The sequence below is a fragment of the Rhodoferax sediminis genome (genome assembly GCF_006970865.1).
Lineage (GTDB): Bacteria > Pseudomonadota > Gammaproteobacteria > Burkholderiales > Burkholderiaceae_C > Rhodoferax_A > Rhodoferax_A sediminis.
This window is the reverse complement of the sequence record NZ_CP035503.1, coordinates 441,019-498,077: the sequence shown is the minus strand read 5'-3', so window position 1 is coordinate 498,077 and position 57,059 is coordinate 441,019. Positions and strand designations below refer to the sequence as shown.

General features: G+C 65.3%; 49 protein-coding genes and 1 riboswitch (1 of these 50 running past the window's edge). Of the genes, 18 read left to right on the top strand and 31 right to left on the bottom strand.

Annotation, left to right across the window (positions count from 1 at the left end):
• The 4 genes from mdtD to rplM all read right to left on the bottom strand — a co-directional run.
• Positions 1 to 524, bottom strand: partial view of a multidrug transporter subunit MdtD gene (mdtD, locus tag EUB48_RS02360; protein WP_142817445.1) — the start only. It extends 892 nt beyond the left edge of the window; 524 of the gene's 1,416 nt are visible here — the first part of the coding sequence; it begins with the start codon at positions 522 to 524; the stop codon falls past the left edge of the window.
• 99 nt (positions 525 to 623) lie between these two features.
• The gene (gene erpA / locus EUB48_RS02355; RefSeq protein ID WP_077562999.1) at positions 624 to 989 is read right to left on the bottom strand and encodes an iron-sulfur cluster insertion protein ErpA; all 366 of its coding nucleotides are present in this window, start codon (positions 987 to 989) and stop codon (positions 624 to 626) included.
• Between the two features lie 300 nt (positions 990 to 1,289).
• Complete coding sequence (rpsI, locus tag EUB48_RS02350) at positions 1,290 to 1,682, bottom strand: 30S ribosomal protein S9 (protein WP_077562998.1); 393 nt, start codon at positions 1,680 to 1,682, stop codon at positions 1,290 to 1,292.
• 11 nt (positions 1,683 to 1,693) lie between these two features.
• Entirely contained in the window at positions 1,694 to 2,125 is a 432-nt protein-coding gene (rplM, locus tag EUB48_RS02345) for a 50S ribosomal protein L13 (RefSeq protein WP_142817444.1), read from the bottom strand.
• Positions 2,126 to 2,353: 228 nt separating this feature from the next.
• Between rplM and EUB48_RS02340 the strand changes: the two genes are divergently transcribed.
• A complete protein-coding gene (locus EUB48_RS02340; protein ID WP_142817443.1) occupies positions 2,354 to 3,349 on the top strand; it encodes a 23S rRNA (adenine(2030)-N(6))-methyltransferase RlmJ in 996 nt (331 codons plus the stop codon).
• A gap of 1 nt (position 3,350) precedes the next feature.
• On the opposite strand, the gene EUB48_RS02335 is transcribed toward EUB48_RS02340, so the two are convergent.
• Complete coding sequence (locus EUB48_RS02335) at positions 3,351 to 3,569, bottom strand: DUF2235 domain-containing protein (protein ID WP_142817442.1); 219 nt, start codon at positions 3,567 to 3,569, stop codon at positions 3,351 to 3,353.
• 201 nt (positions 3,570 to 3,770) lie between these two features.
• Here EUB48_RS02335 and paaA point away from each other — a divergent pair, with 201 nt between their 5' ends.
• The 6 genes from paaA to EUB48_RS02305 all read left to right on the top strand — a co-directional run bounded on the left by paaA (position 3,771) and on the right by EUB48_RS02305 (position 8,604).
• A complete protein-coding gene (gene paaA, locus EUB48_RS02330) occupies positions 3,771 to 4,811 on the top strand; it encodes a 1,2-phenylacetyl-CoA epoxidase subunit PaaA (protein WP_142817441.1) in 1,041 nt (346 codons plus the stop codon).
• On the top strand, positions 4,808 to 5,131 hold the full coding sequence (paaB, locus tag EUB48_RS02325) for a 1,2-phenylacetyl-CoA epoxidase subunit PaaB (RefSeq protein ID WP_142817440.1): 324 nt from the start codon (positions 4,808 to 4,810) through the stop codon (positions 5,129 to 5,131). Before paaA ends, paaB begins: the two co-directional genes overlap by 4 nt.
• A 79-nt stretch (positions 5,132 to 5,210) precedes the next feature.
• Positions 5,211 to 6,005: a 1,2-phenylacetyl-CoA epoxidase subunit PaaC gene (gene paaC / locus EUB48_RS02320; protein WP_142817439.1), complete on the top strand. Its 795-nt coding sequence runs from the start codon at positions 5,211 to 5,213 to the stop codon at positions 6,003 to 6,005.
• Positions 5,999 to 6,532, top strand: coding sequence for a 1,2-phenylacetyl-CoA epoxidase subunit PaaD (gene paaD, locus EUB48_RS02315; protein WP_420821424.1), 534 nt, complete (start codon positions 5,999 to 6,001; stop codon positions 6,530 to 6,532). The genes paaC and paaD overlap by 7 nt, the downstream gene beginning before the upstream one ends.
• Before the next feature lie 47 nt (positions 6,533 to 6,579).
• Positions 6,580 to 7,683 carry a 1,2-phenylacetyl-CoA epoxidase subunit PaaE gene (gene paaE / locus EUB48_RS02310; protein ID WP_142817438.1) on the top strand — a complete coding sequence of 368 codons (1,104 nt, stop codon included), beginning with the start codon at positions 6,580 to 6,582 and terminating at the stop codon, positions 7,681 to 7,683.
• A gap of 24 nt (positions 7,684 to 7,707) precedes the next feature.
• Positions 7,708 to 8,604: a DMT family transporter gene (locus tag EUB48_RS02305; RefSeq protein WP_142817437.1), complete on the top strand. Its 897-nt coding sequence runs from the start codon at positions 7,708 to 7,710 to the stop codon at positions 8,602 to 8,604.
• A 24-nt stretch (positions 8,605 to 8,628) separates the two neighbouring features.
• On the opposite strand, the gene EUB48_RS02300 is transcribed toward EUB48_RS02305, so the two are convergent.
• The 6 genes from EUB48_RS02300 to cadR all read right to left on the bottom strand — a co-directional run bounded on the left by EUB48_RS02300 (position 8,629) and on the right by cadR (position 14,306).
• Positions 8,629 to 9,906: an O-acetylhomoserine aminocarboxypropyltransferase/cysteine synthase family protein gene (locus EUB48_RS02300; protein WP_142817436.1), complete on the bottom strand. Its 1,278-nt coding sequence runs from the start codon at positions 9,904 to 9,906 to the stop codon at positions 8,629 to 8,631.
• Between the two features lie 73 nt (positions 9,907 to 9,979).
• Positions 9,980 to 10,819, bottom strand: a complete 840-nt coding sequence (gene metF, locus EUB48_RS02295) for a methylenetetrahydrofolate reductase [NAD(P)H] (protein ID WP_142817435.1) — start codon at positions 10,817 to 10,819, stop codon at positions 9,980 to 9,982.
• Entirely contained in the window at positions 10,816 to 11,607 is a 792-nt protein-coding gene (locus tag EUB48_RS02290) for a TlyA family RNA methyltransferase (protein ID WP_142817434.1), read from the bottom strand. Before EUB48_RS02290 ends, metF begins: the two co-directional genes overlap by 4 nt.
• Before the next feature lie 4 nt (positions 11,608 to 11,611).
• Positions 11,612 to 13,045 carry an adenosylhomocysteinase gene (ahcY, locus tag EUB48_RS02285; RefSeq protein WP_142817433.1) on the bottom strand — a complete coding sequence of 478 codons (1,434 nt, stop codon included), beginning with the start codon at positions 13,043 to 13,045 and terminating at the stop codon, positions 11,612 to 11,614.
• 63 nt (positions 13,046 to 13,108) lie between these two features.
• Positions 13,109 to 13,206: riboswitch (S-adenosyl-L-homocysteine riboswitch) on the bottom strand.
• Between the two features lie 61 nt (positions 13,207 to 13,267).
• Entirely contained in the window at positions 13,268 to 13,774 is a 507-nt protein-coding gene (locus EUB48_RS02280; RefSeq protein ID WP_210411685.1) for a TspO/MBR family protein, read from the bottom strand.
• An 85-nt stretch (positions 13,775 to 13,859) separates the two neighbouring features.
• Positions 13,860 to 14,306, bottom strand: coding sequence for a Cd(II)/Pb(II)-responsive transcriptional regulator (cadR, locus tag EUB48_RS02275; protein WP_142817432.1), 447 nt, complete (start codon positions 14,304 to 14,306; stop codon positions 13,860 to 13,862).
• An 88-nt stretch (positions 14,307 to 14,394) separates the two neighbouring features.
• On the opposite strand from cadR, the gene EUB48_RS02270 reads away from it, so the two are divergent.
• The 6 genes from EUB48_RS02270 (at position 14,395) to EUB48_RS02245 (ending at position 25,481) form a co-directional block, all read left to right on the top strand.
• On the top strand, positions 14,395 to 16,404 hold the full coding sequence (locus EUB48_RS02270; RefSeq protein ID WP_244618302.1) for a heavy metal translocating P-type ATPase: 2,010 nt from the start codon (positions 14,395 to 14,397) through the stop codon (positions 16,402 to 16,404).
• 121 nt (positions 16,405 to 16,525) lie between these two features.
• Complete coding sequence (locus EUB48_RS02265; RefSeq protein WP_142817430.1) at positions 16,526 to 18,163, top strand: peptide chain release factor 3; 1,638 nt, start codon at positions 16,526 to 16,528, stop codon at positions 18,161 to 18,163.
• Positions 18,163 to 18,981 carry an HAD-IIB family hydrolase gene (locus tag EUB48_RS02260; RefSeq protein WP_142817429.1) on the top strand — a complete coding sequence of 273 codons (819 nt, stop codon included), beginning with the start codon at positions 18,163 to 18,165 and terminating at the stop codon, positions 18,979 to 18,981. Before EUB48_RS02265 ends, EUB48_RS02260 begins: the two co-directional genes overlap by 1 nt.
• A gap of 113 nt (positions 18,982 to 19,094) precedes the next feature.
• Positions 19,095 to 20,150: an extracellular catalytic domain type 1 short-chain-length polyhydroxyalkanoate depolymerase gene (locus EUB48_RS02255; protein WP_142817428.1), complete on the top strand. Its 1,056-nt coding sequence runs from the start codon at positions 19,095 to 19,097 to the stop codon at positions 20,148 to 20,150.
• 59 nt (positions 20,151 to 20,209) lie between these two features.
• Positions 20,210 to 23,167: a helicase-related protein gene (locus EUB48_RS02250; RefSeq protein WP_142817427.1), complete on the top strand. Its 2,958-nt coding sequence runs from the start codon at positions 20,210 to 20,212 to the stop codon at positions 23,165 to 23,167.
• 1,225 nt (positions 23,168 to 24,392) lie between these two features.
• Complete coding sequence (locus EUB48_RS02245) at positions 24,393 to 25,481, top strand: PDDEXK nuclease domain-containing protein (RefSeq protein WP_142817426.1); 1,089 nt, start codon at positions 24,393 to 24,395, stop codon at positions 25,479 to 25,481.
• A 9-nt stretch (positions 25,482 to 25,490) separates the two neighbouring features.
• Here EUB48_RS02245 and EUB48_RS02240 read toward each other — a convergent pair whose 3' ends face one another.
• The 4 genes from EUB48_RS02240 to EUB48_RS02225 all read right to left on the bottom strand — a co-directional run bounded on the left by EUB48_RS02240 (position 25,491) and on the right by EUB48_RS02225 (position 34,798).
• Complete coding sequence (locus EUB48_RS02240) at positions 25,491 to 26,537, bottom strand: histone deacetylase family protein (protein WP_142817425.1); 1,047 nt, start codon at positions 26,535 to 26,537, stop codon at positions 25,491 to 25,493.
• Positions 26,538 to 26,571: 34 nt separating this feature from the next.
• Complete coding sequence (gene uvrA / locus EUB48_RS02235) at positions 26,572 to 32,382, bottom strand: excinuclease ABC subunit UvrA (protein WP_142817424.1); 5,811 nt, start codon at positions 32,380 to 32,382, stop codon at positions 26,572 to 26,574.
• A gap of 98 nt (positions 32,383 to 32,480) precedes the next feature.
• Positions 32,481 to 32,960 (bottom strand): hypothetical protein, encoded by a 480-nt coding sequence (locus EUB48_RS02230; RefSeq protein WP_142817423.1) that lies wholly within the window; start codon positions 32,958 to 32,960, stop codon positions 32,481 to 32,483.
• A 179-nt stretch (positions 32,961 to 33,139) separates the two neighbouring features.
• Positions 33,140 to 34,798, bottom strand: coding sequence for an MFS transporter (locus EUB48_RS02225; protein WP_142817422.1), 1,659 nt, complete (start codon positions 34,796 to 34,798; stop codon positions 33,140 to 33,142).
• A gap of 362 nt (positions 34,799 to 35,160) precedes the next feature.
• On the opposite strand from EUB48_RS02225, the gene EUB48_RS02220 reads away from it, so the two are divergent.
• Positions 35,161 to 35,469 (top strand): DUF485 domain-containing protein, encoded by a 309-nt coding sequence (locus EUB48_RS02220; RefSeq protein ID WP_142817421.1) that lies wholly within the window; start codon positions 35,161 to 35,163, stop codon positions 35,467 to 35,469.
• Positions 35,466 to 37,190: a cation acetate symporter gene (locus EUB48_RS02215; RefSeq protein ID WP_142817420.1), complete on the top strand. Its 1,725-nt coding sequence runs from the start codon at positions 35,466 to 35,468 to the stop codon at positions 37,188 to 37,190. Before EUB48_RS02220 ends, EUB48_RS02215 begins: the two co-directional genes overlap by 4 nt.
• Before the next feature lie 27 nt (positions 37,191 to 37,217).
• Here the strand turns inward: EUB48_RS02215 and EUB48_RS02210 are convergent, their stop codons facing one another.
• Genes EUB48_RS02210 through EUB48_RS02150 form a run of 13 tightly spaced genes read right to left on the bottom strand, consistent with a single transcriptional unit; the run spans position 37,218 to position 51,110 of the window.
• A complete protein-coding gene (locus EUB48_RS02210; RefSeq protein ID WP_244618301.1) occupies positions 37,218 to 37,877 on the bottom strand; it encodes a 3'-5' exonuclease in 660 nt (219 codons plus the stop codon).
• On the bottom strand, positions 37,874 to 39,688 hold the full coding sequence (locus tag EUB48_RS02205; protein ID WP_142817419.1) for a DUF294 nucleotidyltransferase-like domain-containing protein: 1,815 nt from the start codon (positions 39,686 to 39,688) through the stop codon (positions 37,874 to 37,876). The genes EUB48_RS02210 and EUB48_RS02205 overlap by 4 nt, the downstream gene beginning before the upstream one ends.
• 37 nt (positions 39,689 to 39,725) lie before the next feature.
• Entirely contained in the window at positions 39,726 to 40,358 is a 633-nt protein-coding gene (locus EUB48_RS02200) for a 2-hydroxychromene-2-carboxylate isomerase (protein ID WP_142817418.1), read from the bottom strand.
• Positions 40,355 to 40,600 carry a DUF1289 domain-containing protein gene (locus EUB48_RS02195; protein WP_142817417.1) on the bottom strand — a complete coding sequence of 82 codons (246 nt, stop codon included), beginning with the start codon at positions 40,598 to 40,600 and terminating at the stop codon, positions 40,355 to 40,357. Before EUB48_RS02195 ends, EUB48_RS02200 begins: the two co-directional genes overlap by 4 nt.
• The gene (locus EUB48_RS02190; protein ID WP_142817416.1) at positions 40,597 to 41,121 is read right to left on the bottom strand and encodes a YbaK/EbsC family protein; all 525 of its coding nucleotides are present in this window, start codon (positions 41,119 to 41,121) and stop codon (positions 40,597 to 40,599) included. The genes EUB48_RS02195 and EUB48_RS02190 overlap by 4 nt, the downstream gene beginning before the upstream one ends.
• A gap of 2 nt (positions 41,122 to 41,123) precedes the next feature.
• Positions 41,124 to 42,044 carry a hydroxymethylglutaryl-CoA lyase gene (locus EUB48_RS02185; RefSeq protein ID WP_142817415.1) on the bottom strand — a complete coding sequence of 307 codons (921 nt, stop codon included), beginning with the start codon at positions 42,042 to 42,044 and terminating at the stop codon, positions 41,124 to 41,126.
• Positions 42,045 to 42,070: 26 nt separating this feature from the next.
• Positions 42,071 to 43,012 (bottom strand): 2-hydroxyacid dehydrogenase, encoded by a 942-nt coding sequence (locus EUB48_RS02180; protein ID WP_142817414.1) that lies wholly within the window; start codon positions 43,010 to 43,012, stop codon positions 42,071 to 42,073.
• A gap of 14 nt (positions 43,013 to 43,026) precedes the next feature.
• Positions 43,027 to 45,060, bottom strand: coding sequence for an acetyl/propionyl/methylcrotonyl-CoA carboxylase subunit alpha (locus EUB48_RS02175; RefSeq protein WP_142817413.1), 2,034 nt, complete (start codon positions 45,058 to 45,060; stop codon positions 43,027 to 43,029).
• Positions 45,060 to 45,767: a DUF4126 domain-containing protein gene (locus EUB48_RS02170; RefSeq protein WP_142817412.1), complete on the bottom strand. Its 708-nt coding sequence runs from the start codon at positions 45,765 to 45,767 to the stop codon at positions 45,060 to 45,062. Before EUB48_RS02170 ends, EUB48_RS02175 begins: the two co-directional genes overlap by 1 nt.
• A gap of 28 nt (positions 45,768 to 45,795) precedes the next feature.
• On the bottom strand, positions 45,796 to 46,596 hold the full coding sequence (locus EUB48_RS02165) for an enoyl-CoA hydratase/isomerase family protein (RefSeq protein WP_142817411.1): 801 nt from the start codon (positions 46,594 to 46,596) through the stop codon (positions 45,796 to 45,798).
• 8 nt (positions 46,597 to 46,604) lie between these two features.
• Positions 46,605 to 47,738: an acyl-CoA dehydrogenase family protein gene (locus tag EUB48_RS02160; protein WP_142817410.1), complete on the bottom strand. Its 1,134-nt coding sequence runs from the start codon at positions 47,736 to 47,738 to the stop codon at positions 46,605 to 46,607.
• 10 nt (positions 47,739 to 47,748) lie between these two features.
• Positions 47,749 to 49,356: a carboxyl transferase domain-containing protein gene (locus EUB48_RS02155; protein WP_142817409.1), complete on the bottom strand. Its 1,608-nt coding sequence runs from the start codon at positions 49,354 to 49,356 to the stop codon at positions 47,749 to 47,751.
• Positions 49,357 to 49,391: 35 nt separating this feature from the next.
• Entirely contained in the window at positions 49,392 to 51,110 is a 1,719-nt protein-coding gene (locus EUB48_RS02150; protein WP_142817408.1) for an AMP-binding protein, read from the bottom strand.
• Positions 51,111 to 51,287: 177 nt separating this feature from the next.
• On the opposite strand from EUB48_RS02150, the gene EUB48_RS02145 reads away from it, so the two are divergent.
• From EUB48_RS02145 to EUB48_RS21895, 3 genes are all read left to right on the top strand, one after another.
• Positions 51,288 to 52,271: an AraC family transcriptional regulator gene (locus EUB48_RS02145; protein WP_142821050.1), complete on the top strand. Its 984-nt coding sequence runs from the start codon at positions 51,288 to 51,290 to the stop codon at positions 52,269 to 52,271.
• A gap of 247 nt (positions 52,272 to 52,518) precedes the next feature.
• Positions 52,519 to 53,253 carry a Crp/Fnr family transcriptional regulator gene (locus EUB48_RS02140; protein WP_142817407.1) on the top strand — a complete coding sequence of 245 codons (735 nt, stop codon included), beginning with the start codon at positions 52,519 to 52,521 and terminating at the stop codon, positions 53,251 to 53,253.
• A 678-nt stretch (positions 53,254 to 53,931) separates the two neighbouring features.
• Positions 53,932 to 54,672: a DoxX family protein gene (locus EUB48_RS21895; protein ID WP_338052415.1), complete on the top strand. Its 741-nt coding sequence runs from the start codon at positions 53,932 to 53,934 to the stop codon at positions 54,670 to 54,672.
• 252 nt (positions 54,673 to 54,924) lie between these two features.
• On the opposite strand, the gene EUB48_RS02125 is transcribed toward EUB48_RS21895, so the two are convergent.
• From EUB48_RS02125 to EUB48_RS02115, 3 genes are read right to left on the bottom strand one after another with little or no spacing between them, the layout of a single operon-like run.
• Positions 54,925 to 55,512, bottom strand: a complete 588-nt coding sequence (locus EUB48_RS02125; RefSeq protein WP_142817406.1) for a hypothetical protein — start codon at positions 55,510 to 55,512, stop codon at positions 54,925 to 54,927.
• 7 nt (positions 55,513 to 55,519) lie between these two features.
• Positions 55,520 to 56,341, bottom strand: a complete 822-nt coding sequence (locus EUB48_RS02120; protein WP_142817405.1) for a DUF899 domain-containing protein — start codon at positions 56,339 to 56,341, stop codon at positions 55,520 to 55,522.
• A gap of 20 nt (positions 56,342 to 56,361) precedes the next feature.
• The gene (locus EUB48_RS02115; RefSeq protein ID WP_142817404.1) at positions 56,362 to 57,039 is read right to left on the bottom strand and encodes a Vgb family protein; all 678 of its coding nucleotides are present in this window, start codon (positions 57,037 to 57,039) and stop codon (positions 56,362 to 56,364) included.
• Between the last annotated feature and the right edge of the window lie 20 nt (positions 57,040 to 57,059).

Genomic DNA, 57,059 nt, shown 5'->3' with positions numbered 1-57,059 from the left:
ACCAGGGCCACCGGCACGTTGATCAGGAAAATCCAGTGCCAGGACGCCACCACCACGAGCCAGCCACCCAGCGTGGGCCCCAGCAAGGGGCCGATCATGCCGGGGATGGCGACAAAGCTCATGGCCGCCAGGAATTTCTCGCGCGGAAAGGCGCGCAGCACCGCCAGCCGCCCCACCGGCAGCAGCAGGGCGCCGCCCAGGCCCTGCACCACGCGCGAGGCCACCAGCTGCGTCAGGCTCTGCGAAAAGGCGCACAGGAGCGAGCCGATGGCGAACAGCACGATGGCGCTGAAGTACACCCGCCGCGTACCGAAGCGGTCGGCAATCCAGCCCGAGGCGGGAATCAGCATCGCCATCGTGAGCGAATAGGCCACGATCACCGACTGCATGCGCAGCGGGCTCTCGCCCAGGCTTTTGGCCATCGCGGGCAGGGCCGTGTTGACGATGGTGGTGTCCAGCGTCTGCATGAAAAACCCGATCGCCACCAGCCACAAAAGAATCGGGCGGGGGTTCTCGTTAGTCATGAAGAAAGCGCTGGACGATGTGTGTCAAAAAAACGGAGGGATGGACGCCCACAAAAAAAGTCGCCGGCAGGCGACTTTTTGATCACGGCTGCGAGGAACTCAAGCCGAGAAGCTCGATCCGCAACCGCAGGTGGAGGTAGCACCCGGGTTCTTGATGACGAACTGGGCGCCCTGCAGGTCTTCCTTGTAGTCGATCTCGGCGCCGACCAGGTACTGGTAGCTCATGGCGTCGATCAGCAGCGAGACCCCATTCTTGGTCATGGTGGTGTCGTCCTCGTTGGTGACTTCATCAAAGGTGAAGCCATACTGGAAGCCCGAGCAGCCGCCGCCCTGCACGAACACGCGCAGCTTGAGTTCGGGGTTGCCTTCTTCGGCGATCAGGTCGGCCACTTTCGCGGCCGCACTGTCGGTGAAGATGATGGGGTCGGGCATCTGGGTCTGGATATTTTCTGCGACGGCGCTCATAGGGGGTACCTCCGTTAACGGACTAGGTGAATGCTACCGCAAATCGCCTTCCAGCGTCGCCCGCGCGGCCATTTTCCGCCAGGCGCCTTGCAGGCTTTGGAGTTCATGCGGACCACGGGCAAAACACGTGCCCCGAAAAGCAAAAACCGCCCCGAGCGCCAAGCTCGGGCGGTTTTAAAAGCGCTGACCAAACGGTGAGATTTGCGTAGCGAGGAGCTGCAGGGCAAGGCGCAAACCGGAACAAGGCTGGTGCCTTGCGAGGATTTGCAACGCGGCCATGCAGGTCCGCAGCAGCAAAGATTACCGTTTAGAGAACTGCTTGCGACGGCGGGCAGAGTGCAAGCCGACCTTCTTACGCTCCACTTCGCGCGCGTCACGCGTCACGAAGCCGGCCTGGCTCAGCATGGGCTTGAGCGTGGCGTCGTAATCGATCAGGGCGCGGGTAATGCCGTGGCGCGTGGCGCCGGCCTGGCCGGACTCCCCGCCGCCCTGCACATTGACCATGATGTCGAAGGTTTCGACATGATTCGTCAAAAACAGCGGCTGCTTGACGATCATGATCGAGGTCTGGCGGCCGAAGAACGCTTGAATGTCCTTGCCGTTGACCACGATCTGGCCGCTGCCTTTTTTCAGAAACACACGGGCGACGCTCGATTTGCGACGGCCGGTGCCATTGTTCCATTCACCAATCATCTCAAGGCTCCTTAAATTTCCAGCACTTTAGGCTGTTGGGCGGTATGCGGGTGCTCTGCACCACCGTACACCTTGAGTTTCTTGATCATGGCGTAGCCGAGCGGGCCTTTCGGCAGCATGCCCTTGACGGCTTTTTCCAAAGCGCGCCCCGGATGCTTGGCTTGCATGTCACGGAAGTTGATGGCGGAAATGCCACCAGGATAGCCGGAGTGGCTGTAATACACTTTGTCGATCGGCTTGGCGCCGGTGACGCGCAGCTGGGCTGCGTTGATGATGACGATGAAGTCACCGGTATCGACGTGAGGCGTGTAAATGGCCTTGTGTTTGCCGCGCAAACGGAGAGCAACTTCGCTGGCTACTCGTCCGAGGACCTTGTCGGTCGCGTCAATCACAAACCACTCGTGCACCACGTCAGCGGGTTTGGCGCTGAAGGTCTTGGTCATGAGTTTTCTCTTCTGTCAAGAGGGTTTGGCGGGCTCTTTTCCACGGTCGGCGTTCCTCTGATGGGAATCTCTTAGGTGGGGATCACTCGGCACGATACCGAGACACTTCGCCGCGGAGCCACAAAAGCGCTGCGAAGCCAAAGATTATACGAAAAATCAAGGACTTGGCGCAACCGCGCCCGGTTTGGGGGCTGAGGCGCCGCGGCGGGGCAGCGTTACCATTGCAGCATGTTCAGTTACCGCCACGCCTTTCATGCCGGCAATCACGCCGACGTCCTCAAGCACATGACCTTGATCGCAACACTGGAGCACCTGACACAAAAGGACGCGGGGCTGACGGTCATCGACACGCACGCCGGCGCCGGGCTGTACCGGCTCGACAGCGACTACGCCGACAAAAGCAGCGAGGCGCGGGACGGCGTGATCAAGCTGTTTGCGCAGATCCGGCAGGCCGGTGTGAATTCGGCATCAAAAGTGCCTCCAGCCCTTACTGTATCTTCGCATAATGCTAGAAAATCAATAGTAAAACAGGCCGCTGGCAGCGCGGCCGCCAGCGCCCCGGACGGCATAGCCCCGGCGCTGGAAGCCTACCTGGACCTGGTCGCGAGCTTCAACCCGAGCGGCCAGCTCAAGATCTACCCCGGCTCGCCGTTTGTGATCCAGCGCCTGCTGCGCGTTGAGGCGCGCGACAAGCTCAAGCTGTTCGAGTTGCACCCGACGGACAGCAAGACCCTGGCGGCGAATATCGCGCAGCTGGAGGCCGGGCGCCAGGTGGCGGTGGCGCGGCTCGACGGTTTCGAAGGCCTGAAAGCATTTTTGCCGCCGCCGAACCGCCGCGCGCTGGTGCTGATCGACCCGAGTTACGAGCTGAAGACCGATTACGCCAGAGTGAGCGCCTGCATACTGGACAGCCTGAAGCGCTTCTCCACCGGCACCTACGCTGTCTGGTACCCGGTGATTCCGCGCCCCGAGGCGCACGATCTGCCGCGCCGTCTGAAGACCCTCGCGACCCAGGCCAAAAAGCCCTGGCTGCACGCCACGCTGGCCATTGGCGCCGACCTGGCACAGGGACTGGACGACCGCCCCGGCTTGCGCGCCAGCGGCATGTTCCTGATCAACCCGCCGCACACCCTGAAAGCCGCGCTGGCCGCCGCGCTGCCGCAGGTGCTGCAGGTGCTGGGGCGCGGCCAGGGCAAGGGCTACACGCTGGAGGCCGGCGGGTAGTTCATCGCGAGCGCCATCGCCCAAGCGCTGCGGCCATCAACGCGGTGGGCACAAGCGCAGGGGTCGGGGCGACCAGCGTGCGGGGATTGCGCTGGAACGGCAAGCCGACATCCGGGTGCTGCAGCCGGTCGATGAACCAGAGCAGCGGCACGTCAGACAACGCGTGCTCGGGGTGGCCACCGCCGACATCGGTGTGGCCAGCCGAACAGCTTGCAGACATTGGTGAGCTTGGGATCGCCCCCGTCAAGGGTCTGATCGTTTTCGGCATATCGTCCTCCTTGCTCGCGCCAGCAGCCATACGCCCTCCATGGCGCACAACAAGCCCGGCCGGGCGTGGTTCGCACAATTAACCGACCGATCGGTCGGTTAATTCGCTATACTGGCAGCAGTCGCCTTTTTGGCCGGCACAGGAGCCCTTCGTATGTACACCCAGTCGCTCGATGTCCCCGATGGGGATCATTCCGGAAAACCCGCGCTCAAGGCGGTGGCGCGCCCCTTGAATGAAGCGGAGCTTGCGCGGCAAACGCAGTTGCAGACGCGCTTCGACGAAAGAATCGACGCCGACCAGAAAATCGAACCGCAGGACTGGATGCCCGAGGCGTACCGCAAGACGCTGGTGCGCCAGATCAGCCAGCACGCGCACTCCGAGATCATCGGCATGCAGCCCGAGGGCAACTGGATTTCGCGCGCGCCCTCGCTCAAGCGCAAGGCCATCCTGCTGGCCAAGGTGCAGGACGAAGGCGGCCACGGCCTGTATCTGTACAGCGCGGCCGAGACGCTGGGCACCTCGCGCGAGCAGATGCTGGACAGCCTGCACACGGGGCGCGCCAAATACAGCTCGATCTTCAACTACCCGACCCTGACCTGGGCCGATGTGGGCGTGATCGGCTGGCTGGTCGACGGCGCGGCCATCATGAACCAGATTCCGCTGTGCCGCTGCAGCTACGGACCGTATGCGCGCGCCATGATCCGCGTCTGCAAGGAAGAATCGTTCCACCAGCGCCAGGGCTACGAGAGCCTGCTGGCGCAGATGAAGGGCACGCCGGCCCAGCGCGACATGGTGCAGGACGCGGTGAACCGCTGGTGGTGGCCGGTGCTGGCGATGTTCGGCCCGCCCGACGCCGACAGCCCGAACAGTGCGCAGGGCATGCGCTGGGGCATCAAGCGCGTCTCCAACGACGAGCTGCGGCAAAAATTTGTCGATGCCACCGTGCCGCAGGCCCGGGTGCTGGGCGTGATGCTGCCCGACCCGGATCTGAAATGGAACGAGGAACGCCAGCAGCACGACTACGGCGCGATCGACTGGGACGAGTTCTGGGCCACCGTCAACGGCAACGGCCCATGCAACAAGGAACGCCTGGGCACGCGCGTGAAGGCGCACATGGAGGGCCAATGGGTACGCGACGCCGCGCTGGCCCATGCGGCCAAACAAAAAGCCCGCCAACTGAAGGAAGTCGCATGAGTACGCCCGTCCCCTCCACGCCCCCTGTCACACCGGCCCTCAAGGAGTGGCCGCTGTGGGAGGTTTTTGTGCGCAGCAAGCAGGGCCTGGAGCACAAGCACTGCGGCAGCCTGCACGCCGCCGACGCCGGGCAGGCGCTGCAGATGGCGCGCGACGTGTACACGCGGCGCCAGGAAGGCGTGAGCATCTGGGTGGTGCCCTCGGCCACCATCACCGCCAGCGCGCCGGATGACAAGGCCGAGTTCTTCGACCCTGCGGCCGACAAGATCTACCGCCACCCCACCTTCTACGAAATTCCCGACGAAGTGGGGCACATGTGATGGCGGCGACTGGGCAGGCCATGAGCCGCAGGGCCGCTCCCAAGGCGAATACCGCAGCGCGTCGCGCGGAGGTTATCTGATGAACGCGCATACCGACTACCTGCTGCACCTGGCCGACAACGCGCTGGTGCTGGGCCAGCGCAACGCCGAGTGGTGCGGCCACGGCCCGATTCTGGAAGAAGACATTGCGCTGGCCAACATGAGCCTGGACCTGATCGGCCAGGCCCGCCTGCTGTACCAGCACGCCGCCGCCCTCATGAGCGACGGCGCCACCGAGGCCGTGACGGAAGACGCGCTGGCCTACTTTCGCGACGCCGCGGAGTTCCGCAACTACACCCTGCTGGAGTTGCCGCACCACGGTGCGCTGGCGCCCGGCGCCGCCGCCGAGCGCGACTACGCCACCACCATCGCCCGCAACTTCCTCTACAGCGCGCTGATGGTGCTGCTGTGGGAGGCGCTGCAAAGCTCCCACGACGCGCAGCTCGCCGCCATTGCCGCCAAGTCGCTGAAAGAGGCTCACTACCACCTGCGCCATTCGCGCGACTGGCTGGTGCGCCTGGGCGACGGCACGGCCGAATCGCATGCCCGGGCACAAGCCGCCTTGAACCATTTAATGCCCTACGCCCAGGAGTTCTGGACGCCGAGTGCTATGGAAACCGCAGCAAGCGCGGACGCCACCGGCGTTGCCACCGCGACGCTGCAAGCCGCCTGGAACACGCTGGTGGATGACGCCCTGCTCGAAGCCACGCTGGCGCGGCCGCCGGCCGGCGGCTACATTCCGCAGGGCAAGAAGGGGCTGCACTCCGAGCACCTGAGCTACCTGCTGGGCGAGATGCAGGGGCTGGCGCGGCAACACCCCGAGGCCACGTGGTGAACACCCTCGCGCAACCGCCGCTGGCGCCCGAGTTGCAGCAGGTGTGGGCGCTGCTCGAGGCGGTCACCGACCCCGAGATCCCGGTGGTCTCGATCCGCGAGCTGGGCATCCTGCGCGACATCCGCAGCCGGGACGGCGAACTCGAGGTCGTCATCACCCCGACCTACAGCGGCTGCCCGGCCATGGGCCAGATCGAGGACGATGTGCGCGCAGCGCTGCAGGCGCACGGCCTGGCGGCGCGGGTGGTGACGCAACTCGCGCCGGCCTGGACCACCGACTGGATGACCGAGAGCGCCCGGACCCGGCTGCGCGAGTACGGCATCGCGCCGCCGCACACCCTGGCGGCCAGCAACGTGATTCGATTCGCTACGAAATCAGTAGCGCAACATGCTCTACCAGCGGTGGCTTGCCCGCGCTGCGGCTCGGAAAACACGACCGAGACCTCGCACTTCGGCTCGACCGCCTGCAAGGCCCTGTACCGGTGCCTGGACTGCATGGAACCGTTCGACCTTTTCAAGCCCCACTAAGCCCACCCAACCCCACACACCGCACGCTCGCAACAGCGCCCCACCCCATGGCCATCCCCCATTTTCATGAGCTCACCGTCTCGCGCATCAGCCCCGAAGCAGCCGGCGCCGTGGCCGTCACGCTGGCCATTCCGCCCGCGCTGCGCGAGACCTTTGCGTTCGAGCCCGGCCAGTTCCTGACGCTGCGCGCCGACATCGACGGCGAGTCGGTACGCCGCAGCTACTCCATCTGCTGTCCGCGCAGCCGGCTAAACGTTGCGCACGAGGTGGAGGTCGGCATTCGCCCGATGGACGGCGGCGTGTTCTCGAACTGGGCCGCGACCCGGCTCAAGGCCGGCGACACGATTGAAGTGATGCCGCCCGACGGGCGCTTTGGCGTGCGCCGGCCGCGCGCCCTGCACCGCGTGGGGTTTGCGGCGGGCTCCGGCATCACGCCCATCCTGTCCATCATGGCCTCCACACTGGAGGAGCAGCCCGAATCCAAATTCACGCTGGTCTACGGCAACCGCCGCATGGCCAGCGTGATGTTCAACGAAACGCTGCAGGACCTGAAAGACCGCTACCCCTCGCGCCTCACGCTGATCCATGTGCTGTCGCGCCAGGCGCAGGAGGTGGAGTTGCTGCAGGGCCGCATTGACGGCGACAAGGTGCGCGCCGTCATCGCCGCGCTGCTGCCCGTGGGCAGCATGGACGAGGTGTTCATCTGCGGCCCCGAGGCCATGATCGAGGACACCGAGGCTGCGCTGCTGGCGGCCGGCGTGCCGCAGCGGCAGATTCACACCGAACGCTTTACCTCGCCCACCCTGGAAGCGCTGGCCCCGGCCGAGCGCCGGGCCGCCGTGGCTGCCGGCCAGCAAAAGGCCGGGGGCGGAACCGTCGCACTGACCGTGATGCTCGACGGCAAACCGAACGAACTGCGCATGGGGCGGGACGACCATGTGCTCGATGCGGCGCTGGCCGCGGGGCTGGATCTGCCCTACTCGTGCAAGGCGGGCGTCTGCTGCACCTGCCGCGCCAAGGTGATCGAGGGCGAGGTCCGGATGGACAAGAACTTCACGCTCGAGCCCTGGGAGATGGACAAGGGCTTTGTGCTGACCTGCCAGGCGCGGCCGTTGACGGACCGGCTGGTGGTGAGCTACGACGAGCGTTGAAAGCGCACCCGCAATAATGGCGGCATGTCTTCACGTTCCCGCCAGCGCCTCGCCGTTGCACTGATTTTCATCACCCCTGCCTTCTGGTCCGTCAACTACCTGATCGCGCGCCGCGCGCCCGGCGTGATCGAGCCGCACGTGCTGGCGCTGCAGCGCTGGCTCACGGCGGGGCTGCTTTTCTGCTTTTTCGCACGCACCGAGTTGTGGGCGCAGCGCCGGCTCGTCCTCGCCGACTGGCGCCACAGCGTCGTGCTCGGCGCACTGGGCATGTGGATCTGCGGCGCCTGGGTCTACCTGGGCGGGCACACTACCAGCGCCACCAACATCGCGCTGATCTACGCGCTGTCGCCGGTGATGATCGTCGTGATCTCCCGGCTCTGGCTGAAGGAGCCGTTCAGCGCCGTGCAGGCGTGCGGCGTGGCGCTGGCGCTGGCGGGCGTGCTGCACGTGGTGCTCAAGGGCGAATGGGCACAGCTGGCCAAGGTGCAGTGGTCGGTGGGCGACGCCTGGATCCTGGCCGCCACCGTGGCGTGGACGTTTTACTCGCTGCTGCTCAAGCGCTGGCCCAGCCCGCTCGGGGACGGCGCCCGGCTCGGCGTCGTCAGCCTGGCCGGCGTGGCGGTGCTGCTGCCGTTTGCCGCCTGGGAGGCCGCCTTCAGCCCCGTTCCCGCATTCTCAAGGGCCGGATTCGAGCTGGCGCTGGCGGCCGCCGTGCTGCCGGGCTTCGCCGCGTATCTCGCCTATTCGGTCATGCTGCGCGAGCTGGGCGCCGCGCGCGTCAGCGTGGTGCTCTACCTCGGGCCGCTGTATGCGGCCATCCTGGCCTGGCTGGTGCTGGGCGAGCCGGTGCACGGCTACCACGCCGTGGGCATGGCGCTGGTGCTGCCCGGCATCTATCTGGTCAACCGCCGGTCCGACTGACGGCCGGGGCCGCCCCACGCTGCGTCAGACCGCGGCCAGCGCCTGGTCCAGGTCTTCCAGCAGGTCATCGATATGCTCGATGCCGACCGACAGGCGCACCATGTTTTCCGAGACGCCGGCCTTGGCCAGCTCCTGCGGGTCGAGCTGGCGGTGCGTGGTCGAGGCCGGATGGCAGGCCAGCGATTTGGTGTCGCCGATATTCACCAGCCGCAGGAATAGCTTGAGCGCGTCCTGAAAACGGGCGCCGGCCGCGCGGCCGTCGGGCGCCTTCAGGCCAAAGCTGATGATGCCCGAGGCGCGCCCACCCATGAGCTTCTTGACCAGCGCATGGTCGGGGTGCTCGGGCAGGCCGGCGTAGTTCACCGTGGCCACCTTGGGATGCGCCTGCAGATGCTGCGCAATGCGCAGGCTGTTCTCGCAGATGCGGTCCATGCGCAGCGGCAGCGTCTCGATGCCCTGCAGGATCTGGAACGCGTTCATCGGGCTCAGCGCGCCGCCCAGGTTGCGCAGCGGCACCACGCGCGCGCGGCCGATGTAGGCGGCCGGGCCGAAGGCCTCGGTGTAGACCACGCCGTGGTAGCTCACGTCGGGCTCGTTCAGGCGCTTGAAGCGCTCCTTGTGCTCGGCCCACGGGAACTTGCCCGAATCGACGATCGCGCCGCCCAGGCTGGTGCCATGGCCGCCCAGGTACTTGGTCAGCGCATGCACCACGATGTCGGCCCCATGCTCGAACGGACGGCACAGGTACGGGCTGGGCACGGTGTTGTCCACGATCAGCGGCACGCCGTGGTCGTGCGCGACCCTGGCCAGCGCGGCCAGGTCGGTCACGTTGCCCAGCGGGTTGCCGATGGACTCGCAAAAGATCGCCTTGGTGCGGGCGTCGATCAGCCTGGCAAACGAGGCCGGGTCACGGTAGTCGGCAAAACGCACCTCGATGCCCATTTGCGGAAAGGTGTGGGCGAACAGGTTGTAGGAGCCGCCATACAAAGTAGAAGCCGACACGATGTTGTCGCCGGACGCGGTAATGGTCTGGATCGAATAGGAGACGGCCGTCATGCCGGAGGCCACCGCGAGCGCGCCCACGCCGCCCTCCAGCGCCGCCACGCGCGCTTCGAGCACCGCCGTGGTCGGATTCATGATGCGGGTGTAGATATTGCCCGCCACCTTGAGGTCGAACAGGTCGGCGCCGTGCTGCGTGTCGTCGAACGCGTAGGCCACGGTCTGGTAGATCGGCACCGCCACCGACTTGGTGGTGGGATCGGGGCTGTAGCCCGCATGCACGGCGAGGGTTTCAATCTTCATTCGTTGTTCTCCACAAAAGTCGACCATCCTAGACCGTCCTCGACCCGCTGTCGACGATCAAAACGTTACAAGCTCATAACCCCAGCCGGCGGCAGATTTCCAGCGTGGCGACCGACTGGTTCATCGTGTAGAAGTGCAGCCCCGGCACGCCGGCACCGCGCAGCAGCATGCACAGGTCGGTCACCACGTCCAGGCCAAAGGCGCGGATGCTCGCCGTGTCGTCGCCAAAGCCTTGCAGGCGCAGGCGAATCCAGCGCGGGATTTCGGCGCCGCAGGCATCGGAAAAGCGCATCAGCTGCGTGGAGCTGGTGATCGGCATGATGCCGGGGACCACCGGCACATCGACGCCGAGCTTGCGCGTCTCGTCCATGAAACGCAGGTAGGCCGAGGCGCTGTAGAAGTACTGCGTGATGGCCGAGTCGGCGCCCGCCTTGACCTTGGTGGCGAAGGCCTGCAGGTCCGCCTGCGGCGACTTGGCCTGCGGGTGCATCTCGGGGTAGGCGGCGACCTCGATGTGAAAGTGGTGGCCCGTTTCCGCGCGGATAAAGGCGACCAGGTCGCTGGCATGGTGGAACTCGCTGCCGGCGCCGTAGCCGCTGGGCAGGTCGCCGCGCAAAGCCACCAGCCGCTTCACCTTCATGGCCCGGAGCTGACCCAGTTGCTCGCGCACCGAGGCGCGGGTCGCGCCGATACAGGAAAAATGCGAGGCAGCGGCTACGCCTTCGGCCAGGATGTCGCGCACCGTGGCAAAAGTGCCTTCCTGCGTGGAGCCGCCCGCACCGTAAGTCACCGAGCAAAACTCGGGCTTTTGCGCATACAGGGCCTGGCGCACCACACGCAGCTTCTCAACGCCCTCGGGCGTTTTCGGCGGAAAGAATTCAAAACTGACCGGGAGGGTGGAAGGAGGGTTCATGGTTTGGTGGCGTAAACAAAAAACTCGCGGTTGCCGTCGCCGCCGGTGATGGCGCTGTCATACCAGCCCAGCACCTGCATCTGCAGGGACGCCAGGCTGTCGCGAATGCGCTGCTCGACCAGGGTGTAGAGCGTGGCGTCCTTGACGATGCCGCCCTTGCCGACCTGCCCCGGTTGCAGCTCGAACTGCGGCTTGACCAGCATCAGCAGCGCGCCCTGCGGCGCCAGCAGGGGCACCAGCGCGGGCAACACCAGCGTGAGCGAGATGAACGACAGGTCGCCCACGATCACCTCAAAATTTGCATCAAATGAGGCCGCAGCCCCCGCCACGTCTTCGCTATCAGCTATTAAATCAGTAGCATCCAGGGCGCGGGCGTTGACGCCCTCGATGCAGAACACGCGCGCGTCGCCGCGCAGGGCCGGGTGCAACTGGCCATGGCCCACATCCACGCCGACCACGCCGGCCGCGCCGTGCTGCAGCAGGCAATCGGTAAAGCCCCCGGTCGACTGGCCCACGTCCAGGCAGCGCTTGCCGGCCACGCTCAAACCGCTCTGGCGCAGCGCGCCCTCCAGCTTGAGGCCGCCGCGCGAGACGTAGCGCGCCTCGGCGGCGTCGAGCAGTTCAATGCGCGCGTCCGCGGGCACGTCGTCGCTGTTCTTGGCGATGGTTTTCCAGGCCGCGGCGTGCGTCATGGCGGGCTGCCAGCGCACGCCCGCCGCGATCAGGCGCTGGGCCTGCGAACGCGACGTGGCAAGGCCGCGTCCCTGCAGCAACTGGTCGGCGCGCATCTGTTCAATAGCGGTAGCTGTCGGCCTTGTACGGGCCGTTCTTGCTCACGCCGATGTAGGCGGCCTGCTCGTCGGTCAGCTCGGTCAGCATGGCGCCGACCTTCTTCAGGTGCAGGCGCGCCACCTTCTCGTCGAGGTGCTTGGGCAGCACATAGACCTTGCCGGCCTGGTAGGCGTCGGGCTTGGTGAAGAGTTCGATCTGCGCGATGGTCTGGTTGGCGAACGAAGACGACATCACGAAGCTCGGGTGGCCCGTGCCGCAGCCCAGGTTCACCAGGCGGCCCTTGGCCAGCAGGATGATCTTCTTGCCATCGGGGAAGGTGATGTGGTCCACCTGCGGCTTGATCTCTTCCCACTCGTACTTCTCGATCGACGCGACATCGATCTCGTTGTCGAAGTGGCCGATGTTGCAGACGATCGCCTGGTCCTTCATGGCGACCATGGTGTCGTGCGTGATAACGTTCTTGTTGCCGGTGGTGGTGACGAAGATGTCGGCCTTGTCGGCGGCGTACGCCATGGTCACGACCTTGTAGCCTTCCATCGCGGCCTGCAGCGCGTTGATCGGGTCGATTTCCGTGACCCACACTTGCGCCGACAGCGCGCGCAGCGCCTGCGCCGAGCCCTTGCCCACGTCGCCGTAGCCGGCCACGCAAGCCACCTTGCCGGCGATCATCACGTCGGTGGCGCGCTTGATGCCGTCCACCAGCGATTCGCGGCAGCCGTACAGGTTGTCGAACTTGCTCTTGGTGACCGAGTCGTTCACGTTGATGGCGCGGAACAGCAAGGTGCCCTTGGCGCTCATCTCGTTCAGGCGGTGCACGCCGGTGGTGGTCTCCTCGGTCACGCCGATGATTTCGGCCGACTTGCGCGTGTACCAGTTGGCATCGACGGCCAGCTTGGCCTTGATCGCGGCGTAGAGGATGCGTTCTTCCTCGCTGGTCGGGTGGGCCAGCACGCCCAGATCCTTCTCGGCGCGCTGGCCCAGGTGCATCAGCAGCGTGGCGTCGCCGCCGTCGTCCAGGATCATGTTCGGCCCTTCACCGGGCGTGCCCTTGGCGCCGAAGTCGAAGATGCGGTGGGTGTAGTCCCAGTAGTCGGTGAGCGACTCGCCCTTGATGGCGAATACCGGCGTGCCCTGGGCGGCGATCGCGGCGGCAGCATGGTCCTGCGTCGAAAAGATGTTGCATGAGGCCCAGCGCACCTGCGCACCGAGCGCCTGCAGCGTCTCGATCAGCACGCCGGTCTGGATCGTCATATGCAACGAGCCGGTGATGCGCGCGCCCTTGAGCGGCTGGGACTTGGCGAATTCCTCGCGGATGGCCATCAGGCCGGGCATCTCGGTCTGGGCAATATTGAGTTCCTTGCGGCCCCAGGCGGCCAGCGACAGGTCGGCAACAACGGAATCTTGGTGGGTGGCAGGTTTGAGAACAGCGCTCATGGTTAACTCCAAAAATGAATTTGAACAACCACGGGCTGCGGGGAAAAACTCACCGCACAGACCCGTGGGTGAGCGCAGTTGATGCACGGCGCGCCGGGTTTGGCAAGCCATGCTGTCCGAGCCTCGTCCACATGGTGTGAACTGCAACGCTCCTCGGAAGTGGCGTATTTTAGCGTGAAGCTCAGACGACGGGGTTGGGATGGACCCTGGCCGCGACAGGACTCACTGGAGAAGCCCGGGGTTGCTTTGCCAGATGGACCAGGTCAGCGCCGATGCAAAAGACACCCACACCAGGTACGGCAGCATGAGCACCGCGGCCAAACGGCGGATGCGCCAGAACGCGACGATGGTGGCGGCGATGAGCAGCAGCAACACCAGCACCTCTGCGGACGCCAGCGCCCCCTGGTGCCAGGCGAAGAAAAGCCACGACCACAGTGCATTGGCGGCCAGTTGCGCGACGAACAGCGTGAGCGCCTCTCGCGTTGCCCCCCGCTCGCGCCACACCAGCCATGCGGCCACGCCCATGAGTGCGTAGAGGACCGACCAGACCGGCCCGAAGACGGACGCCGGCGGCGCCCACGACGGCCGCATGAGTTGCGCGTAGAACGATGCCGCCTCGACCGATGCAATGGCGCCGACACCGGCCGCCACAAACGAGAGGACAAGCCAGGCAACGAGCCCCAGGAGTTGCATCTGACGGGAATGCGGCTGCAGGGTAGTGGTTGGCATGGGTCTAAAAAATGAGAGGGGACGCCCTGAACATTATCACTACGCCCTGGTCCGGCAAGCCGATGAGTCGCAGCAAAGGCCGCCTCTAATGCGTGCCCTGCACATGCTTTCGGCTTTTCGGCGCGGGGCGGTCTGCCACCATCTCGCCCGACAACCCCTTGAGAATGCCGCAGTCGGCGGCCGCGTTGGCCTCGCTGCATTGCTGGCGCAGCACCTTCAGCTGTTTTTCAAGCGATCGCAACTCGCGGATACGCTGCGCCACATGGCCGATATGCGCATCCAGCAGCTCGTTGACCGCCATGCAGTTCTCCTGCGGCGAGGCCTTGAAGCGCAACAGCGCGCGAATCTCGCCGAGTGCCATATCGAGCGTGCGGCAGTGGCGGATAAAGGTCAGCCGCTCGACATGCTCGTGGCCGTAGATACGGTAGTTGCCGTCGGTGCGGCCCGCTGGCGGCAGCAGGCCTTCACGTTCGTAAAAACGGATGGTCTCCAGCGGGGTGAGCGTCGCCCGGGCCAGTTCGCCGATCTTCACAGGCAGCTCCTTTCGAGGCCATTTTGAAACTGCTTGACTCTATACCGGCTACAGGGTTTTCAATAGAGGCCAGATGAGAAACCACCCCATGGCCGAAACCAGACACACCCCCGCCCCCGGTAGCGCAGACGGGTGCTGCGCGCCCGTGAGCGCGACGCCGCCAACGCCCCCGCCGCAGGGGACGCATGACGCTCACGCGGGGCATGATCACGATCACGACCAGCCAACGGGCGTTGCGCGCCTGGGCGCCGCGCTCGCGCTGGCGATCGGCGCGGAGGCGCTGCATTTCTTCGCCGGCGACGTCACCTCGCTGAAATATGCGGGGCTGGCCATCGCGGCCGTCGCGATCTGGCTCGCGGGCGCCGAGACCTATGCCAGCGGCATCAATGCGCTGCGCCGGGGCAGGCTGGGCATCAACGCGCTGATGAGCGTGGCCGTGACAGGCGCCTTCGTCATCGGCCAGTGGCCGGAAGCGGCCATGGTCATGGCGCTGTATGCCATTGCCGAGCTGATCGAGGCGCGTGCCGCCGGCCGCGCGCGCCACGCCATCCAGAGCCTGGTGGCGCTCGCGCCCGAACAGGCGGAGGTGCTGCAGGCGGACCAGCGATGGGCGGCCGTACACGCCGCCGATGTCGCGCTGGACGCGATCGTGCGTATCCGCCCCGGCGCGCGCGTGCCGCTCGACGGCATCATCACCGCAGGCCGCAGCGCCGTGAATCAGGCCCCGATCACCGGAGAGAGCCTGCCCGTGGACCGCACCGTGAGCGACATGATTTTCGCGGGCACCATCAACCTGACCGGCGAGCTGCAGTTCCGCGTCACGGCGGCGGCCGCCAACACCACGCTGGCCCGCATCATCCACGCCGTCGAGCAGGCGCAGGGAACGCGCGCGCCGACACAGCGCCTGGTCGATCGCTTTGCGGCGATCTACACGCCGTCCGTGTTCCTGCTGGCGCTGGCCACCGCGCTGCTGACGCCGTGGCTCATGGGCCTGACCTGGCTGGCGGCGCTCTACAAGGCGCTGGTGCTCCTGGTCGTCGCCTGCCCCTGCGCCCTGGTGATATCGACGCCGGTCACCGTGGTCAGCGCGCTCGCGGCCGCGGCGCGGCGCGGCATTTTGATCAAGGGCGGCAGCTACCTCGAAGGCATGCGCTTCCTGAAGGCGATGGCGCTGGACAAGACGGGCACCGTCACCGAAGGCCGGCCCCGACTGGTCGAATGGGCCACGCTTGAGCCGGGGGCCGATAAAGACGGCATTGCACGCATTGCCATGAGCCTGGCCGAGCGCTCCGACCATCCCGTCTCGAAGGCCATCGCGCAAGGGTTGGCGTGTCGGGCGCACAAGATCGACGGCTTCACCGCGCTGGCAGGCCGCGGCACGCAAGGAGCCATCGACGGCCACACCTACGTGCTCGGCAATCACCGGCTGATCGAGGAGCGCCAGCAGTGCAGCCCTGCGATCGAGGCGGCACTCGAGGTGCATGAAAGGCAGGGCCGCACCGTCACGCTGCTGGCCGATGAGAATGCCGTGGTGGCGATCTTTGCGGTCGCCGACACGATCAAGGCGTCGTCGCGCCAGGCCGTCGCGGAACTGAAGGCGCTGGGTGTCGCCACGATCATGCTGAGCGGCGACAACCGCGCGACCGCCGGCACCATCGCCCTGCAGGCCGGCATCGAGGAATCACACGGCCATCTGTTGCCGCAGGACAAGCTCGCGCAAATCCGGGCCCTGCAACAACGCTTCGGCGCCACCGGCATGGCCGGCGACGGCATCAACGACGCACCGGCGCTGGCGCAATCCGACACCGGCTTCGCGATGGGCGCGGCCGGCAGCGACACCGCCATGGAGGCCGCGGACGTGGTCATCATGAACGACGACCTGCGCTGCATCCCGGAAGCCATCCGGCTCTCGCGCAGGACCCACGCCGTGCTGGTGCAGAACATTTCGCTGGCGCTCGGCATCAAGGCCGTCTTCATCGTTCTCGCCCTGGCGGGCAGTGCGACGATGTGGATGGCGGTGTTTGCCGACGTGGGCGCGACACTGCTGGTGATTGCGAACGGCCTGCGGCTGCTGAGGCGCAAGACCGCGGCTGCTTGACGCCGTTCGCGGGCATTCAAGTGCCTCTTGACGGAAACGCCGACTTTAGGGCTGGTTTGGGCATAAGCGAAAATGACGCCACACGTTACACCCATCCGCACCTATTCAAGAAATCGACCGCATGCAGCACGCCTCTTACCTCGATGAAACCCGGCGCCGCCGCACCTTCGCCATCATCTCCCACCCCGACGCCGGCAAGACCACGCTGACGGAAAAGCTGCTGCTGTTCTCGGGCGCGATCCAGATCGCCGGCTCGGTGAAGGCGCGCAAGGCCTCGCGCCACGCCACCTCCGACTGGATGGAGATCGAGAAGCAGCGCGGCATCTCGGTGGCCTCCTCCGTCATGCAGATGCTGTACCGCGACCACGTGATCAACCTGCTCGACACGCCCGGCCACAAGGACTTTTCCGAGGACACCTACCGTGTGCTCACCGCCGTCGATTCAGCGCTGATGGTGATCGACGCGGCGAACGGCGTGGAGGCGCAGACACGCCGCCTGATCGAGGTCTGCCGCCAGCGCGACACGCCCATCATCACCTTCGTCAACAAGATGGACCGCGAGGTGCGCGAGCCGCTCGACATCCTCGACGAGGTGGAGCGCGAACTCGGCATGCCCTGCGTGCCGATGACCTGGCCGGTCGGCCAGGGCAAGAGCTTCGGCGGCATCATGAACCTGCGCACGCAGACCATGACGGTGTTCGACTCGGGCAGCGAGCGCCTGCCGCAGGACTTCGAAACGATCCCGCTGAGCGACCGCACCGCACTGCTCCAGCGCTTCGGCCACGAGTTCGAAACCGCCGAGCAGAGCATGGAACTGGCCGCTGGCGCCTCGCCCGCCTGGGACCGCGAGGCCTTCCTGGCGGGCAAGCAGACGCCGGTATTCTTCGGCTCCGGCGTGAACAACTTCGGGGTCATGGAAGTGCTCGACGCGCTGGTGGATCTGGCGCCCCCGCCGCAGCCGCGCACCAGCACCACGCTGGTGAATCGCCAGCCGGTGACGCGGGTGATCCAGCCCGAGGACAAGGACTTTGCCGGCGTGGTGTTCAAGGTGCAGGCCAACATGGACGCGAACCACCGCGACCGCATCGCCTTCGTGCGCATGGCCTCGGGCAAGTACACGCCGGGCATGAAGCTGCGCGTGCAGCGCACCGGCAAGGAGCTGCGCCCGACCAGCGTGGTGACCTTCCTGTCGCAGCGGCGCGAGGCGGTCGATGAGGCCTATGCGGGCGACATCATCGGCTTCACCACGCACGGCGGCGTGCAGCTCGGCGACACCATCACCGATGGCGCCTCGCTGCAGTTCACCGGCCTGCCGTTCTTCGCGCCCGAGCTGTTCATGACCGTGATCCTGAAGAACCCGCTGCGCACCAAGCAGCTGCAGCAGGGCCTGGCGCAGCTCGGCGAGGAAGGCGCGATCCAGGTGTTCCGCCCCGAGATCGGCGGCCCGATGCTGCTCGGTGCGGTCGGCCAGTTGCAGTTCGAAGTGGTGCAGCACCGCCTGAAGGGCGAGTACGACTGCGATGTGCGGCTGGAGGGTTGCCAGTACACCGGCGCACGCTGGATCACCGCCGACACGCCCGCCGAATTGAAAGAGTTCGTCAATGCCTACCCGGCGCGCATGGCACGGGACGCCGCCAACACGCTGGCCTACCTGTGCACCTCGCCCTACGACGTGCGGCTGGCGCAGGAGCGCTTTCCGAAGATCCATTTCCATCCGCTGCGCGAGCATGCGGGGCTGGCGTTGCAAAGCGCTGGCTGATGAAACCGCTTGCCGACTGGCCAGCGGCGGCGCGCCGCCACATCGTCGGCGTTTTCACCGACATCGACGACACACTGACCACCGACGGTGCGATCACGCCCGATGCCCTCGCGGCGCTGCACGCGCTGAAGGCCGCCGGCCTGCACGTGATCCCGATCACCGGGCGGCCGGTCGGTTGGAGCGAGCCCTTTGCACGCGCCTGGCCGGTCGACGCGATCGTGGCCGAGAATGGTTCGGTCGCATTGACATTGAATGAAAACGGCCGAAAGCCCATACCAGGTCTTCACAGTTCGCTATCAAAACTGTACCAACAGGATGCCACCACGCGCACCGCCAACTGCGCACGCATGCAGCAGGTGGCGCAGCGCGTGCTGCGCGAGATCCCCGGCGCGACGCTGGCGCAGGACTCGGCCGGCCGCGAAACCGACATCGCGATCGACCATGGCGAGTTCGCGCACCTGCCGCCCGAGCGGATTGCCCAGGTCGTGGCCCTGATGCAGCGCGAGGGCATGACCGCCACGGTCAGCAGCATCCACATCAACGGCTGGTTCGGCGAACACAACAAGCTGGCCGGCGCGCGCTGGATCGTGCGCGAACTATTCCATCGTGAGCTCGACGCGGAGATCGACCGCTGGGTGTATGTGGGCGACTCGACCAACGACCAGATCATGTTCGAGCATTTCCCGCACAGCGTGGGCGTGGCCAACATCCGGCGCTTCGAGGCCGAACTCGCGCACCCGCCGCGCTACGTCACGCAGGGTGAACGCGGCGCGGGCTTTGCGGAGCTGGCGCGCACCCTTTTGAATCCTGATGGCTAGCGCCAGCACGGTGCGCGCTCGCAGAGCCCAAGCCGGCGCCGTCTTGTAACGCGGCGGCAACACGAAGCTGCTATGGTGTCCGTCGTGCATCTACACGCCCGACGCATACACCGATGGCCCGCCGTTCCTCCTCCGCCGCTTCCGCCCTGACGCGCGCCTACCAGCGCAACGTCAAGGCGCTCACGAAGGCCACCCTGCAAGGCGGACGACGGATGGCCGGGCAACTGCAGCGTGCCACCGCAAAACACCTCAAACCACCGCCAGGACGCGGCGACTGGATCGCCGGCATGGCGCTCGGCCCGGCCGGCGCGCGCGGCTACCACCTGTATCGTCCACCGGATCTCAAGCTGCAGCCCGGGGAGCGCTTGCCTCTCATGGTCATGCTGCACGGCTGCGGGCAGACGGGCCGCGATTTCGCGGTGAGCACGCGCATGGACCAGCTGGCCGCGCACCATCGCTTTCTGGTGCTCTATCCGGAGCAGGACCGGCTGGCCAACGCCCAGGGCTGCTGGAACTGGTACGACCGCCGCTCCGGCAAGGCCGACGCCGAAGCCGCTACGCTGATGGCCGCCGTCGACCAGGTGTGCCTGCTGTACCGGGCGGACCGCGAACGCGTGGCCGTCGCGGGCCTGTCGGCCGGCGCCGGCATGGCGGCGCTGCTCGCCACGCGCTACCCGGTGCGCTTCCGGGCGGTGGCGATGCATTCGGGCGTGGCACCCGGCGCGGCCAAGTCGCCCGTGACCGCACTCGGCGCCATGCGCGGCCGGCATCCGCCGGCGCTACTGGCCACCGCCGTGGGCAAGGCGTTGGGCGCCGCGGCGGCCTTCACGACGCTGCCGCCACTGCTGGTGCTGCATGGCGATGCCGACGTCATCGTCGCGCCGAGCAACGCGCAAGACAGCGCCACCATCTGGGCCACGGCCACCGGCGCCGCGCCCGGCGGCCCGCGCGTCCTGCAACGCGGCAAGCGCCATCCGATGCGCGTGACCGACTACAAGCACCAGGGCCACACGTGCGTGACGCTGTGCCAGATCGCGCAGCTCGGCCATGCCTGGAGCGGCGGCGCGGCGCGCGCGCCGTTCAGCGACGCGGCCGGACCGGACGCCACGCGGCTGGTGTGGGCCTTCGCCTCGCGGCAGTTCGCCGCGGCAGAACACCAGACGCCATAGGCAGAACACCAGACGCCATAAATCACCCCCCATAATTGCCGCTGAAGCAGAGAGGCAATATGGCATTCACCCCGGCACAGAATCACCACGGCATCAAGGACAACCACCATCGTGGCCGAGTCGCCGACTTTCTTTCCAGCAAGATCACTCAAGGCAGTCACCTGTCGGTGGTGTCGGCCTATTTCACCATCTACGCCTACGAGGCGCTGAGCCAGCAGCTCGACGGCGTAGAGTCTCTGCAGTTCCTGTTTGGCGAGCCGCGCTTCATTCACGCCCTTGACCCCGACAAGACGGACAAGAAGGCCTTCAAGATAGAAGACGAAGGCCTGGAGCTGGCCAACCGCCTGCAGCAGAAGGAAGTGGCGCGGCGCTGTGCCGAGTGGATCAAGAACAAGGTCGAAATCCGTTCTATCCGCGAGACCAACCTGCTGCACGGCAAGCTGTATCACATTGACGACGGGCGGCGCGAACACGCCCTCATGGGCAGCTCCAACTTCACGCGAAGGGGGCTGGGCCTCTCGACCGCACCGAACATCGAGCTCAACATGGTCGTCGATAGCGACCGCGACCGCGCGGACCTGAAAGTCTGGTTTGACGAATTGTGGTCGGACACTGCTCTGGTGGAAGATGTCAAAGCCAAGGTGCTGGAATATCTTGCTCAGCTCTATGTCGATCATTCTCCGGAGTTCATCTACTTCAAGACCCTGTTCCATGTCTTTGAAAAGTTCCTTTCGGGGCAGGAAGAAGCGGCGCAATTCTTTGACAACACCGCCATCACCGACACCGACATCTGGAAGGCCTTGTTTGAATTCCAGAAAGACGGCGTCAAGGGCGCTATCCAGAAAATCAACACCCACAACGGCTGCATCCTGGCCGACAGCGTGGGCCTGGGTAAAACCTATTCGGCGCTCGCCGTCATCAAATATTTCGAGCTGCGTAACCATCGCGTACTGGTGCTGTGTCCGAAAAAACTTCGTGAGAACTGGACGGTATACCTTGCGCAAAACGCCAGCCAGTTGAACCCCTTTCTCAAAGACCGCTTTGCCTACACCGTGCTGTCCCACACCGACCTGTCACGCGAGTCGGGCTACGCTGGTGACATTGATCTGGGCGCGCTGAACTGGGGCAACTTTGACCTGATCGTCATCGACGAGTCGCACAACTTCCGCAACAACGTCAAAGGCAAACGCGACGAAGAGGGGAACATTGTCAAGAAGAGCCGCTACGAGCGCCTGATGCAAGACATCATTCAGGCCGGCGTCAAAACCAAGGTAATGCTGCTCTCGGCTACACCGGTCAACAACGACCTGAAGGACCTGCGCAACCAGCTCTATTTGGTATCCGAAGGCCAGGACCACGCCCTGTTCCCATCCACCGGTATCGCCAGCATCAAGCAGACACTCGATACCGCACAGAAGACCTTTAGTGAATGGGCCAAGCGTGCCGGCGAGCGCAACCCGAAAGATCTGATGGACCGCCTGCCAGCAGGTTTTTTCACTTTGCTGGATGAGCTGACTATTGCCCGCTCACGCAAGCACATTCAGAAATACTATCGTGCGTCCTTGGCACAAATCGGCCACTTCCCCAAGCGGACCAAGCCAGTTTCCATTTACTCGGACATCGACAAAAAACACCGCTTCCCCACCTATGACAAGCTGAATGAGGAGATTGAAAAATACCAACTCTCTTTGTTCAAACCGTCCACTTATGTTCTGCCCCAGTTCAAGGACCAGTACCAGGGCGAAGTCAATGTACGCAACTTCAGCCAGGAGACGCGTGAGAAATTCCTGATCGGCATGATGAAGGTCAATTTTCTCAAGCGGTTAGAAAGTTCAGTGAAATCGTTTGCCATCACGATGGAGCGCACCGTGGGCAAGATTGAGAATCTGGAGGAGCGCCTTAGCGCCTACCAAAAACTGCGCAACGGGAGGGCAGAGGATTTACAAGCCACCCTGTTCCTCATGGAGGCCGAAGAAGACGAAGAACTGCGCGAGGCCTTCGAGGTGGGCACGCTCAAATACCACATGGAGCACATGGACGTGGACCGTTGGCTGGCCGACCTGTCGGCCGACAAACAGCAACTGTCCATGCTCGCGGAGAGTGCGGGTGGCGTTGGTCCGGAACGCGACGCCAAGCTGGAGGAACTCAAGACCCTGATCAAAACCAAAACCACCCACCCCAGCACCAACAACCGGGGTGAAGCTAACCGCAAGGTCATCGTGTTCTGCGCATTTGCCGACACGGCGGCTTATCTGTATGAACAACTGGAAGCTTGGGCCACGCAGTCGCTCAAGCTCAATATCGCGTTGGTCTCCGGCGGCGCGCGCCCCAACCGCAGCACCTTCGGCAAGGCAGACTTCAATCAGATACTCACCAACTTCGCGCCCCGCGCCAAACAGCGCGACAAGATGCCCAGCATGCCGCAGGACGGCGAGATCGATATCCTGATCGCCACCGACTGCATCTCGGAGGGTCAGAACCTGCAAGACTGCGACCTGCTGGTCAACTACGACATCCACTGGAATCCGGTGCGCATCATCCAGCGCTTTGGCCGAATAGACCGTATCGGCAGTCCCAACGCCAGCATTCAGCTTGTCAACTTCTGGCCCACGCCCGACCTGAACAAGTACATCAACCTGAAAAACCGCGTCGAAGCGCGCATGGCACTGGTAGATATATCGGCCAGCAACGGTGATGCAAGCGGATTGGACCGGCTGCCTGCAGCGGATCGAGATGTTCAAAAACGTGGTGATGAATCCCTACTCACACCCCAGCGCGCCGAACATTCCACGGCAGGAAGTAGTGGACGCTACGACTGCAGTGGAGAGGTTTCTGGAATTGGTAAGGAAAAAATAAACAACACAGGAGGAGAATTTGATGACGGACCACTTGTTGATTTTGGGTGCGGGCGTGGACCGCACGACCGGTATCGACTTCCCGTTGGCAAATACATTGCTTGCGGATGTTACGCGCTACCTGGATGGACCCGGAAAACCGGTAGACGACGCCTTGCGTGAAATGTTGCCGGGCCTGCGATTCAGCTTTAACTACATGATCGCGCGCGCGGTAGACAAGATTGCAACGCGGGAAGCGCACGAGCAAAAAGCCATGGTTCAGCGGGTGCACGAAGCCATTGCCACGCTGCCCGCCGACAAGGCCGACGTGCGAAAGCACGGTGATCTGATCATTCGGCTGTTCAACAAGCTGGCGACCATCGCAGAGCACAGCCAACTGGACGATGAAACAACGGCGCTCATTCGCGAAGTGTTCCCGAAAGACGCAGACGATTTGATCGATAGCGATTCGATTCTGGACATCCACAAACTGTCTTTGTCGGACACCTTCAAAGCAGTGCTCAAACGCACGCTGAAGCTGGGACTCAGTGGTGATCGGCATGAGGTGGCCGCGGCGCTGGGCGCTGACATGCTCAACATTGAAACCCTGCTGATTGAGAAGTTTCTGGGCTTTTACAACGATAAAACGGCAGACATTAAGAACTATCTCTACATCGCGTGGGCATTGTGGGCCTTTTTGGTTGCTCGTCAGAAGGAGGTTCTTGAAGCGCATGCGGACCAGGTCTTGCCCTTCTACGGCCATCTGCCCCACACCGTACGTGCTATCACGCTCAACTACACCTCATTCCTGAAAGAGCAATTGACCGACGGGCGCACAGTGTATTTCCATGGTGGATTGGCTGAGTACGTTCGCATGGACACGCGGGACCTGCTGCCTATTGAGGGAATCCTGACCCTTGATCCCGCCACGTTCATCCGTGAGCAGATTGCCCCCAATATCGATGTCAAAAATGAAGACATACGCCTGCAGCGCCACGTCATCCCTGCACTGGTCCCACCCTTGCGCCTCAAACCAATGTTGTCCCATAAGTACATCACCCTTTGGAGCGAAGCGTCTGACTGGATCAAGGCGGCGAAGCATATTGTTGTAGTGGGCTACTCATTCAACAATGCTGACGAGCATTTCAATGACATCTTGCGGGTACACCCTGACCGTCATGTCGACGTCATCGCACCGGAAGCGACCACAGACTATTTTCTGCAGCGGATGGAGAAGGTATTCGGCACGGCTGCCAGTCAGTACTCGCATTGCAAGGTGCAAGGACTGGATTGCCGGCAGGCTAGGAAAGTCAGGTTGATTGCAGCTAGGGCAGACCAAGTTGATGTGGCCAAACTTTTTGGCGATGCCTGATAGCTGACGTAACCTGACTGAATGGCAGATATCAGAATGAATCAACCAGTCCCCCCATCGCATTACCCCGCGCTGCTGGCCGACATTAAGCAGCGCATCGGGCAGGCCCAGACACGGGCGATGCTGGCCGTCAATGCCGAGCTGATTCGCCTGTATTGGGAGATTGGCCAGATGCTGGATGCGCGGCAGAAGCTTAAAGGCTGGGGCGCCGCGGTCATCCCCAGACTGGCGCGGGATATTCGCAACGAGTTGCCCGAAGTCAAAGGGTTCTCGGAGCGCAATATCAAGCGCATGCTGGCGTTTTACCGCGAGTATCCCGCGCTGCAATTTGTGCCACAAGCCGTGGCACAAATTGAATCGGCTGGAAAAGTGCCACAGCCCGTGGCACTTTTCCCGGCCGAATTGCTTGCGTCCATCCCATGGGGACACCACCTGCTGCTGATGGAGAAGATCAAGGATGCAGCAACACGCAGGTGGTACATGCAGGCAACCCTGGCCCAAGGCTGGAGCCGCAGTGTCTTGCAAATGCAGATCGAGACGAGCGCCCACGCACGCCAAGGCAAGACGACCAGCAACTTCGCGCTGCGGTTGCCACCGCCGCAGTCTGATCTGGTGCAGCAAACCCTGAAAGACCCCTACCTGTTCGACTTCCTGACGTTAGAAGAGCCGTTCCACGAGCGGGAATTGGAAACCGGGCTGATCCGGCATCTGGAAAAATTCCTGCTGGAACTGGGACAGGGATTCGCCTTTGTCGGGCGCCAGTACCACGTGGCGGTTGGCGAGCAGGACTTTTACATCGACCTGCTGTTCTATCACTTGCGGCTGCGGTGCTACATCGTCATAGAGCTCAAGCGCGGCGCGTTCAAGCCGGAATACGCCGGCAAGATGAACTTCTATTGCAGCGTGGTGGATGATGTGCTCAGGCACACGCAAGATGCGCCGACTATCGGACTGATCCTGTGCCAGCAGCAAAACGAAGTCATTGCCGAGTATGCCCTGCGCGGCGTGGACAAGCCAATTGGCATCTCCACCTTCGAGCTGACCCGCGCGCTGCCGGCCGAACTGGCGTCGAAACTGCCCAGCATCGAGCAGATTGAACAGGAACTGGGCGGCGGACCTGTTTGACTTGAGGTTTCAGCCAGCCGCCTGCGCGAACCCTTCGAGCACATTGACCGCATTGACGCCGACCTCTGCCACCGCGTAGCCGCCCTCGAAGACGAACACGGTGGGCAGGCCCGCGCGCGCCAGATCGGCGCCGACCTGCAGGTAGTCCGCGCTTTGCAGCGTGAAGCCCGAGATCGGGTCGCCCACGAAGGTGTCGAGCCCGAGCGAGACTACCAGCGCGCCGGGCTTGACGGCGGCAACGCCCTGCAGCGCTGTGTGCAGGGCGGCGCGCCATGCGGAAAAGTCGCTGCCGCGCGCCAGCGGCAGGTTGTGGTTGAAGCCGAGCCCGGCGCCGGCACCGCGCTCGTCGGCATAGCCCAGGTAGTACGGATACTCGGTGTGCGGGTCGCCGTGAATGCTGGTGAACTGCACGTCGGCGCGCTCGTAGAAGATCGCCTGCGTGCCGTTGCCGTGGTGGTAGTCGATGTCGAGCACCGCGACGCGCTGCACGCCCGCATCGCGCAGGGTTTGCGCCGCGATTGCCGCGTTGTTCAGAAAGCAGTAGCCGCCAAAGAAGTCGGCGCCCGCATGGTGGCCGGGCGGACGGGTAAGCGCAAAGGTCGCGCGCTCGCCTTGCAGCAGGCGCCGTGCGGCCGTGAACGCGCAGGCGGCGCCAGCGCGCGCGGCGGCCCAGGTGCCCGCGGTCAGTGGCGTGCCCGCGTCGAAAGAGAACAGGCCCATGCGTGCCGCAAAACTGGCGGGCAACACGTCGCTGCGAAAACCGCGGATGGGCCAGTACGAGGGCAGCGCATCGCGCTGCGCGTTGGCCGGGTCGAGCGCGACCCACTCAGCCCAGGCGAGCCGCAAAAACTCGATGTAGCGCGGCGCATGCACGCGCGTGATGGCCGCGTCATCGAACGCGCCCGGCGCCTCGATCGTGCCGAGGCCGCGCCGCTTGAGTTCCTGCAGCACGTAGTCGGCACGCGCCGGTACTTCGAAGCACGGCACGAGTTCGCCGCGGAACATTTCGGTCTTGCCATGGTGCAGGGCGTGCTGGTCGTTGTAGAGGGTCAGCATCTCGGTTCGCTTCTGAATTGATAGCGCACTGCGCTTATTTCATAAGGGCCTCATGCCGATTTTGTTGATAACTCTCGCGCTGCGGGCGCAGCACCGGCGCCAGCGCCACGCCCGTGTGCGTACCGAGCCGCACCACCTCCTGCGGTGGCGCCGCGGCGACGATACGGCCGCCCGCGTCGCCACCTTCGGGACCCAGGTCGATGATCCAGTCGGCCTCGGCGATCACGTCGAGGTCGTGCTCGATCACCAGCACGCTATGGCCGCCGCCCACCAGCCGGTGCAGCACATGGATGAGCTTTTCCACGTCGGCCATGTGCAGGCCCACGGTGGGCTCGTCCAGCACGTACAGCGTGTGCGGCGCCTTCTGGCCGCGCCGCGTGATGTCGTCGCGCACCTTGCTGAGTTCGGTCACCAGCTTGATGCGCTGGGTCTCGCCGCCGCTGAGTGTGGGCGATGGCTGGCCGAGCGTGAGGTAACCCAAGCCCACGTCTTTCAGCAGTTGCAGCGGATGGCTGATGTTGGGCATGGCGGCAAAGAAGTCGACCGCCTCGTCCACCTCCATCTGCAGCACGTCGCCAATGCTCTTGCCACGCCAGGTCACCGCCAGCGTCTCGGGGTTGAAGCGCGCGCCGTGGCAGGTTTCGCACAGCACCTTGACGTCGGGCAGGAAGCTCATCGCGATGGTGCGGATGCCCTGGCCTTCGCAGCCGGCGCAGCGGCCCTCGCCGGTGTTGAAGCTGAAGCGGTTGGCCGCGTAGCCGCGTGCACGCGCCTCCAGCGTCTCGGCAAACAGCTTGCGGATGGTGTCCCAGAAACCGATGTAGGTGGCCGGGCAGCTGCGCGGGGTCTTGCCGATGGGGGTCTGGTCCACTTCGAGCACGCGGTCCACCGACTCAAAGCCGCCCACGCCGCTGCAGCCGATCCAGACTGGATGCTTGCCGGCGTCGCTCGCCTCGCGCCCGGCCCGCGTGGCGCGCTGGGCCACGGCGGCCTGTACATTGGTCAGCAGCACGTCGCGCGCCAGCGTGGACTTGCCCGAGCCGCTGACGCCGGTGATGGCGACCAGGCGCTGCAGCGGGATGGCGACGTTGACGTCTTGCAGGTTGTGCAGGTTGGCGCCTTGCACAGTGAGCCAACGAAGAGATTCGGGTACATCGACTGCGCGCCTGGGGTGCAGCGGATGTTCCATCGCGTGGCGCAGGTAGCGGCCGGTTTGCGAATCGGCGGCCGCTTCGATGTCGGCGACCGAACCTTCGGCCACCAGCCGACCACCGCGCTTGCCAGCACTCGGGCCGATGTCGATGATGTGGTCGGCGCGGCGAATGGTGTCCTCGTCGTGCTCGACCACCACCAGCGTATTGCCCTTGTCGCCGAGCTTGTGCAGGGCGTTCAGCAGGATCTGGTTGTCGCGCGCGTGCAGACCGATAGTCGGCTCGTCGAGTACATAGCACACGCCCTGCAGGTTGCTGCCGAGCTGGGCCGCGAGCCGGATGCGCTGGGCCTCGCCGCCGCTGAGCGTGGGCGCGCCGCGGTCCAGCGTGAGGTAGCCCAGGCCCACCTCTTCGAGGAATTCGAGGCGGCTTTTGATCTCGGGGAGCAGGTCGCGCGCGATATCTTTCTCCCGCTGAGTCATGCGCCCCACCGCCGCCAGGCCCTCGATCCAGCGGCGCACATCGGTGACCGAGAGGCGGGCGATGTCGGTGATGGCAACGCCGGGGCGAAGGGCCGGCCCCGCTCCGAACAGCACGGCGCGCGCCGTGGCGTTCAGGCGCGTGCCGTGGCAGGTCGGACAGGTCTCGTCCACCACGTCCTCCAGCTCGGGCTCGGCGAAGGTGCGTTCGCGCCCCTTGTTGTCGTCGTCATGCACCGAGTCGTCGAACACCTTGCGTTGCGCCGATGTGAGCCGCACGCCGGTGCCAACGCAGTCGGGGCACCAGCCATGCTTGCTGTTGTAGGAGAAAAGACGCGGATCGAGCTCCGCGTAGGAGGTCGCGCAGACCGGGCAGGCGCGCTTGGTGGAGAAAGCCTCCAGCCGGCCGATCTCGGCCGTCGGCGTGCCGGCCATCATGGCGGCGCGCAGCCCCGTAAGACCGCTCAGCACATGCACCACGCCCTTGCCGTGCTCCAGCGCCGTGGCCAGCGCCTGGCGCAGCAGCGCCTCGTTCTCGGGCGCCACATCGAGGCTGGCAACCGGCAGTTCGATGGTGTGTTCCTTGAAGCGGTCGATGCGCGGAAAGCCGGTGGTGGGCAGAAAGTTGCCATCGACCCGCAGATGCGTGTAGCCGCGCGGGCGCGCCCAGTCGGCCAGCTCGGTGTAGACGCCCTTGCGGTTCAGCACCAGCGGCGCGAGCAGGCCGATGTGCTGGCCGCGAAAGCTTGTGAGCAGCTGTGCGGCAATGCTGTCGGGCGTTTGCGGCGCCACGGCGGCGCCATCGTGAATGCAGTGCTGCACCCCGAGCTTGACGTACAGCAGGCGCAAAAAGTGCCAGACCTCGGTGGTGGTGCCGACCGTGCTCTTGCGTCCGCCGCGCGACAGGCGCTGCTCGATCGCCACCGTGGGCGGAATGCCGTACACCGCATCCACCTCGGGCCGGCCGGCGGGCTGCACGATGGAGCGCGCATAGGCGTTGAGCGATTCGAGGTAGCGGCGCTGACCTTCGTTAAACAGGATATCGAATGCCAGCGTGGACTTGCCCGAGCCGCTGACCCCCGTGACCACGCTGAACTTGCCGCGCGGAATATTCACCGACAGGCTCTTGAGGTTGTGCTCGCGGGCGTTGACGATCTGGATCGCGTCGTCGCTGGCAACGCGGGCGCGGCGCGCGCGCACCAGGGTCTGCAGCGGCACGCCCTCTTCGGCCGTGTGCGCGCCGAGCCCGAGGGAGCGCTCGTAATCGCGCAGCGCCTTGCCGGTATGCGAGGTGGGATGCAGGCGCACCTCCTCGGGTGTTCCCACGGCGACGATGCGCCCGCCCGCGTCGCCGCCTTCCGGCCCCATGTCGATGAGCCAGTCGCTGGCACGGATCACGTCCAGGTTGTGCTCGATCACAACCAGCGAATGGCCCGCATCGAGCAGCTTGCGCAGCGCGCGCATGAGCTTGGCGATGTCATCGAAATGCAGCCCGGTGGTCGGCTCGTCGAACAGGAACAGCGTGCCGCGCCGGGCCATAGGCTGCCGGCTGGCGCTGGCGCTCCTGGCGGCCTCTGCGAGGAACCCGGCCAGCTTGAGGCGCTGCGCCTCGCCGCCCGACAGCGTCGGCACCGGCTGTCCCAGCTTCACGTACTCGAGCCCCACATCGACAATCGGCTGCAGCGCGCGGATCACGTCGCGGTCGGTGGCAAACAAAGTCGCCGCTTCGCTGACGGTCAGGTCCAGCACGTCGGCCACATTCATGCTCCTGGTCTGTCCTGAGCCTGTCGAAGGGCGCTCGATCGTGACCTCCAGAATCTCGGGCCGGTAGCGCTTGCCGTCGCAGTCCGGGCAGCGCAGGTAGACGTCGGACAGGAACTGCATCTCCACGTGCTCGAAGCCGGAGCCGCCGCAGGTCGGGCAGCGGCCATCGCCGCTGTTGAAGCTGAACTTCGAGGCCGTGTAGCCGCGCTGGCGCGACAGCGCCGCGTTGGCAAACAGCTCGCGCACCGTGTCCCAGGCGCCCACATAGCTGGCCGGGTTGGAGCGCGCGGTCTTGCCGATCGGCGACTGGTCGACGAACACCACCTCGCTCAGATGGTCGGCGCCCAGCAGGCGGTCGTGCAGGCCTGCCGATTCGGTCGATTTGCCAAAGTGGCGCAACAGGGCCGGCGCCAGCACGTCCTGGATCAGCGTGGACTTGCCCGAGCCGCTGACGCCCGTGACACAGACCAGGCGCTGCAGCGGAAACTCGACGCTGACGTTGTCCAGGTTGTGCTCGCGCGCGCCTTCCAGGATAAGGCGCGGCGTGGCATCTAGCACCATGCGCTTGAAGCCCATGCCGACCTGCTTGCGCCCGCCCAGGTAGGCGCCGGTCAGGGTGTCGGCGTGCCGGAGTTCTTCGGTGGTGCCATCGAACACGATCTGGCCGCCGCGCTCGCCCGGGCCCGGGCCCATGTCGATCATGCGGTCGGCCGCCAGCATCACGGCCGGGTCGTGCTCCACCACCACCAGCGTGTTGCCGGCATCGCGCAGCCGCTGCATGGCCTCGATGATGCGGTGCATGTCGCGCGGGTGCAGGCCGATGCTGGGCTCGTCCAGCACAAACAGCGTGTTGACCAGCGAGGTGCCCAGCGCGGTCGTCAGGTTGATGCGCTGCACCTCGCCGCCCGACAGCGTGCGGCTCTGCCGGTCCAGCGTCAGATAGCCAATGCCGACATCGCAGAGGTACTTGAGGCGCGTGGTGATTTCTTCATACAGCAGCTTGAGCGCCTGGGTATCACCCGCGCTGGCATGACTGGAAGGGTCGAGCGTCATGCGGTCGAAAAAGCGCCGCAACCGGTCGATCGGCAGCAGCATCAAATCGTGCAGGCACAGTCCGGGCAGCGCTTCGAGCTGCGCGCGCGACCAGGCCACGCCTTGCGGCATGAAACGCCTGGACGGTTCCAGCACCGCATCGGCGTCAAGCTTGCTGCCGATGCGCCACAGCAGGCTCTCCAGCTTGAGGCGAGCGCCACCGCAGGTGTCGCAGCGCGTGTAGCTGCGGTACTTGGACAGCAGCACGCGAATGTGCATCTTGTACGACTTGGTTTCGAGGTATTCGAAAAAGCGTTTGACGCCGAACCAGTGCTGGTTCCATTTGCCGTTCCAGTTCGGCGAGCCGTTGATGACCCAGTGCTGGTGCTCGGGCGTGAGCCTGGCGTACGGTGTGTCGCGCGGAATGCCGGCCGCCTCGGCGTGGCGCATCAGGTCGTCCTGGCATTCCTGCCAGGCCGGCGTCTGCATCGGCTTGATGGCACCGGCGCGCAGCGTGAGCTTGTCGTTGGGGATGACCAGGCCATAGTCGACCCCGATCACGCGGCCAAAGCCGCGGCAGGTTTCGCAGGCTCCGACCGGTGAGTTGAACGAGAACATCGACGGGATCGGGTCGGTGTAGCGCAGGTCGCTTTCGGGACAGTGCAGGCCGGTCGAGAAGCGCCACATTTCCCCGGACGCGGCAGGGGACAGGAGGTCAGAGCCCACGACATACACATTGAGCCGCCCGCTGCCGCGCTTGAGCGCCACCTCGATGGCTTCGACGACGCGGGCCTTTTCGGTGCTGCCGATGCGAAAGCGGTCGGCCACCACGTCGAGCACCTTACGAGCCCCCACGACCCGCTCGGCCTGCACCTTGGTGAAGCCGCTGGCCGACAGCCATTGTTCGATTTCCTCGGGGCTGGTGTTGGCGGGCAGTTCTACCGGGAAGGTGAACACCAGACGCGGATCCACGGCGAAGGCCGCCACGCGCTCCAGGATCTGTGCGTAGATGGTCTCGGGCGAATCGTGCCGCACTGGCAACGCCGTGGCGCGGTCGAACAGCTGCGCGGCGCGCGCGAACAGCAGCTTGAGATGGTCGTTGAGCTCGGTCATGGTGCCGACCGTGGAGCGCGAGGAGCGCACCGGGTTGGTCTGGTCGATGGCGATCGCCGGCGGCACGCCCTCCACCTTGTCCACCGCGGGCTTGTCCATGCGGTCCAGAAACTGCCGCGCGTACGCGGAGAAGGTTTCCACGTAACGGCGCTGGCCTTCGGCGTACAGCGTGTCGAACACCAGGCTGGATTTGCCCGAGCCGCTCGGCCCGGTCACCACCGTCAGCTCGCCGGTGCGGATGTCGAGGTCAAGGTTTTTGAGGTTGTGCTGGCGCGCGCCGCGAATGCGGATGAGACCTTGGGGCATGTCTTGTGATTCTTCCTGGTGAGCCCGAACATTCTAGGCAGTCCGGCACCCTCAACGCGGCGTGTGGTTATCGCCACGCGCGCGCGCGCCGCGCAAAGTCAGCCCGTCAGACCTCGAAGGGCGCGTTCGAGCGGCAGGCATTTCTCTTCGCCGACGGCCGCACGGATCCTGGGAACAAGATCTTCCAGCTGGTGGTAGTCGGCAGCCGCTTCAACCGCCAGATTGAGCCGGAAACCCCGCAGCCCGAGGCTGGCGGTCAAGCGTGTCGCGATGGGGTAGGCGTTTTGATAGCGCTGCTGCGGCAGCGCAAGGCCCGACGCGTCCGTCGTCGCCGGAGCGGCCGCCACCGCAGCTGCCTGAGGCACCGGCGCGGCGTCTTGCTCTGCAGCCAGCAGGCCCAGTTCGACCAGGTGATCCACGTCCGGCATGGTGACACCAAGACCGGAAGTGGCACTGAGCACTTCGGCCAGGGTCCGCTTGCCGTCAAACAGGATGAACGCGGAGCGCTGGCGCGGCGTCAAGGGTACCGACCTGTCTTTCAAGGCCCGTTGTCCCGCTTCGGTCTTTGTGTATCTCATTGTTTCAACGAGTGTACAGCGCCTTGGCGGCCCACGCCAACAGCCGCGACACGCACGGGAGTCAACTAGAACCTTTCGCTTATGACTTTCCTGAAATAAAAAAGGCCCTCACTCGGAGGGCTCCTGGAGAACCACCCGACCTTGAAGCGGCCGGGCAATTCGTGGCGCGAAGTTGCGGCTCAATCCCTGGCGTAAATATTCACATCCTTGGTTTCCTTGATGAACAAGGTGCCGATCACCAGCGTGACGGCCGCGATGATGATCGGGTACCACAGGCCGTTGTACATGTTGCCGGTCTGGGCCACGATGGCGAAGGCCGTGGTCGGCAGCAGGCCGCCGAACCAGCCGTTGCCGATGTGGTAGGGCAGGCTCATGGAGGTGTAGCGGATGCGGGTCGGGAACATCTCGACCAGCATGGCGGCAATCGGGCCGTAGACCATGGTCACCAGCAGCACCAGATAGCTCAGGATGACCGTGATCATGACCTTGTCCATCTTCGCCGGATCCGCCTTGGCCGGGTACCCCGCGATCTTCAGGTCGTCGGCCACCAGCTTCTTGAACTCGGCGTCCTTCTTCCTGGCCTCGTCGGGCGCCAGGCCTCTGGAGGTGTAACTCGGGATTGCGGTGTCGCCGATCTTGATGGTGGCCGGCGTACCGGCCGGGGCCGCAACGTTGTCGTAGCTGACCGATGCGCCCGCCAGCACCTGCTTGGCAATGTCGCAGGAGCTGGTGAACTTGACGGTGCCGGTCGGGTTGAACTGGAACGAGCATTCGGCCGGATCCGCCGTCACGATCACCCGGTTCTTGGCCTGGGCCGCCGCCAGGTCCGGATTGGCGGCCTTGGTCAACGCGCTGAACACCGGGAAGTAAGTCAGCACCGCCAGCAGGCAGCCGGCCATGATGATCGGCTTGCGGCCGATCTTGTCGGACAGCGCGCCGAACACGATGAAGAAAGGCGTACCGATGACCAGGGACAGGGCCACCAGGATGTTCGCGGTCGGGCCGTCCACCTTGAGTGCCTGCGTCAGGAAGAACAGCGAATAGAACTGGCCCGTGTACCAGACCACCGCCTGACCCGCGGTCAGGCCGACCAGCGCCAGGATCACGATCTTCAGGTTCTTCCACTGGCCGAACGATTCGGACAGGGGCGCCTTGGAGGTCCGGCCCTCGGCCTTCATCTTGGAGAAGGCGGGCGACTCGCGCATGCTCAGGCGGATGTACACCGACACCGCCAGCAGCGCGATCGACGCGATGAACGGCACACGCCAGCCCCAGTCGGCAAAGGCGACCGGGCCCAGAAGGGTCTGGGTGCCCAGAATCACCATCAGGCTCAGGAACAGGCCCAGGGTGGCGGTGGTCTGGATCCAGGCGGTGTAGGCACCACGCTTGTGTTGCGGCGAATGCTCGGCCACGTAGGTCGCGGCACCGCCGTATTCTCCACCGAGGGCCAGGCCCTGCAGCAGGCGCAGCCCGATCAGGATCACGGGTGCGGCCACGCCAATGCTGGCGTAGCCGGGAAGAATGCCCACGATGAAGGTGGATGTGCCCATGATCAGGATCGTCACCAGGAAGGTGTACTTGCGCCCGATCATGTCCCCCAGCCGGCCAAAAAAGAGCGCGCCGAACGGGCGCACGATGAAACCGGCCGCGAACGCCAGCAGCGAGAAGATGAGCTGCGAGCTGGGGTCCAGGTTGGAGAAGAACTGTTTGCCGATGATGACGGCCAGGGTGCCGTACAGATAAAAGTCGTACCACTCGAACACGGTGCCGAGCGATGAGGCGAAGATCACCTTTCGCTCTTCGGGTGTCATGGGCTTGTGAGCCGCTGCCTTAGCCATAAATTTGTCTCCTTTAATTTGTAACGAAAATCTACTGAGCCCAGCGACCCACTATCCGGCAGATGTCTGACGAGGTTCTGACGGTTGTCTTACAACGCCTTACTGCTAACTTGTCACCCGCTTACGGCCTCGGTAGTAACCCGCGGCTGCGATTTTTCAATGCGGAATGCGGCGCGTTTTCTCTGCGCGGCGCAGCACCGGAATTCACCGCACCTGGCGCATTTCCAGGGCCGCTTCTTGGGGCGAGGCCGGCCACTCACCGCGCCGCGTAAGGCATTGGTCAGTCGTGTTTGAAGTAATCCAGCCGGCCTTGGGGATTTCCCCATCGCGTGGGATTTCAATCAACCCTGAAGGAAACAGTCATGGATGACCCTGTGGTAGCCAAGATTCAGCGCAACCCGAAATACAGGGAGCTGCGCCAAAAGCGCAACCGGATCGGCGTCGTGCTGACGGTGCTGATGCTGCTCGTGTACTACGGCTACATCGCGCTAATCGCGTTTGACAAGGCGTTCCTGGCGCAGCCCATTGGCGCCGGCGTCACCACGCTGGGCATTCCCATCGGGTTGGGCGTGATCGTCTTCACCATCGTCATCACCGGCATCTATGTGCGTCGCGCCAACAGCGAATTCGATGCCCTGACCAAAGACATCCTGAACGAGGCCTCGAAATGAGTGCCGGCAAAAAATACCTCGCGCCGCTGGCGGCGCTGCTGGCGGGCGGCGCGCACGCCGCCGGCGCCGACCTGGGCCAGGTGGCCAAGCAGGCCACGAACTGGACGGCCATCGCGATGTTCGCCGGCTTTGTGCTGCTGACCCTGTGGATCACCAAATGGGCCGCGTCCAGGACGCGCTCGGCGGCGGACTTCTATACCGCCGGCGGCGGCATCACGGGCTTCCAGAACGGGCTGGCGATCGCCGGCGACTACATGTCGGCTGCCTCCTTCCTGGGCATCTCCGCCGCGGTCATGGCCACGGGTTACGACGGCCTGATCTATTCGATCGGTTTCCTCGTCGGCTGGCCGATGATCACCTTCCTGATGGCCGAGCGCCTGCGCAACCTGGGCAAGTTCACCTTTGCCGACGTGGCGGGCTACCGGTTTCAGCAGGGGCCCATCCGCGCGTTCGCGGCGTCGGGCACGCTGGTGGTGGTGGCGTTCTACCTGATCGCGCAAATGGTCGGCGCCGGCCAGCTCATCAAGCTGCTGTTCGGCCTGGAATACTGGATGGCGGTCGTCATCGTCGGCGCGCTGATGATGGTGTACGTGCTGTTTGGCGGCATGACGGCCACCACCTGGGTGCAGATCATCAAGGCCTGCCTGCTGCTGGCGGGCGTGACCTTCATGGCCTTCATGGTGCTGGCGCAGTATGGCTTCAGCCCTGAGGCGCTGTTTGCCAAGGGCGTGCAAGTGCGCGCCGCCATTGCCGCCAACACCGGCAAGACGCCCGAAGAGGCGGCCAGGGCAGGCCTGTCCATCATGGGCCCGGGCGGCTTCATCAAGGACCCGATCTCGGCCATTTCGTTCGGCATGGCGCTGATGTTCGGTACCGCGGGCCTGCCGCACATCCTGATGCGTTTCTTCACGGTGCCCGATGCCAAGCAGGCACGCAAGTCGGTCTTCTGGGCCACCACCTGGATCGGCTATTTCTACGTGCTGATCTTCATCATCGGCTTCGGCGCCATCACCATGGTGCTGACCAACCCGGAGTACGCGGACGTCGTCCGGGGCGTCATCCACGGCGGCGCCGGCACAGCCAACATGGCAGCGGTGCTGGTGGCGAAGTCGGTCGGCGGCAACGTGTTCTACGGCTTCATCTCGGCGGTGGCGTTCGCGACCATCCTGGCCGTGGTGGCGGGGCTCACCCTGTCGGGCGCCTCGGCCGTGTCGCACGACCTGTACGCCACCGTGTTCAAGAAGGGCAAGGCCGACAGCGCCGCCGAACTCAAGGTGTCGCGCATCACCACGGTCGCGCTGGGGATCATTGCGGTGTTGCTGGGCATCACCTTCGAAAAGCAGAACATCGCGTTCATGGTGTCGCTGGCCTTCGCCGTTGCGGCCTCGGCCAACTTCCCGGTGCTGTTCCTGTCGGTCCTGTGGAAGAACTGCACCACGCGCGGCGCCGTAGTCGGCGGCTTCCTGGGGTTGATCTCGTCGGTGGGCCTGACGATCGTGTCGCCCTCGGTATGGGAAGCCACGCTGGGGCACCCGGCTGGCTCAGCCTGGTTCCCGTACACCTCGCCGGCGTTGTTCTCGATGACCATCGGCTTTGTCGGCATCTGGTTGTTCTCCATCACCGATCGCAGCGCCAGTGCGGCGCGCGAGCGTGCCGCATTCCCGGCGCAGCAGGTCCGCTCGGAAACCGGCTTTGGCGCCTCGGGCGCTTCGGGCCACTAAAGCGGGCGGCGACCCGGCGCGGCGGTGTCACCCGCCATGCAGCTGCCTCAGCTTGATGAACGCCAGCGCCGCCATCACGGCATCGTTCACCGCATCGTGGGCGGCACGCTGCGGCAGGCCCAGGTCGTCCATGAGCGTGGCAAAGCGCAGGTCGATATCGGCGCCGAGCTGCTGCTGGTAGGGCGGCAGCTGTTTGAACTTGTAGTCGTAATACAGCGCCGAGACTTCGATCCTGGGCTGCGGCAGGCCCACGCCCAGCAGGGGCCTGATGGCGCGATTCAGCATCGCCACGTCGAACTCCAGGTAATAGCCCACCAGCGGCCGGCTGCCGATGAAACGCATCAGCTGCGCCATCGCCTCTGCGATCGGCAGACCCTGCGCCACGTCGCGTTCGCGCAGGCGATGAATGCGCACGCTGTCGGCCGAGATACCCTTGTCCGGTCGCACCAGCAGCGCCAGCCGCTCGCTGGTCATGATGCGGTTGCCCACGATGCGTACCGCGCCGATCGAGATGATTTTGTCGCTGCGCACATTCAGGCCGGTGGTCTCGCAGTCCAGCGCCACCCACTCATCGGGCGGCGCCGCATCGAACATGAACCGGTAAGCCGGGTCGCGCAGGTGCTTCAGACGCCATTCGCGCCGCAGCGCGGCGACAACCGCCCCGGGCGAAAAGCGCGCCAGACTCACAGGGCATCGAGCCGGAATCGGTGGCGCAGCAGCGCCTTGAAGCGCTTGACCACGCCCAGCGTGTCCTTGAGCAGGTCACGCTCCAGACTGCCTAGGCGTTCCGGCGCAAGGCCTCCGCTCACGGCCCGGCCGGCGTCCAGTTCGGCCAGGCCGGCCTTCAGGCGCAGCCCCATGAGCACATGCAGGCTTTGCGTGAGTTCCTTGCCCAGGGTGGCGTCCAGCGTTGCGTCGGCCACCAGCGCCTCGATACGGGCCACCGTGCCGGTCGGCGCCACATGGCGCGCCAGCGCCAGACTGCGTACCCCGTGCACGATCGGAAAAATGCCCTCCTTCTTCAGGTCGAGCGGGCGCTGCGCCTGCCCATGCGGCAGCAACCGGTCCCACCAGGGCGAAGGACTGCCAAACGCTTCAATGACCGCCGCGAAGCGCCCGAGCACGGCGTCGTTGTCGGTGGCGAGCGTCATGAGGCCGCGGCGCACGCCCTCCAGCAGGGTCGCGTCGCCCGCCACGGCATGCGCATCCATGAAGATCGCCAGATGCATCAGGCTGTCCGCCTCCGGCATCAGCAGCCATTGCCGGACCTTCTGGCCGAACGCGCTGGCGCTGCCGCGCCAGGCCGGGTTGCTGAGCATGATGTGTCCGGGACATTCGGGATAGCCAAAACGGCTCAGCGCCTGCGAGAAGCGCTGGCAAATGGCGTCCAGATCGTCGGGCGCGGTGTAGCCGTCGCGCAGCAGCAGGCCATTGTCCTGATCGGTCTTGAGCAGTTGCTCACCACGCCCTTCGCTGCCCATGACGAACAGGCAGCTGTTGGCCACCAGTTCGGCCGGTGCGATCATCTGCCAGGCGCGCTCGAACAGGCGCGCGTTCAGCTGCTGCACCAGCTTGGCCATGAGGCCGATGCGCGTGCCGTTGCGGTACAGCAGCGAGATCAGGCGCGTGATCTGCAGGGCCGCCTGCGCCAGTGCGTCGAGGTCGGGCGCCTGCTCGATCTGCACCGTGATCAGGTGCGAATGATTCGCCAGGAAGCTGAACACATCCAGCGCCTCCAGAATGCCCCGCACTTCGTCCCCCTCGGCCACGACGAGGCGGTGTACCCGGCGGCGCAGCAACAGCGCCATGGCCTCGCCAAGCTGGTCGGACGGGCGCACAGTGATGACCGGGCTGCTCGCCAGTTCGCCCACCGCCAGCCGATTCAGCGGACGGCCATCCAGGATCGCGCGCTGCAGCCCCGTCGTGGTGAAGATGCCGAGTCCGCCCGGCAGGCCACGCACCAGCACATTGGAGGTGCGCTGCGACTGGAACAGTTGCACGACCGACAGAACATCGGTCTGCGCATCGACCATGTGGGCGGGGCGCAGATAGGCCTCGTCCACCCGCGCCAGCGTCAGGGATTGCAGCTCGCGCTGCTCCTGCCGCTGCGACAGCGCACTGAGCTTGTGGCCCAGGTCCGAGAACAGCAGCGCACCAAAGGTGGCGTTCGAGGCGATCAGCGCCTTGACGGTCGCCTTGGCCAGCTGGTAGGCCACCACTTCCTCGGCCGCCACAAAGCGGCTGCTGACGCGCCCGGCCACCAGCCCGCGGCCGTCGAAGCTGTCGTCCGGGCCATAGCTGGCCACCACCTCGCCGTCTTCGGTCTGGGTGACGTAGCCTTTGATGACAACGTACAGGTGCGTGGGCTCGGCGCCGACCTCCAGCACCACCTCGCCTTCGCGGAAATAGGCGATGTCGACGTGGCGCCGAACCTGCTCCTGTTCCGCCGGACTCAGGCAGTCGAACGGTGAAGCGGCGAAGTTGAAGGCGCTGGGCATGACGGTGGCGTGAAGTTCGCGAAAGGTGCCCCCCGATTCAACGCCGCACGCCTTGCGCCACCCTTGCAGCGGCGTCCCACGGCGCGCCGAACCAGGCATCGCCTTCGCAGTAGGCGCGCAGCATGGGCAGCGCGTCGAAACCCCAGAACAGTTTGTCGTCCACCGCGAAGGTGGGCACGCCAAACACGCGCGCGGCAATCGCCTCGTCGGTATGGGCCTTGAGCTGCGCCTTGACCTCGTCGCCATTCGCGTCACGCGCGGGCACCAGCTGCGCCGCCAGCGCCTGCAGCCGCACCGGGTCGGCTGCCTCGGCGCCGCCGCGCCAGACGTGGCGAAACACGGTCTCGCAGACATAGCGGTTGGGCGTGCCCTGCGCATTGCAGGCCACGGCCAGCCGCAACAGCGCCAACGGGTTGAAGGGATGCGCCGCCGGCAACTGCATGTCGATGCCATGGCGGTGCGCCAGCCACAGCACCTGGCGGTAGGTCCAGTCGCGCTTGGGGGCAATCTCGGCGGGGCCGAGCTGCCCATGGTGCTTGAGCAGCCCCGCAAACAGCAGCGGCTTGTGCGTCACGCTGTAGCTCAGGCCCAGCAAGGCTTCGGGCAGCTGTTCGAACGCGAGGTAGGCGTACGGCGAAATGAAGTCGAGGTAGAAGGTAATGTGCTTCATGGCGATGCCGGCGTCGTTGTGGATTCTGCCGCAGCGCGCTGCTCGATCAGGGCCCAGATGGCGCGCTTGTCGGCGTCGCTCATGCGGCTCCAGCGCCCGATCTCGTCGAGCGTGCGAAAGCAGCCCTCGCACCAGCCGCCGGCCTCGCTCATGCGGCACACCGAGATGCAGGGTGAGGGAACATTTTCGGCTGCAGCCCTTGCCACGTCAGCGCGATGGGCTATCGGATCAATAGCATTCATGCGATCTTGACGGCCTGCGCTACGTCAGCCACGGGTGCGCCGGTGAGCCGCTGCAGGTCGTGCGGGCTGAGTTTGAAGACGCCATGCGGATGGCCCGCCGCGGCCCAGATTTCGGCGAACCGGAACAGTTCCTGGTCGATCAGCGTGACGGGCTTCGTGGCATGCGCCAGCGGCGAGACGCCGCCGATCGAAAAGCCGGTGCTGGCCTTGACAAACTCCGCGTCGGCGCGCCCCAGCTTGCCGCCGCCCGCGCACACCAAGGCCGCCACCTTCTTCTCGTCCACGCGCCGGTCGCCCGAGGTCACCACCAGCACGGCCGCGTCGTCCGGGATGCGGCGAAAGATGATGCTCTTGGCAATCTGGCCCACGGCGATGCCCAGCGCGTCGGCCGCCTGCTGCGCGGTGCGCGCCGCATCGTCGAGCATCACGGGTGCATGCGGATGGCCCTGCGCCTGCAGCGCCGCAGCCACACGCCGCACGCCCTCTGGAAGGAAGGAGGCGGGAGCGGGAGTCGTGCTCATGACTAGCCCGCCCGCTTGGCCAGGATCGCGGTGGCCGCGCGCGAGTTCGGCTTGCGCTGCAGATGGTCGCTGATGAACTGGCCGGCGTCGATCAGCTTGTCCAGGTCGATGCCGGTCTCGATCCCCATGCCGTCCAGCAGGTAGACCACGTCTTCCGAGGCCACGTTGCCCGTCGCGCCTTTGGCGTAGGGGCAGCCGCCCAGGCCGGCGACGGAAGACTGGAAGTTCCACACGCCCATCTCCAGGCTGGCCAGCGTGTTGGCCAGGGCCTGACCGTAGGTGTCATGGAAGTGGCCTGACACATGGTCGATGTCGTAGTGCTGGAGCGTGGCCTCCATGGCGCGCCGCACCTTGCGCGGCGTGCCCACGCCAATCGTGTCGGCGACGTCCACCCGCTGCACGCCGATGCCTTTCATGAGTCCGGCCAGCATGCCGACGCGCTCGGGCGCGATCTCGCCCTCGTAGGGACAGCCCACGGTGCACGACATGGCGCCGCGCACGTCGATGCCGTGGGCGCGCGCCGCCTCGACCACCGGGCGAAAGCGCTCGATGCTCTCGGCGATCGAGCAGTTGATGTTGCGCTGGCTGAACGCCTCGCTGGCGGCGCCGAAGACCACGATCTCGTCGGGCCACTCGGCGCGCGGCGCGGCAATCGCCGCCTCGAAGCCCTTCATGTTGGGCGTCAGCACCGAGTAGCGCACGCCACTCTGGCGCCGGATGCCGCGCATGACCTCACTCGCATCGGCCATCTGCGGCACCCACTTGGGGCTGACGAAGCTGGTGACCTCGATTTCTTTCAGGCCAGCGTTCTGCAGGCGCTGCACCAGTTCGATCTTGACCGCTGCCGGCACCATCTGCTTTTCGTTTTGCAGGCCGTCGCGCGGGCCCACATCGACGAGTTTGACTCTCAAAGGAAGGCTCATGTTCTGACTCCAGGAGATGTTGAGACTCAGTATCCGCGTTGCCCGTCGACCACGCCCGCCAGCGCGCTAAAGTCCGCACCGGCTTCGAGGGCCCGGATCTTGGCGGCGATCTGCGCCACCGATTCCTCGCGCTGCGTGCGCGCCGAGGCATGCGGCGTCACGGTGATCTTCGGATGCCGCCAGAACGGATGCGCAGGCGCGAGCGGCTCCGACGCAAACACGTCGAGTGTCGCGCCCGCGAGCTGGCCCGCGTCGAGCAGCGGAATCAGATCGTCTTCCACCAGGTGCGCGCCGCGCGCCACGTTGATGAGGTAGCCGCCGGGCCGTCCGCCGTTCAGCCGGCCCAGCGTGCCTGCGCGCAGGATGCCGCGCGTCTCGGTGGTCAGCGGCAGCAGGCACACCAGCACGCGGCTGGCGGCGAGAAATGCGTCCAGCCCCTGCGCGCCGTCGAAACACTGGATGCCATCGATCTGCTTGGGCGAGCGGCTCCAGCCCCGCACCGGAAACTCGAACTGCGCGATGGCCTTGCCGACACGCTCGCCGAGCACACCGAGGCCCATCACGCCGACCGCAAAATCGCGGCGCGCACGCGGGCGGCGATAGCTCCAGACGCCTTGGCGCGCGTCGGCCTCGTAGGCATCGAACTCGCGGAAGTGGCGGATCAGCGCATGGCAGACGTACTCGGCCATCTGCACCGACATGCCCGCGTCGTCGAGCCGCACGATGCGCGTGTGCGGCGGCAGCCGCAGCTTGAGGAGCGCGTCGACGCCGGCCCCGATATTGAACAGGCCGCGCAGCCGCTGCTGCTCGTCCAGGAACGCCTGCGGCGGCGCCCACACCACTGCATGGTCGGCCAACGCGGCGCCGGGCGTCCAGGCTTCGACCTCGGCCTGCGGCAGCTCGGCGCGCAGGCCTTCGACCCAAGGTTCGGGGCGGTTGTTGTCGGTGAGGCAGACGGTGATTCGCATCGGCACCAGTTTAATCAAGCCTTGATGCGCAGCAGCTCCGCGCCTTCCGTGACCTGATCGCCCGGCGCATACAGCAGTTCTTCGACCGTGCCGTCGGCCGGCGCGGCAATCGTGTGCTCCATCTTCATAGCCTCCATCACCGCCAGCGCCTGGCCCTTGCTGATCTTGTCGCCGGGCTTGACGGCGAACGACACCACCTTGCCCGGCATCGGCGCGGTCAGCCGGCCCGCGTCGGCCTGGCCCACGCTGGCATGCGCCAGCGCATCGATCACTACGATTTGTGTAGCGCCTAGCGCACAAAACACATGGGCTACCGCCTGATTCAGCCATACCTTGACGGTCTGGCGCTGGCCCGCAAAATCGACCCCGATGCCATCCGCCACGGGCACAAAGGTGAGTGGCCCGGCGGCGCTGCCGACCTGCAACTGCAGGGCGCCGTCGTGCAGACGGGTCAGCATGGCCGTGACCGCCTCGCCGTGAAATTCGAACTCGAAGCGGCGCGTGGCCAGGCCGTGCGCGCGCCAGCCGTCGCGCCGGGCCCAGGGGTCGATCCAGGCGCCGTTGGCCGCATCGACCTCAAGGGCTTTTTCCTCCACCAGCGTGCGCGCAATGGCCGCGGCCGCGGCCAGCGGCAGGCCGACTTTTTCCTGCTTGAACAGCCTGGCCTCTTCGCGCGGGATCAGCCCCGTGTCCAGATTCGCCTGGGCAAACGAGGCGGTGCCCACCACATAGCGCAGAAACTGCACATTGGTATTGAGCCCGACGATATGGGTTTGCGACAGGGCCTCGTCCATGCGCGCCAGCGCCTGCTCGCGGGTATCGCCATGCACGATCAGCTTGGCCACCATGGGGTCGTAGAACGGCGAGATGACGTCACCTTCGCGCACGCCGGAATCCACCCGGACCAGAGTGTCCGCACCGCCCCTGTTCCCGCGCTCGAAGCTCACGTACGCCGGCAGGTCGTACACGTGCAGCGTGCCGGTCGCGGGCAGGAAGTTGTTGTCGGGGTTTTCGGCGCAGATGCGCGCCTCGATCGCATGGCCGTGGATGCGCAGATCCTCCTGCCTGAGCGGCAGCGGCTCGCCCGACGCCACGCGCAATTGCCACTCCACCAGGTCGAGCCCGGTGATGGCCTCGGTCACGGGATGTTCCACCTGCAACCGCGTGTTCATCTCCATGAAGAAGAAAGTCATGCTGCCATCGGGCTTTTGCTCGACGATGAACTCCACCGTGCCGGCGCCCACGTAGTTCACGGCGCGCGCAGCCGCCACGGCGGCCTCGCCCATCTGCTGGCGCATGCCGGGCGTCATGCCGGGCGCCGGGGCTTCCTCCAGCACCTTCTGGTGGCGCCGCTGCACCGAGCAGTCGCGCTCGAACAGGTAAACGTAGTTGCCCTGCGTGTCGCCGAACACCTGAATTTCGATGTGGCGCGGGCGCTGCACGTACTTCTCGATCAGCACCGCGTCAATGCCAAAGCTGCTGCTGGCTTCGCGCTGGCACGAAGCCAGCGCCGCGGCGAAAGCCTTCGCCTTGTCCACCACGCGCATGCCCTTGCCGCCGCCGCCCGCGCTGGCCTTGATCAGCACCGGGTAGCCGATGGCGTCGGCCTCGCGCTGCAGCAGCGCGGGGTCCTGGTCCGCACCGTGGTAGCCGGGCACCAGGGGCACCCCGGCCTTGCCCATCAACTGCTTGGATTCGGCCTTGAGTCCCATGGCCCGAATCGCGGAGGGCGGCGGGCCGATGAAGACCAGGCCCGCATCGGCACAGGCCTGCGCGAACTCGTCGTTTTCGCTCAGGAAGCCGTAGCCGGGGTGAATGGCCTGCGCGCCGGTGGCCTTGGCGGCCTCGATGATGCGCTCCCAGCGCAGGTAGCTGTCCTTGGGTGCGCTGGCACCGATCGGCACCGCCTCGTCGCACAGGCTGACGTGCCTGGCACTGGCGTCGGCCTCGGAGTACACCGCCACGGTCTTGATGGCCATGCGCCTGGCCGTGGCTGCGACGCGGCAAGCGATTTCGCCACGGTTGGCAATCAGAATTTTGTTGAACATTAGGTGACCTTTGCAAAACCGGAAAAGAAACGGGCGACGCGGCGAAACACCGCCTTGAGGAATTTGAGCAGCAGCCAGGTCATGGCCCACATCAGCGCGACCATAATGGCCAGCACCACGCCGAACACCAGCGGGTAGTGGATAGAGAGCCAGAGCGCGCCGACCACCACGCCGTCCTCGGTCAGACTCGCCAGCACGTTGGAAACAGGCTCGGGCGAGGTGTTGATCACAGCCCGGGTGGTGGTCTTGGCGGCCTGGCTGGTGGCGGCCAGCGTGCCACCCATCAGCGCCGCGACCGCGGTCATGGTGCCCCCGTCGGCGCCGAACACGCCAGCCGCCAGCGCGGCACCGGCCGGGATGCGGATCACGCTGTGCACGATGTCCCACAGCGAATCGACACCGGGGATCTTGTCGGCGAAAAACTCGACGAACAGCATGAAGCCGCTGGCGGCGAGCATGGCCGGGTGCTGCAGCAGCGTCAGGCCGTCGGGCAGCGGAATCCAGCCCAGCAGCCCCGCCACACCGACCATGAAGACCACGGCATAGAGCCGCAGGCCGCTGGCCCAGCCCAGCGCGGCGGCCAGTGCCAGCAGGCTGGCCATGTCGAGGTGGCCTGCCGCCTGCCCGACACCCGCCGTGGCCGTGCCCGCAGCGTAGCTGCCCAGCGGGGCCAGCCACGGGAGGGATTGAAGCAAGGTTTGCAGCATGGCTTGCGGGGTCGCGCCTGGGGGCCGCTCAGGGCAGCAGCCAGCCCGGCTTGCGCTTGTTCAGGAACGACTGCACGCCTTCCCGGCCCTCCATGCTGGAGCGGATGTCGGCAATGCGCTGGGCGGTGTCGGCGCGCAACCCGGCCGTGAGCGGGGCGCCGGCCACGTCGCGCACCAGGCGCTTGCATGCGCGTGCCGCTTTGGGCCCGTTCGCGGCCAGCGTGGCCACCAGCTCCGCCACCTTCGCGTCCAGCGCCCCGGCACTGCACAGCTCATGCACAAAACCCAGCGCATGGGCCTGCGCCGCGCTGAAGCGCTCGGCGGTGACCATGTAGCGGCGCGAGGCCTGTTCGCCCAGGGCGCGCAGCACATACGGGGCGATGGTCGCGGGCAACAGGCCGAGCCGGGCCTCTGACAGGCAGAAGGTCACCTCGTGGGCCGCGATGAGCACGTCGCAGACCGCCGCCAGGCCCATGCCGCCGGCGTAGCAGTCGCCCTGGATGCGTCCCACGATGGGTACCGGGCACTGGTACAGGGTCCACAGCATGTCGGCGAGCTTTTGCGCATCGGCGCGGTTCTGATCCCAGCTGTAGTCGGCCATGGCGCGCATCCAGTTGAGGTCGGCGCCCGCGCAAAACGCCTTGCCGTGCGCGCCCAGCACGATGACGCGCAGGTCGTCATCCTGCGACAGTTTTGCGAACACCTGCGTCAATTCGGCGATGACATCGTCATTGAAGGCGTTGCGGACCTCGGGCCGGTTCAGCCAGACCTCGGCGACCTGGGGCGAGGGACGGCGCAGGTCAAGAATGTTTGAGGCGGGTGTATTCATGAAGGGACTCAATAACGTTTGGCAACTTCTTCCAGCATGACCTCGGTGGCGCCGCCGCCGATGGCCAGCACCCGCGCATCGCGCCACAGCCGCTCGATCGCGGTCTCGCGGATGTAGCCCATGCCGCCGTGGAACTGCTGGCAGGTCTGCACCACTTCATTCACCAACTCGCCGGTCAAGGCCTTGAGCATGGAGACTTCCTGCACGATGTCGCGGCCCTGCGTCACGCTCCACGCGCAGTGGTACATGAAGGAGCGCGCGGCGCGGGTCCTGGCGTCGAGCATGGACAGGCGCTGGCGGATGGTCTGCTGGTCCCACAGCGTGGCGCCGAAGGCCTGGCGCTGGCGCACGTAGCCCAGCGTCAACTGGAGCGCCTGCGTGCAGTGTCCCACCGCCATCGCCGCCAGCGCGATGCGCTCGGTCTGGAAATTCTTCATGACCGAGTAGAAGCCTTTACCCTCCTCGCCCAGCACATTCGCGGCGGGGATGCGCACGTTGTCCAGCACCAGCTCGGCGGTGTCGGACGAGAGCCAGCCCGTCTTCTTGAGCGCGCGGCCCACGCTGAAGCCGGGTGTGCCCTTCTCGACGACGAACATGGTCATGTCGTGCCGGCCCGCGCCCGTTTTGGCAGCGATGAAGTACAGGTCGGCGTGCACACCGTTGGTGATGAACATCTTGGTGCCGTTCAGCACCCAGTCGGCGCCGTCACGGCGCGCCGTGGTGCGGATGCCGGCCACGTCCGAGCCCGCGCCGGGCTCGGTGATGCCCACCGCCGCGATCATCTCGCCGGCCGTGACCTTGTGCAGATATTTTTCTTTCTGCGCCGCACTGCCCGCGTGGTGCAGGTGCGGGCCGGCCATGTCGGTATGCACCAGCACCGTGATGATGAAACCGGCAAAGGTCGATTGCGACAGCGCCTCGGCAAACACCAGGTTGGTCAGTGCGTCCGCATCGCCGCCGCCGTAGCGGCCCTCGTACATCAGCCCCAGCAGGCCTGCCTGGCCCATGCGGCGCAGCACGTCGCGCGGCACCCTACCGGCCTCTTCCCAGGCCGCGCCATGCGGTTCGACCTCGCGTGCAATGAAGCGCGCGACCTGCTCGCGCAGCAATTCGTGTTCAGGGGTGGTGTAAATGTTGTCCATGCGTGTGGCCTTACATGCGGAACACGCCGAATTTCGTGTCGGGAATCGGCGCGTTGAGCGTGGCCGACAGGCCCAGCGCCAGCACGCGGCGCGTGTCGGCCGGGTCGATCACGCCGTCGTCCCACAGGCGCGCGCTGGAATAGTAGGGATGCGACTGGCGCGCGAACTGGTCGAGCACGGGCTGCTTGAAGGCCGCCTCTTCCTCCGCGCTCCAGCTGCCGCCGCGCCCTTCGATGCCGTCGCGCTTGACGGTGGCCAGCACACCCGCGGCCTGCTCGCCGCCCATCACGCAAATGCGGGCGTTCGGCCACATCCAGAGAAAACGCGGCGAATAGGCGCGCCCGCACATGCCGTAGTTGCCCGCGCCGTAGCTGCCGCCGATGATCACGGTGAATTTGGGCACCTGGGCGGTCGCCACCGCGGTCACCATCTTGGCGCCGTGCCGGGCGATGCCTTCGTTTTCGTACTTGCGCCCGATCATGAAGCCGGTGATGTTCTGCAGAAACACCAGCGGAATCTTGCGCTGGCAGCACAGCTCGATGAAGTGCGCGCCTTTTTGCGCCGACTCGGAAAACAGGATGCCGTTGTTCGCGACGATGCCCACCGGCATGCCTTCGATGTGCGCGAAGCCGCACACCAGCGTGGCGCCATAGCGCGCCTTGAACTCGTGAAACTCGCTGGCGTCGACGATGCGGGCGATGACTTCATGCACATCGAAGGGCTTGCGCGTATCGGTCGGGATCACGCCGTACAGCTCTTCTGCTGCGAATTTAGGAGCAGCCTGCGCCCGCAGGCTCTGGGCTACCTCCTTCTTTTGATTGGTATTCTTGACCACCGAGCGGGCCAGCGCGAGCGCATGCGCGTCGTTTTGCGCCAGATGGTCGGCCACGCCCGACAGGCGCGTGTGCACGTCGCCGCCGCCCAGGTCCTCGGCCGAGACGATCTCGCCGATCGCGGCCTTCACCAGCGGCGGCCCGCCCAGGAAGATGGTGCCCTGGTTCTTCACGATGATGGTCTCGTCGCTCATCGCCGGCACGTAGGCGCCACCGGCCGTGCACGAACCCATGACCACCGCGATCTGCGAGATGCCCTGCGCGCTCATGTTGGCCTGGTTGTAGAAGATGCGGCCGAAATGGTCCCGGTCGGGAAACACTTCGTCCTGGTTCGGCAGATTCGCGCCGCCCGAGTCCACCAGGTAGATGCAGGTCAGGTGGTTCTGCTGCGCAATCTCCTGGGCCCGCAAATGCTTTTTCACGGTCAGCGGGTAATAGGTGCCGCCCTTGACCGTGGCGTCGTTGCACACGATCAGGCAGTCGACACCACTGACCCGACCGATGCCCGCGATCAGGCCGGCACAGGGTGCAGCCCCGTGGTACATGCCGTGGGCCGCCAGCGGCGACAGCTCCAGAAACGGCGTGCCGGGGTCCAGCAGCATCTGCACGCGCTCGCGCGGGGGCAGCTTGCCGCGCGCCACGTGCTTGGCGCGGGCGGCTTCGCCGCCGCCCTCCGCCGCCCTGGCGATCTGGACCCGCAGGTCGGCCACGAGTTCGCGCATGGCGGCCGCATTCGCCTGAAATTCGGCGGAACGGGGGTTCAGTTGGGTGTCTAGCGTGCTCATTCAGTTCTTCTGTCCTTCGATGGTTCTGGTTAGTATCAGGCGGTCTTCTCGTCAGCCAGGCCCAACTGCTGCTTCATGGCGTCGCGGATCACGAACTTCTGGATCTTGCCGGTAACTGTCATCGGGAACCCGGTCACAAACCGGATGTACTTCGGTATCTTGTAGTGCGCGATCTGGCCCTTGCAGAAGTCGCGCACCTCGTCCTCGGTCGCGTTCTGGCCGGGCTTGATGATGATCCAGGCACAGAGCTCCTCGCCATATTTCTTGTCGGGCAGGCCGACCACCTGCACGTCCTGCACCTTAGGGTGGCGGTACAGAAACTCCTCGATCTCGCGCGGGTAGATGTTCTCGCCGCCGCGGATCACCATGTCCTTGATGCGCCCGACGATGTTGACATAGCCCTCGTCGTCCATCGTCGCCATATCGCCGGTGTGCATCCACTGCTCCGGATCGATCGCTTCGTGCGTCCTGGCTTCGTCTTCCCAGTAGCCGTGCATCACGCAATAGCCGCGCGTGCAGAACTCGCCCGCGGTGCCTCGTGGCACGGTGGCGCCGGTCTCGGGATCGACGATCTTGATTTCGATGTGCGGCTGCACCGTGCCGACGGTGGACACGCGCTTGTCCTGCGGCGTATCGGTCGAGCTCTGGCAGCTCACCGGGCTGGTCTCGGTCATGCCGTAGGCGATGGTGATTTCGCGCAGGTGCATCTGATCGACCACGCGCTTCATCACCTCGGTCGGACATGGCGAGCCGGCCATGATGCCGGTGCGCAGGCTCGACATGTCGAACTCCGCAAAGCGCGGGTGGTCCAGTTCGGCAATGAACATGGTGGGCACGCCATGCAGTCCGGTGCACTTCTCTGCCTGCACCGTCTCCAGCACCGTGATCGGGTCGAAGCCGTCGTTCGGGTACACGATGCAGCTGCCGTGCGTCAGGCAGGCCAGATTGCCCAGCACCATGCCGAAGCAGTGGTACAGCGGCACCGGAATGCAGAGACGGTCGGCCGGGGTGAGCTTCATGCACTCGCCGATGAAAAAGCCGTTGTTCAGGATGTTGCGGTGCGTCAGCGTCGCGCCCTTCGGGAACCCGGTGGTTCCGCTGGTGAACTGGATGTTGATCGGGTCGCTGGCCTTGAGGGTCTTCTGCACATCGGCCACGCGCGGGTCGGCCGCGTCGCCGCTGGCGATGAGGTCGGAAAAGCGCTGAAAGCCGGGTTCGTCCGCACCCACGGCCGCCTCGTCGATCCAGACCACTGAGCGCAGATGCGGCAGCCGGCCTGAGGCGAGCTGGCCCGGCTGCGCATGCGCGTACTCGGGCGCCAACTCGCGCAGCATGCCCAGATAGTCGCTGGTCTTGAAGCGCGCCATCGTCACCAGCGCGCGGCAAGCCACCTTGTTGAGCGCATATTCGAGCTCGGCCGTGCGGTAGGCCGGGTTGATGTTGACCAGGATCAGGCCCGCCTTGGCCGTGGCGAGCTGCATCAGCACCCACTCGGCGTTGTTGTGCGACCAGATGCCAACACGCTCGCCCGGCGCCAAACCCGAGCGCAGCAGCGCGCTGGCCAGCCGGTTGGTCTCGGCCTGCAGCGCCGCATAGCTGTAGCGCCGCTTCTGGTGCGCGCTGACCAGGGCCTCGCGCTCGCCCTGGCGCGCCGCCATGGCATCGAAAAAGTCGCCAATGGTCTGCTCGATCAGCGGCACGTCGGTGGTGCCGCGGTCGTAACTCTGCGCAAGCCCGGGGGTTGTCATGGTCATGTCTCCTACAAAGGGGGTGCGCGGCCCCCCAACACGGATCGGTACCGCCACCCAGTTTGGAGCCTACACCCATGCTTGCCCCATTTGCGGTCACAATAGTTGCAAATCGTGCCAACTCTTGCGCCCTCCCGCCCCAGCCCCGGCCTCGCCTTTGCGAGCCGCACCGCCGCCACGCCCATGGCCTTCGTGCGAGCCATCGTGGCGGCCTACGCACGCTATGGCGTGAATCCGGCCACCGCCCTGCGCCAGGCACAGATCGCGCCGCAGCACCTGCGCGAGACGGCAAGCCGCGTCACGGCGGCGCAGTTCGAAGCGCTGTCGGCCCACGCGATGCAGGAGCTTGACGACGAGGCGCTGGGCTGGTTCGGCCGGCGCCTGCCCTGGGGCAGCTACGGCCTGCTGTGCCGCGCCTCGGTCACGGCACCGACGCTGGGCGTGGCGCTCAAGCGCTGGTGCCGGCAGCACCGGCTGCTCACCGATGACGTGCTGCTGCATCTGGAGGCGGACGCCACTGGCGCCACCCTGCGGATCGAAGAGCGCCGCGAGCTGGGCGAACTGCGCGAGTTCTGTCTCGTCACGCTGCTGCGCTACCTGCACGGCTTCGCCTGCTGGGCCATCGACTCGCGCATCGCACTGGGGCAGGTGGACTTCCCCTTCGCGGCGCCCGCACACGCGTCCGTGTACCCGCTGCTGTTCCCCGGGCCGGTACGGTTCGGCGCCGACGCGGCCGGCTTTCGCTTCGACGCGCAATACCTGGCGCTGCCGCTGGTGCGCGACGAGGCCGCCACCCGCGCCATGCTGCAGCGCGCATTGCCGCTCACGGTGCTGCAGTACCGGCGCGACCGCCTGCTGGTGCAGCAGGTGCGCCAGGCGCTCGCCGCACAGCCGCAGCAAACGCACAACGCCAGCGGCCTGGCCACCATGCTCGCCATGTCGCCGCGCACGCTGCACCGGCAGCTGCGCGAGCAAGGCGCGAGCCTGCAGGAACTCAAGGACGAGGTGCGCTGCGAACGCGCCAAGGCGCTGCTTTACCGCAGCACCAAACCGGTCAAGCAGGTGGCGGCCGCCACGGGCTTTCGCAACGAGAAGAGTTTTATTCGCGCGTTCCGGCAGTGGACGGGCGCGACGCCGGGGGAATTTCGGGAGGGGGTGGGGGCGTAGGCGACGCGTGGGGGGGCGTGCGACGGTAGCGGTCGAGAGAGACGGCTTTGCAGGGCGAATTCAACCGGTCATTGGAAACAACGCCTCGAACTTCTGAAGCCGGCCAAAAGCGGCCTATCATCCCAACTTCCGCTACGCGGACATCAACAATCTTTTTTAAGACTAGGTTAATGATGACAGTGGGCAGTTCAAATCGCTGTAGCCTGTCTCGCACGACTTCCAAAACCCGAGGCTGGATAGACCCCCTATGTCAAAGAATGAACCGCCGGGCAGCCGGCCTCCGGACCCAAAGCTAAACCGCATCCTGGCGTCACTTCCCGCCGAGGATTACAAACGCCTGCTGGCCGACCTGGAACTCGTTGAAATGCCTTTGGGCTGGACGATGTCCGAGTCCGGTGACCACGTGAACTATCTGCATTTTCCGACCTCCGGCATTGTCTCGCTAATCTATTCTCTGGAAGATGGCTCCTCGAGCGAAACGGCTCTGGTTGGCAACGAAGGGATGGTCGGCATCTCCATTTTCATGGGTGGCGAGAGCATGCCGACCAGCACGGAAGTGCAAAGCGCAGGTTACGCTTATCGAATTAGCCGCAAGATCATGAAACGCGAGTTCTCACTTGGAGGCCAACTGCAACATGTGGCGCTGTTGTTCACTCAGGCGATGATTGCCCAGACGTCGCAAACGGCCGTGTGCAACCAGCACCATTCTCTGGATCAGAAGATGTGTCGATGGCTGCTGATGACCCTGGATCGTTCCGATAGCAAGGAATTGCAAGTGACGCAGCAGGCGATCGGAAACTTGCTGGGTGTTCGCCGTGAGAGCGTGACCCAGGTTTTGGGCCAGTTCCAAACAGATCACTTGATCGAACGCGGTCGTGGTCGCATAACTGTGCTAAATCGCCCCAAACTTGAAAAGCGCGTGTGCGAATGCTATGGCGTGGTTCAGCACGAGTACGAGCGCCTGCTTCCGAAATACAAGTGAGCTTCAGGGAACCAGGCGTTGCGACGCGATCCCCCACGCCTACGCCTTGATTGGCGAGATGGGACTGTGCTGCGCTAACCCGTCCAGTTGGTGGTTTCCACCCCCGACAATCTTGAAAGCGTCGAACTCGCCAAGTCCGGGTCTATATGAACTGAGGTACTGCGTTCAGTCGGCCGCCTGTGAGATCGGCAATTACATCATCAAGAGAGGTCCGCAACAGTCCTCAATATCATCACCCAAAGTTGACCTTCCGCCCAAATCAAACGTTGGAAGTCATCTTTATGGCAACTGAATGGAGCATCCCTCCGGCAGGTTTGGGGCCATGGCCTGTCGGTGACTGCTAAAAATTGAATGTCCCTTGTCAGTCTGCTGCCGCCGTCTGCATCGCAGCGGCACCGGCCAATCGATCGGAGCCGTCGTGCGGCAGCTACCTGCCATCTACCTGACAGTTCGAGATCTGGCCAACCACGGAGGCACCGGCGGCTTTCAAGGCACAGGGGTCGCTGGCACTGGAAACGCGTGTCGGCCAGTCCGTTCACCCGCTTGAACGACCGCTATTCAACGAGGTCAACAGGTGCTGCCGACCCCAAGCAGACAATCCCGCACATTTCCCAAAGCGGTGCCTCAACGCGCCAGGGACATGGCATCCAGCGGACTGGCAGTTCTTGCACCGTGCGGATGTCGCTGCCCGCCTGCAAAAGCTGGGTGGCAAAGCTGTGGCGCAAGTTGCTTGATGGGAACCAAGCGCATGTTGGGGCGGTTGACTCCACGCCAATGAACACCAGGACGCCAATGTGGCGCAAAAAAAGCAAGGGGGAGTCCATCCCATCAATCAAGAGGGCGTCAAGTGAGGGAACGGCACTCCTGCGACCTAAATCAATCAGCAATGACCGACTCGAGGTCGTCGATCGTTCCTGTGCGATGATGCTGCGGACTTTGCAGAAGCGAGACCCGCTGCGCCAAGTCGGCGGTACCAATCAACCAACAATTTCGGAATTGGAGATCAACATGATCAAAGCGTCTACGGCCCCCTATGCGGCACTACTCCTGCGTGTAAGCTTGGGCATCATGTTTTTGGCGCACGTCGGCCTCAAGGTGTTCGTGTTCACCATTCCCGGCTTCGTCGGCTATTTTGGATCTCTCGGCTTGCCAGCGATTCTTGCTTATGCCGTCGTCGCGCTCGAATTCTTCGGTGGTCTTGCCCTGATCCTTGGCGTCTACGCTCCGTTGGTCGCGTTGCCTTTAGCCCTGGAGATGCTCGGCACAATCGTGTTCGCGCATGGCGCCAACGGGTGGCTGTTCACAAACAAGGGTGGCGGCTGGGAATTTCCGGCCTTCTGGATGGTCGGTCTGATCGCTCTGTACCTCCTTGGCGATGGCGCCATGGCACTCAAACCTGCCCAGCGAAACGCCACCTGAGCACTACCTAGCAGCTGGAGGTGGTCGCGCCTTCGAAGGTCCGCTTTTAGGCGGACTACTAGGGACCGCTCTTGGCCGAGAGCGCCAGTTCGCCGCTGCGTCAGGAAGCCGCCACCCGGAGAGCGAACCATTTCTACCGAAGCTCTGCTTGCGGGGATAACGCCGAAATCACACTATCGGCCAATTGCAGACTGCCGCCAGTGTCCGCTTACAGGGCGTCTCGCCAAGACCGTGCGCGGCCACGCATCACGTTCAACGCAGCGCTGGAGGCGGTTTGCATCTGAGGCCTTGAACCAAGCGGGCGCCGGCGTCGAAGCCGCGGCAAGCCCCGGAGGCGATCACGCCAGTGACGGCAAGCATCGCCGCTGTGTGAACGCCCACGGCCGCGAGCGCCAGCATCAGCGAGCCGGACGCGGTGCTCGCGCGGGCCGGTGCGCCTCCCATGCAAATCGGAATCAGCGCCGGCACCAGCATCAATCCCGAGCCGTGCACTGTGGACACCATGAAGGACCAGAGCGCCAGTCCGGCATGGCCCGCAGGCACCCGGGCCCGCCAAACTCTACGGCCCGACAGGCGATGCACCGCGACGACGACCAGCAGCGCGCCCGCCAGGGCTTGCAGCACGGCGCGATTTATCGCCAGGCCGTGTGCCAACGCGGCGGCCACGAGCGCGACCGATGCGACGTGCCCGACCGTAATCGGCACCAAGGCCCGCAGCGCCTGCGCCCGATCGCGCGACTGCAGCGCCCAGGCGGCGGCAGACATCCAGCCGGTGGCAGGGTTCAGCCCGTGAAGGGCACCGGCCCCTGCGACGGCCAGCCATGGCCAAAGGTGATGCATGACGTGCTCACGCGCTCAGGCCGCCCGCGCTTGCGGCGTGCATGACGTCCGAATGGCAGCACGAACCGGCTGTCGGCACCGGCTTCGCGACCGGCGCCGGCTCGTAGCGGTCGTGGTGGCGCACCCACTCCATGCCGTAGCTTAGATTTTCCTCATCGCGCCCCTTGGGCGTGAGGTCCATCAGGTTGTACGCGCCCATCATGACCTCCACGCCGCGGCCGTAGGTCGAGTAGGTGTGGAAGACTTCGCCTGCGTCGTCCTTGTAGAACACGCTGACACCCGGTGCCTCCTCTCCCTGGAAGGGCTGTGTTCCGAAGTTGTAGACGAGCTCGCCATTGGTTCTGTCTTGCGGCGTGAAGCTGACGCGAAAGTCGTAATTGAAGTCGCAGCCATTCGACGAAACCCACCTGAACTGCCATCCCATGCGTCGGCGAAAGCGTTGGATCTCGGCCAGCGCCGCGCGCGAAATGGCCACCAGCGTGATGTCGCGATGCGCCAGATGCACGTTCATGCCGTCGGTGTGGTCGGCCATGAAAGAGCAGCTCGGGCAACCCTGCTCCCAATCGGGGCCGAGCATGAAGTGTTGCACCAGCAGTTGGCGGCGGCCTTCGAAAAGATCGGAGAGCGTGCGCCGGCCCTCGGGTGCGTCGAAGACGTAGTCCTTCTCGACGCGCTCCCACGGCAGCGCACGGCGCTCGCGGGCGATCTGGTCGCGCAGGCGCGTCAGTTCCTTTTCGCGCGCCAGCAGCGTCTTGCGCTCGGCAACCCATCGCTCCTTTGACACGACGGGATGATTCACGGTGCTTGCTTCAACAATGGCGGTGTTCATGATGTGCTCCTTGTGTGTGATCACGACCTGACGCTTTGCGGACGACGCACGGCGCGGACCTTGCCGCTCGTGCCGCCACCGCAATAGAAGAGGTCTGCGCCGTCGGATTCGAGCCCGCTGACGCCGACACCGGCCGGCATCTCCAGCCGCTCGAGCACGGCGCCGCTTTGCGGGTCGATATGGCGCAGTTCGCTCTCGTCCCCTTCCCAGGTGCCATGCCACAGCTCGCCGTCGACCCAAGTCACGCCGGTGACAAAGCGGTTGGACTCGATGCTGCGGATGACCGCGCCGGTCGCCGGATCGATCTGGTGGATCTTGCGGTCGCGGTGCTGCCCCACCCACAGACTGCCCTCGGCCCAGGTGAGCCCCGAGTCGCTCCCATGGCCGGGTGACGGGATCGATGCCAGCACTTTGCCGGTGACGGGATCGATCTTGTCGATGCGCTGCTCGGCGATCTGATAGAGGTGCTTGCCGTCGAAGGCCGTGCCGGCGTCACAGGCGTGCTCCAGCGTGCGCGCGAGCGCGCCGCTTTCGGGATCGAAGGCGATCAGCCCGGCCGCGGTGGCGGCCCAGACACGCTGGCCATCGTAGGTCACGCCTGCGACGCCGTCGGCGCCGGCAAAGGGGCCGTACTCGCGAACGACTTCGGCCGCGCGCACCTTGGCCTCGGGTCTGTTTTTACCTGTCTTGGTGGTCATCGATTTCTCCTTGGGACGCG

Bases quoted from the DNA above. Each gene is read 5' to 3' on its own strand.
- erpA (WP_077562999.1), bottom strand. From the start codon at position 989: ATGAGCGCCGTCGCAGAAAATATCCAGACCCAGATGCCCGACCCCATC.
- rpsI (WP_077562998.1), bottom strand. From the start codon at position 1,682: ATGATTGGTGAATGGAACAATGGCACCGGCCGTCGCAAATCGAGCGTC.
- rplM (WP_142817444.1), bottom strand. From the start codon at position 2,125: ATGACCAAGACCTTCAGCGCCAAACCCGCTGACGTGGTGCACGAGTGG.
- EUB48_RS02340 (WP_142817443.1), top strand. From the start codon at position 2,354: ATGTTCAGTTACCGCCACGCCTTTCATGCCGGCAATCACGCCGACGTC.
- EUB48_RS02335 (WP_142817442.1), bottom strand. From the start codon at position 3,569: ATGTCTGCAAGCTGTTCGGCTGGCCACACCGATGTCGGCGGTGGCCAC.
- paaA (WP_142817441.1), top strand. From the start codon at position 3,771: ATGTACACCCAGTCGCTCGATGTCCCCGATGGGGATCATTCCGGAAAA.
- paaB (WP_142817440.1), top strand. From the start codon at position 4,808: ATGAGTACGCCCGTCCCCTCCACGCCCCCTGTCACACCGGCCCTCAAG.
- paaC (WP_142817439.1), top strand. From the start codon at position 5,211: ATGAACGCGCATACCGACTACCTGCTGCACCTGGCCGACAACGCGCTG.
- paaE (WP_142817438.1), top strand. From the start codon at position 6,580: ATGGCCATCCCCCATTTTCATGAGCTCACCGTCTCGCGCATCAGCCCC.
- EUB48_RS02305 (WP_142817437.1), top strand. From the start codon at position 7,708: ATGTCTTCACGTTCCCGCCAGCGCCTCGCCGTTGCACTGATTTTCATC.
- EUB48_RS02300 (WP_142817436.1), bottom strand. From the start codon at position 9,906: ATGAAGATTGAAACCCTCGCCGTGCATGCGGGCTACAGCCCCGATCCC.
- metF (WP_142817435.1), bottom strand. From the start codon at position 10,819: ATGAACCCTCCTTCCACCCTCCCGGTCAGTTTTGAATTCTTTCCGCCG.
- EUB48_RS02290 (WP_142817434.1), bottom strand. From the start codon at position 11,607: ATGCGCGCCGACCAGTTGCTGCAGGGACGCGGCCTTGCCACGTCGCGT.
- ahcY (WP_142817433.1), bottom strand. From the start codon at position 13,045: ATGAGCGCTGTTCTCAAACCTGCCACCCACCAAGATTCCGTTGTTGCC.
- EUB48_RS02280 (WP_210411685.1), bottom strand. From the start codon at position 13,774: ATGCCAACCACTACCCTGCAGCCGCATTCCCGTCAGATGCAACTCCTG.
- EUB48_RS02270 (WP_244618302.1), top strand. From the start codon at position 14,395: ATGGCCGAAACCAGACACACCCCCGCCCCCGGTAGCGCAGACGGGTGC.
- EUB48_RS02265 (WP_142817430.1), top strand. From the start codon at position 16,526: ATGCAGCACGCCTCTTACCTCGATGAAACCCGGCGCCGCCGCACCTTC.
- EUB48_RS02260 (WP_142817429.1), top strand. From the start codon at position 18,163: ATGAAACCGCTTGCCGACTGGCCAGCGGCGGCGCGCCGCCACATCGTC.
- EUB48_RS02255 (WP_142817428.1), top strand. From the start codon at position 19,095: ATGGCCCGCCGTTCCTCCTCCGCCGCTTCCGCCCTGACGCGCGCCTAC.
- EUB48_RS02250 (WP_142817427.1), top strand. From the start codon at position 20,210: ATGGCATTCACCCCGGCACAGAATCACCACGGCATCAAGGACAACCAC.
- EUB48_RS02245 (WP_142817426.1), top strand. From the start codon at position 24,393: ATGAATCAACCAGTCCCCCCATCGCATTACCCCGCGCTGCTGGCCGAC.
- EUB48_RS02240 (WP_142817425.1), bottom strand. From the start codon at position 26,537: ATGCTGACCCTCTACAACGACCAGCACGCCCTGCACCATGGCAAGACC.
- uvrA (WP_142817424.1), bottom strand. From the start codon at position 32,382: ATGCCCCAAGGTCTCATCCGCATTCGCGGCGCGCGCCAGCACAACCTC.
- EUB48_RS02230 (WP_142817423.1), bottom strand. From the start codon at position 32,960: ATGAGATACACAAAGACCGAAGCGGGACAACGGGCCTTGAAAGACAGG.
- EUB48_RS02225 (WP_142817422.1), bottom strand. From the start codon at position 34,798: ATGGCTAAGGCAGCGGCTCACAAGCCCATGACACCCGAAGAGCGAAAG.
- EUB48_RS02220 (WP_142817421.1), top strand. From the start codon at position 35,161: ATGGATGACCCTGTGGTAGCCAAGATTCAGCGCAACCCGAAATACAGG.
- EUB48_RS02215 (WP_142817420.1), top strand. From the start codon at position 35,466: ATGAGTGCCGGCAAAAAATACCTCGCGCCGCTGGCGGCGCTGCTGGCG.
- EUB48_RS02205 (WP_142817419.1), bottom strand. From the start codon at position 39,688: ATGCCCAGCGCCTTCAACTTCGCCGCTTCACCGTTCGACTGCCTGAGT.
- EUB48_RS02200 (WP_142817418.1), bottom strand. From the start codon at position 40,358: ATGAAGCACATTACCTTCTACCTCGACTTCATTTCGCCGTACGCCTAC.
- EUB48_RS02195 (WP_142817417.1), bottom strand. From the start codon at position 40,600: ATGAATGCTATTGATCCGATAGCCCATCGCGCTGACGTGGCAAGGGCT.
- EUB48_RS02190 (WP_142817416.1), bottom strand. From the start codon at position 41,121: ATGAGCACGACTCCCGCTCCCGCCTCCTTCCTTCCAGAGGGCGTGCGG.
- EUB48_RS02185 (WP_142817415.1), bottom strand. From the start codon at position 42,044: ATGAGCCTTCCTTTGAGAGTCAAACTCGTCGATGTGGGCCCGCGCGAC.
- EUB48_RS02180 (WP_142817414.1), bottom strand. From the start codon at position 43,012: ATGCGAATCACCGTCTGCCTCACCGACAACAACCGCCCCGAACCTTGG.
- EUB48_RS02175 (WP_142817413.1), bottom strand. From the start codon at position 45,060: ATGTTCAACAAAATTCTGATTGCCAACCGTGGCGAAATCGCTTGCCGC.
- EUB48_RS02170 (WP_142817412.1), bottom strand. From the start codon at position 45,767: ATGCTGCAAACCTTGCTTCAATCCCTCCCGTGGCTGGCCCCGCTGGGC.
- EUB48_RS02165 (WP_142817411.1), bottom strand. From the start codon at position 46,596: ATGAATACACCCGCCTCAAACATTCTTGACCTGCGCCGTCCCTCGCCC.
- EUB48_RS02160 (WP_142817410.1), bottom strand. From the start codon at position 47,738: ATGGACAACATTTACACCACCCCTGAACACGAATTGCTGCGCGAGCAG.
- EUB48_RS02155 (WP_142817409.1), bottom strand. From the start codon at position 49,356: ATGAGCACGCTAGACACCCAACTGAACCCCCGTTCCGCCGAATTTCAG.
- EUB48_RS02150 (WP_142817408.1), bottom strand. From the start codon at position 51,110: ATGACCATGACAACCCCCGGGCTTGCGCAGAGTTACGACCGCGGCACC.
- EUB48_RS02145 (WP_142821050.1), top strand. From the start codon at position 51,288: ATGGCCTTCGTGCGAGCCATCGTGGCGGCCTACGCACGCTATGGCGTG.
- EUB48_RS02140 (WP_142817407.1), top strand. From the start codon at position 52,519: ATGTCAAAGAATGAACCGCCGGGCAGCCGGCCTCCGGACCCAAAGCTA.
- EUB48_RS21895 (WP_338052415.1), top strand. From the start codon at position 53,932: ATGTCGCTGCCCGCCTGCAAAAGCTGGGTGGCAAAGCTGTGGCGCAAG.
- EUB48_RS02125 (WP_142817406.1), bottom strand. From the start codon at position 55,512: ATGCATCACCTTTGGCCATGGCTGGCCGTCGCAGGGGCCGGTGCCCTT.
- EUB48_RS02120 (WP_142817405.1), bottom strand. From the start codon at position 56,341: ATGAACACCGCCATTGTTGAAGCAAGCACCGTGAATCATCCCGTCGTG.
- EUB48_RS02115 (WP_142817404.1), bottom strand. From the start codon at position 57,039: ATGACCACCAAGACAGGTAAAAACAGACCCGAGGCCAAGGTGCGCGCG.